Source organism: Streptomyces sp. NPDC096012 (genome assembly GCF_040426375.1).
GTDB lineage: Bacteria > Actinomycetota > Actinomycetes > Streptomycetales > Streptomycetaceae > Streptomyces.
In genome coordinates this window covers 30,479-88,149 of record NZ_JBEOTD010000019.1, presented here as the reverse complement: position 1 = coordinate 88,149, position 57,671 = coordinate 30,479, and the positions used below count along the sequence as shown (strand labels likewise).

The 57,671-nt window shown below is 72.9% G+C and carries 43 protein-coding genes and 1 other RNA gene (1 of these 44 cut by a window edge); 18 read left to right on the top strand and 26 right to left on the bottom strand.

The window, feature by feature from the left end:
* From ABVB68_RS19765 to ABVB68_RS19750, 4 genes are all read right to left on the bottom strand, one after another.
* Window positions 1–341 carry the start of a carbohydrate ABC transporter permease gene (locus tag ABVB68_RS19765; RefSeq protein ID WP_503006188.1) on the bottom strand. 643 nt of this gene lie to the left of the window's left edge, so 341 of the gene's 984 nt are visible here — the first part of the coding sequence; its start codon is at window positions 339–341; its stop codon lies off the left edge, out of view.
* Window positions 338–1,630, bottom strand: coding sequence for an extracellular solute-binding protein (locus ABVB68_RS19760; protein ID WP_353602385.1), 1,293 nt, complete (start codon window positions 1,628–1,630; stop codon window positions 338–340). Before ABVB68_RS19760 ends, ABVB68_RS19765 begins: the two co-directional genes overlap by 4 nt.
* A 204-nt stretch (window positions 1,631–1,834) precedes the next feature.
* On the bottom strand, window positions 1,835–2,119 hold the full coding sequence (locus tag ABVB68_RS19755; protein WP_330458116.1) for a DUF3039 domain-containing protein: 285 nt from the start codon (window positions 2,117–2,119) through the stop codon (window positions 1,835–1,837).
* A gap of 29 nt (window positions 2,120–2,148) precedes the next feature.
* Entirely contained in the window at window positions 2,149–2,721 is a 573-nt protein-coding gene (locus ABVB68_RS19750; protein WP_353602438.1) for a YqgE/AlgH family protein, read from the bottom strand.
* A gap of 277 nt (window positions 2,722–2,998) precedes the next feature.
* Here ABVB68_RS19750 and murA point away from each other — a divergent pair, with 277 nt between their 5' ends.
* Window positions 2,999–4,339, top strand: a complete 1,341-nt coding sequence (murA, locus tag ABVB68_RS19745; RefSeq protein WP_353602384.1) for a UDP-N-acetylglucosamine 1-carboxyvinyltransferase — start codon at window positions 2,999–3,001, stop codon at window positions 4,337–4,339.
* Window positions 4,340–4,616: 277 nt separating this feature from the next.
* On the opposite strand, the gene ABVB68_RS19740 is transcribed toward murA, so the two are convergent.
* The 9 genes from ABVB68_RS19740 to ABVB68_RS19700 all read right to left on the bottom strand — a co-directional run bounded on the left by ABVB68_RS19740 (window position 4,617) and on the right by ABVB68_RS19700 (window position 15,999).
* Window positions 4,617–4,898, bottom strand: a complete 282-nt coding sequence (locus ABVB68_RS19740; protein WP_353602383.1) for an HU family DNA-binding protein — start codon at window positions 4,896–4,898, stop codon at window positions 4,617–4,619.
* A 319-nt stretch (window positions 4,899–5,217) separates the two neighbouring features.
* The gene (locus tag ABVB68_RS19735) at window positions 5,218–6,633 is read right to left on the bottom strand and encodes an NAD-dependent malic enzyme (RefSeq protein ID WP_353602382.1); all 1,416 of its coding nucleotides are present in this window, start codon (window positions 6,631–6,633) and stop codon (window positions 5,218–5,220) included.
* Window positions 6,634–6,998: 365 nt separating this feature from the next.
* Window positions 6,999–9,395: a HelD family protein gene (locus ABVB68_RS19730; protein ID WP_353602381.1), complete on the bottom strand. Its 2,397-nt coding sequence runs from the start codon at window positions 9,393–9,395 to the stop codon at window positions 6,999–7,001.
* A gap of 69 nt (window positions 9,396–9,464) precedes the next feature.
* A complete protein-coding gene (locus ABVB68_RS19725; RefSeq protein WP_353602380.1) occupies window positions 9,465–10,235 on the bottom strand; it encodes an anti-sigma factor family protein in 771 nt (256 codons plus the stop codon).
* A gap of 59 nt (window positions 10,236–10,294) precedes the next feature.
* Window positions 10,295–10,819, bottom strand: a complete 525-nt coding sequence (locus ABVB68_RS19720) for a sigma-70 family RNA polymerase sigma factor (RefSeq protein ID WP_353602379.1) — start codon at window positions 10,817–10,819, stop codon at window positions 10,295–10,297.
* Between the two features lie 328 nt (window positions 10,820–11,147).
* On the bottom strand, window positions 11,148–11,741 hold the full coding sequence (locus tag ABVB68_RS19715) for a CGNR zinc finger domain-containing protein (protein WP_353602378.1): 594 nt from the start codon (window positions 11,739–11,741) through the stop codon (window positions 11,148–11,150).
* A 116-nt stretch (window positions 11,742–11,857) separates the two neighbouring features.
* Window positions 11,858–13,009 carry a uroporphyrinogen-III synthase gene (locus ABVB68_RS19710; protein ID WP_353602377.1) on the bottom strand — a complete coding sequence of 384 codons (1,152 nt, stop codon included), beginning with the start codon at window positions 13,007–13,009 and terminating at the stop codon, window positions 11,858–11,860.
* 85 nt (window positions 13,010–13,094) lie between these two features.
* Window positions 13,095–14,465 (bottom strand): nitrate/nitrite transporter, encoded by a 1,371-nt coding sequence (locus tag ABVB68_RS19705; protein WP_353602376.1) that lies wholly within the window; start codon window positions 14,463–14,465, stop codon window positions 13,095–13,097.
* A gap of 538 nt (window positions 14,466–15,003) precedes the next feature.
* A complete protein-coding gene (locus tag ABVB68_RS19700; protein WP_353602375.1) occupies window positions 15,004–15,999 on the bottom strand; it encodes a LysR family transcriptional regulator in 996 nt (331 codons plus the stop codon).
* A 486-nt stretch (window positions 16,000–16,485) separates the two neighbouring features.
* Between ABVB68_RS19700 and ABVB68_RS19695 the strand changes: the two genes are divergently transcribed.
* Window positions 16,486–17,652: an MFS transporter gene (locus ABVB68_RS19695; RefSeq protein ID WP_353602437.1), complete on the top strand. Its 1,167-nt coding sequence runs from the start codon at window positions 16,486–16,488 to the stop codon at window positions 17,650–17,652.
* Between the two features lie 9 nt (window positions 17,653–17,661).
* Here the strand turns inward: ABVB68_RS19695 and ABVB68_RS19690 are convergent, their stop codons facing one another.
* The 6 genes from ABVB68_RS19690 to ftsE all read right to left on the bottom strand — a co-directional run bounded on the left by ABVB68_RS19690 (window position 17,662) and on the right by ftsE (window position 21,993).
* Window positions 17,662–17,904 (bottom strand): hypothetical protein, encoded by a 243-nt coding sequence (locus tag ABVB68_RS19690; RefSeq protein ID WP_353602374.1) that lies wholly within the window; start codon window positions 17,902–17,904, stop codon window positions 17,662–17,664.
* Between the two features lie 129 nt (window positions 17,905–18,033).
* Window positions 18,034–18,402: a transfer-messenger RNA gene (gene ssrA / locus ABVB68_RS19685) on the bottom strand.
* A 109-nt stretch (window positions 18,403–18,511) separates the two neighbouring features.
* Window positions 18,512–19,057, bottom strand: a complete 546-nt coding sequence (smpB, locus tag ABVB68_RS19680) for an SsrA-binding protein SmpB (RefSeq protein WP_353602373.1) — start codon at window positions 19,055–19,057, stop codon at window positions 18,512–18,514.
* Between the two features lie 56 nt (window positions 19,058–19,113).
* Entirely contained in the window at window positions 19,114–20,283 is a 1,170-nt protein-coding gene (locus tag ABVB68_RS19675; protein WP_353602372.1) for a S41 family peptidase, read from the bottom strand.
* A 68-nt stretch (window positions 20,284–20,351) separates the two neighbouring features.
* The gene (gene ftsX, locus ABVB68_RS19670; protein WP_353602371.1) at window positions 20,352–21,269 is read right to left on the bottom strand and encodes a permease-like cell division protein FtsX; all 918 of its coding nucleotides are present in this window, start codon (window positions 21,267–21,269) and stop codon (window positions 20,352–20,354) included.
* Window positions 21,270–21,303: 34 nt separating this feature from the next.
* A complete protein-coding gene (gene ftsE / locus ABVB68_RS19665; RefSeq protein WP_031159396.1) occupies window positions 21,304–21,993 on the bottom strand; it encodes a cell division ATP-binding protein FtsE in 690 nt (229 codons plus the stop codon).
* A gap of 238 nt (window positions 21,994–22,231) precedes the next feature.
* Between ftsE and ABVB68_RS19660 the strand changes: the two genes are divergently transcribed.
* Entirely contained in the window at window positions 22,232–22,423 is a 192-nt protein-coding gene (locus tag ABVB68_RS19660; RefSeq protein WP_100826534.1) for a hypothetical protein, read from the top strand.
* Window positions 22,424–22,522: 99 nt separating this feature from the next.
* Here ABVB68_RS19660 and ABVB68_RS19655 read toward each other — a convergent pair whose 3' ends face one another.
* The 4 genes from ABVB68_RS19655 to ABVB68_RS19640 form a co-directional block, all read right to left on the bottom strand.
* Window positions 22,523–23,422: a hypothetical protein gene (locus ABVB68_RS19655; RefSeq protein ID WP_353602370.1), complete on the bottom strand. Its 900-nt coding sequence runs from the start codon at window positions 23,420–23,422 to the stop codon at window positions 22,523–22,525.
* 298 nt (window positions 23,423–23,720) lie between these two features.
* Window positions 23,721–24,827, bottom strand: a complete 1,107-nt coding sequence (gene prfB / locus ABVB68_RS19650; RefSeq protein ID WP_353602369.1) for a peptide chain release factor 2 — start codon at window positions 24,825–24,827, stop codon at window positions 23,721–23,723.
* Window positions 24,828–24,970: 143 nt separating this feature from the next.
* On the bottom strand, window positions 24,971–26,197 hold the full coding sequence (locus ABVB68_RS19645) for a serine/threonine-protein kinase (protein WP_353602368.1): 1,227 nt from the start codon (window positions 26,195–26,197) through the stop codon (window positions 24,971–24,973).
* 203 nt (window positions 26,198–26,400) lie between these two features.
* A complete protein-coding gene (locus ABVB68_RS19640) occupies window positions 26,401–28,059 on the bottom strand; it encodes a serine/threonine-protein kinase (protein WP_353602367.1) in 1,659 nt (552 codons plus the stop codon).
* Between the two features lie 362 nt (window positions 28,060–28,421).
* On the opposite strand from ABVB68_RS19640, the gene ABVB68_RS19635 reads away from it, so the two are divergent.
* From ABVB68_RS19635 to ABVB68_RS19605, 7 genes are all read left to right on the top strand, one after another.
* The gene (locus tag ABVB68_RS19635) at window positions 28,422–32,330 is read left to right on the top strand and encodes an FHA domain-containing protein (RefSeq protein WP_353602366.1); all 3,909 of its coding nucleotides are present in this window, start codon (window positions 28,422–28,424) and stop codon (window positions 32,328–32,330) included.
* Between the two features lie 527 nt (window positions 32,331–32,857).
* Entirely contained in the window at window positions 32,858–34,237 is a 1,380-nt protein-coding gene (locus ABVB68_RS19630; RefSeq protein ID WP_353602365.1) for an ABC transporter substrate-binding protein, read from the top strand.
* 7 nt (window positions 34,238–34,244) lie between these two features.
* Entirely contained in the window at window positions 34,245–35,588 is a 1,344-nt protein-coding gene (locus ABVB68_RS19625) for a carbohydrate ABC transporter permease (RefSeq protein ID WP_353602364.1), read from the top strand.
* Window positions 35,585–36,496, top strand: a complete 912-nt coding sequence (locus ABVB68_RS19620; protein ID WP_353602363.1) for a carbohydrate ABC transporter permease — start codon at window positions 35,585–35,587, stop codon at window positions 36,494–36,496. The genes ABVB68_RS19625 and ABVB68_RS19620 overlap by 4 nt, the downstream gene beginning before the upstream one ends.
* A gap of 154 nt (window positions 36,497–36,650) precedes the next feature.
* Window positions 36,651–38,894 (top strand): bifunctional glycosyltransferase/CDP-glycerol:glycerophosphate glycerophosphotransferase, encoded by a 2,244-nt coding sequence (locus ABVB68_RS19615; protein ID WP_353602362.1) that lies wholly within the window; start codon window positions 36,651–36,653, stop codon window positions 38,892–38,894.
* A 125-nt stretch (window positions 38,895–39,019) separates the two neighbouring features.
* Window positions 39,020–41,221 (top strand): bifunctional glycosyltransferase/CDP-glycerol:glycerophosphate glycerophosphotransferase, encoded by a 2,202-nt coding sequence (locus ABVB68_RS19610; protein WP_353602361.1) that lies wholly within the window; start codon window positions 39,020–39,022, stop codon window positions 41,219–41,221.
* 6 nt (window positions 41,222–41,227) lie between these two features.
* Window positions 41,228–43,432: a bifunctional glycosyltransferase/CDP-glycerol:glycerophosphate glycerophosphotransferase gene (locus ABVB68_RS19605; protein WP_353602360.1), complete on the top strand. Its 2,205-nt coding sequence runs from the start codon at window positions 41,228–41,230 to the stop codon at window positions 43,430–43,432.
* 43 nt (window positions 43,433–43,475) lie between these two features.
* On the opposite strand, the gene ABVB68_RS19600 is transcribed toward ABVB68_RS19605, so the two are convergent.
* Window positions 43,476–43,889, bottom strand: coding sequence for an organic hydroperoxide resistance protein (locus tag ABVB68_RS19600; protein ID WP_353602359.1), 414 nt, complete (start codon window positions 43,887–43,889; stop codon window positions 43,476–43,478).
* A 128-nt stretch (window positions 43,890–44,017) separates the two neighbouring features.
* Between ABVB68_RS19600 and ABVB68_RS19595 the strand changes: the two genes are divergently transcribed.
* The gene (locus tag ABVB68_RS19595; protein ID WP_353602358.1) at window positions 44,018–44,515 is read left to right on the top strand and encodes a MarR family winged helix-turn-helix transcriptional regulator; all 498 of its coding nucleotides are present in this window, start codon (window positions 44,018–44,020) and stop codon (window positions 44,513–44,515) included.
* On the opposite strand, the gene ABVB68_RS19590 is transcribed toward ABVB68_RS19595, so the two are convergent.
* Window positions 44,454–46,292 carry a glycosyltransferase family 39 protein gene (locus tag ABVB68_RS19590; RefSeq protein ID WP_353602357.1) on the bottom strand — a complete coding sequence of 613 codons (1,839 nt, stop codon included), beginning with the start codon at window positions 46,290–46,292 and terminating at the stop codon, window positions 44,454–44,456. The genes ABVB68_RS19595 and ABVB68_RS19590 overlap by 62 nt on opposite strands.
* Window positions 46,293–46,581: 289 nt before the next feature.
* Between ABVB68_RS19590 and ABVB68_RS19585 the strand changes: the two genes are divergently transcribed.
* The 3 genes from ABVB68_RS19585 to galE are packed head-to-tail and all read left to right on the top strand — an operon-like array spanning window position 46,582 to window position 50,584.
* A complete protein-coding gene (locus tag ABVB68_RS19585) occupies window positions 46,582–47,853 on the top strand; it encodes a glycosyltransferase family 87 protein (protein WP_353602356.1) in 1,272 nt (423 codons plus the stop codon).
* Between the two features lie 44 nt (window positions 47,854–47,897).
* On the top strand, window positions 47,898–49,607 hold the full coding sequence (locus ABVB68_RS19580) for a glycosyltransferase (protein WP_353602355.1): 1,710 nt from the start codon (window positions 47,898–47,900) through the stop codon (window positions 49,605–49,607).
* Entirely contained in the window at window positions 49,604–50,584 is a 981-nt protein-coding gene (gene galE / locus ABVB68_RS19575; RefSeq protein WP_353602354.1) for a UDP-glucose 4-epimerase GalE, read from the top strand. The genes ABVB68_RS19580 and galE overlap by 4 nt, the downstream gene beginning before the upstream one ends.
* 216 nt (window positions 50,585–50,800) lie before the next feature.
* Here the strand turns inward: galE and ABVB68_RS19570 are convergent, their stop codons facing one another.
* A complete protein-coding gene (locus ABVB68_RS19570; RefSeq protein ID WP_353602353.1) occupies window positions 50,801–51,427 on the bottom strand; it encodes a TetR/AcrR family transcriptional regulator in 627 nt (208 codons plus the stop codon).
* 206 nt (window positions 51,428–51,633) lie between these two features.
* Here ABVB68_RS19570 and ABVB68_RS19565 point away from each other — a divergent pair, with 206 nt between their 5' ends.
* The 4 genes from ABVB68_RS19565 (at window position 51,634) to ABVB68_RS19550 (ending at window position 57,450) form a co-directional block, all read left to right on the top strand.
* The gene (locus tag ABVB68_RS19565; protein ID WP_353602352.1) at window positions 51,634–52,548 is read left to right on the top strand and encodes an ABC transporter permease; all 915 of its coding nucleotides are present in this window, start codon (window positions 51,634–51,636) and stop codon (window positions 52,546–52,548) included.
* On the top strand, window positions 52,523–53,467 hold the full coding sequence (locus ABVB68_RS19560; protein WP_503006197.1) for an ABC transporter ATP-binding protein: 945 nt from the start codon (window positions 52,523–52,525) through the stop codon (window positions 53,465–53,467). The genes ABVB68_RS19565 and ABVB68_RS19560 overlap by 26 nt, the downstream gene beginning before the upstream one ends.
* 99 nt (window positions 53,468–53,566) lie before the next feature.
* Entirely contained in the window at window positions 53,567–55,789 is a 2,223-nt protein-coding gene (locus tag ABVB68_RS19555) for a CDP-glycerol glycerophosphotransferase family protein (protein ID WP_353602350.1), read from the top strand.
* A complete protein-coding gene (locus tag ABVB68_RS19550; RefSeq protein WP_353602349.1) occupies window positions 55,786–57,450 on the top strand; it encodes a glycosyltransferase family 2 protein in 1,665 nt (554 codons plus the stop codon). Before ABVB68_RS19555 ends, ABVB68_RS19550 begins: the two co-directional genes overlap by 4 nt.
* Window positions 57,451–57,671: the final 221 nt, after the last annotated feature.

Genomic DNA, 57,671 nt, shown 5'->3' with positions numbered 1-57,671 from the left:
GCCGCGGCGAAGACCACGGTGGCCAGCAGCACCTGCCAGAACCGCCCGTCGGAGAACAGGTCCGTGTAGTTGCCGAACCCCCGGAAGACGGCCGGTTCCCCGCCGCTGACCTGTGCCTGGGTGTAGTGGAAGAGGGAGATCAGCCCGAGCTGGTAGACGGGGTAGACGAGCAGTGCGCCGAGGACGACGAGGGCGGGCGCCAGGTACAGCCAGGGAGTGGAGCGGCCGGCCCGGGGGCGCGGGGCGGTGACGTACGCGGCTCTGCCGGGCGGCCGCGTGGGGCCGGGCACGGCCGGCGCCCGCCCATGGTCTGCGGGCGCCGGCTTGCCGGGCGCCCTCATCCGGCCGAGCCGAACGCGTCGTTCATCTTGGCCGCGGCCGACCGGGCAGCGGCGTCCACGCTCTTCCTGCCGCTGATCACCTCCTGGAACATGGTCGGCAGCAGCAGCGAGGAGTCGATCTGCGACCAGGCGGCCGAGGCGGGGACGAACTTCGTGCCGGCCGCCAGGGTCCGCACGAAGGGCTTCACGAACGGCTCCCGGGCCGCGGCCTGCTGTCGTACGTCCGTGAACGTGGGCAGGAAGCCCATCGCGTCGAACAGGGCCGACTGCGTCCTCTTGGAGGCCAGCCGTTCCATGAGGTCCACGGCGAGCGTGCGGTGTGCGGTGCTCTTCAGGACGCCGATGTTGTTGCCGCCCGCGAACGCCGGGGCGATCGAGCCGGGGGCCACACCCGGCAGCGGTACGACCGCGTACCTGCCCTTGACCTTGCCCGCCTCCACGGCCGCGTGGCTGAAGTCGCCGCCGATCGCCATGCCGGCCTTGCCGGCCGCGAACGCGGTCACCGTGTCGTTGCCGCCCATGCCCGCGCACTTGGCGGCGGGGCAGTTGGTGTCGGAGAACAGCGAGGTGTAGGCCTTGATGCCCTTGCGTGCGGCCGCGCCGTCGATCGCGGAGGCGTACGAGCCGCTCCTGCCGGTCGCCAGGTCACCGCCGTTGGCCCAGATGAAGGGCATCGCGCCGTAGGTGTAGGCGCCGCCGACGACCAGGCCGTACAGGTCGGGCCTCGCGGCGCGGACGGCACGGGCCGTGGTGGCCAGTTCGGCCAGGGACCTGGGCGGTCGGAGGCCGAGTTCCCGGAAGACGTCGGTGCGGTAGTACAGGGCGCGGACGCCGACGTAGAGGGGGGCGCCGTAGACCTTGCCGTCCACGGTGACGGACTGCCGGGCGGTGGGGTCGGTGTCCTTGGCCTCGCCCCAGGTGCCGAACTCGTGGGTGACGTCGAGGAGTCCGCCGTCGTGGACGTAGCCGGCGGTGTCGGTGTTGCCGTACTCGATGACGTCCGGGGCGGACTTCGGGTCGTTGAAGGCGGCCTTGACGCGCTGGGCGCGGGTCTCCACGGGGATGTACTCGACCGCGACGTCGGTGTGCTCGTGGGCCTTCTCGAAGGCGGTGACGACGCTGTCGACGACCTTCTTCTTCGGCTCGTTGCCGACCTCCTGGAAGAGCCACACCCGCAGGGTGCCGCTTCTGTCGTCCCGGCCGGAGGCTGAGCCGGAGGCGGACTGGGGGGCGCAGGCGGTCGCGACGACCAGGGTGAGCAGCGCGGCGAGTGGGGCGGACAGCTTCATGGAGCGTTCCTCCGGAGAATGTGCGTTGCAACATGTGCAATGACTGTTTCGCTCTGCACAACACCAGGAGGCTAAGGACTACATGAACATGGCGACAAGAGGTCTCCACCACTTCGTGACCGGAAAACACGAAGGCCCCCGGCGGACGCGCGGGTCGCGCGCGTGCCGGGGGCCTCGCGGAATCTCAGGCCGGCGGGGAGGGCGTCACTTCTTCTTGTCGCCGCCCTTGTCGTCGCCCCCGCTGCTCATGGACTCGTAGATCTCCTTGCACATGGGGCACACGGGGTACTTCTTCGGGTCACGGCCCGGCACCCAGACCTTGCCGCACAACGCCACGACGGGGGTGCCGTCGAGGGCGCTCGCCATGATCTTGTCCTTCTGGACGTAGTGGGCGAAGCGCTCGTGGTCGCCGTCGCCGTGGGACACCTGTGGCGTCGGCTCTACGAGGGTCCCCGTACCAGTCCCGCGCTCGGGCTCAAGAGTGCTCATACCGCCCAGGGTACTGAAGCGCGGGGGCATCAGTTGAGCGAAGGGTCGTCCGGATACGTGGCCACCATCGCCAGCTCGTTGCGCTGGCGGCGCAGCACCTCGCGCCAGAGCCTCTCCGGCGCCGGCGAGGAGACGTCGCCCGGTTCGGACTCGACCACGTACCAGGCGCCCTCGACCAGCTCGTCCTCCAGCTGACCGGGTCCCCAGCCGGCGTAACCGGCGAAGATCCGCAGGCCGCCCAGGGCCGAGGCGAGCAGCTCCGGCGGTGCCTCCAGGTCGACCAGGCCGATCGCGCCGTACACCCGCCGCCAGCCGAGGGGGGCACGGTCGCCGTTCGAGCCGCCCGGGATGACCGCCACGCCGAGCGCCGAGTCCAGTGACACCGGGCCGCCCTGGAAGACCACACCGGGCTCGCCCGCGAGATCCGCCCAGCCCTCCAGGATGTCGCCCACGTCCACCGGGGTGGGCCGGTTCAGGACGACACCGAGGGAGCCCTCCTCGTCGTGGTCGAGAAGGAGCACCACCGCACGGTCGAAGTTCGGGTCCGCCAAGGCGGGCGTGGCCACGAGCAGCCGCCCTGTGAGCGAGGACACCTCGGTCATGCCAGACATGATCCCGCATCTTTCCCCGATGTGGGGAGCCAATCGGGCGCACCGGAGGGAACGCAGCTCAGGGCGCGGGGGTGCGGCCCCGGCGCACATCCGCGTCCCGTGACGTCGCGTGCCCGACGGAGAACGGTTCGTGTTGTGACACACCTATGACGTGACTGCGCCGTCCTCAGGCTTACGGGCGAGGGGTGATCGGCGACTACCCTGTCTTCCCGGCCCCTGCGCACAGTGATCGGCCGGCCCCTGCCCAACTCATCGGAACGCGAGATTCATGACCGTCAACGACGATGTCCTGCTTGTCCACGGCGGAACCCCGCTGGAGGGCGAGATCCGTGTCCGAGGTGCGAAGAACCTCGTACCGAAGGCCATGGTCGCCGCCCTGCTGGGCAGCGCGCCGAGCCGACTGCGCAATGTTCCCGACATCCGTGACGTGCGGGTCGTACGCGGCCTGCTCCAGCTGCACGGCGTGACGGTCCGTCCGGGCGAGGAGCCCGGTGAGCTGGTGCTCGACCCGACGCACGTCGAGAGCGCCAACGTGGCTGACATCGATGCCCACGCGGGCTCCAGCCGCATCCCGATCCTCTTCTGCGGCCCGCTGCTGCACCGCCTCGGCCACGCGTTCATCCCGGGCCTGGGCGGCTGTGACATCGGCGGCCGGCCCATCGACTTCCACTTCGACGTGCTGCGCCAGTTCGGCGCGACCATCGAGAAGCGCGCGGACGGGCAGTACCTGGAGGCTCCGCAGCGGCTGCGCGGAACGAAGATCCGGCTGCCGTACCCCTCCGTCGGCGCGACCGAGCAGGTGCTGCTGACGGCCGTACTCGCCGAGGGCGTCACGGAGTTGTCCAACGCGGCCGTCGAGCCGGAGATCGAGGACCTCATCTGCGTGCTGCAGAAGATGGGCGCGATCATCGCGATGGACACGGACCGGACGATCCGCATCACCGGTGTGGACCAGCTCGGCGGGTACACCCACATGGCCCTGGCGGACCGCCTGGAGGCCGCTTCCTGGGCGTCGGCGGCGCTGGCGACCAATGGCAACATCTACATCCGCGGCGCCCAGCAGCGCTCGATGATGACGTTCCTGAACACCTACCGGAAGGTGGGCGGCGCCTTCGAGATCGACGACGAGGGCATCCGGTTCTGGCACCCGGGCGGCCAGCTGAAGTCCATCGCGCTGGAGACGGACGTGCACCCCGGCTTCCAGACCGACTGGCAGCAGCCGCTGGTGGTGGCGCTGACCCAGGCGACCGGCCTGTCCATCATCCACGAGACGGTGTACGAGTCCCGGCTGGGCTTCACCTCCGCGCTCAACCAGATGGGCGCCCACATCCAGCTCTACCGCGAGTGCCTGGGCGGCTCCGACTGCCGCTTCGGCCAGCGCAACTTCCTGCACTCCGCGGTCGTCTCGGGACCGACCAAGCTGCAGGGCGCCGACCTGGTCATCCCCGACCTGCGCGGCGGCTTCTCGTACCTCATCGCGGCCCTCGCGGCCGAGGGCACCTCGCGCGTCCACGGCATCGAGCTGATCAACCGCGGCTACGAGAACTTCATGGAGAAGCTCGTGGAGCTGGGCGCCAAGGTCGAGCTTCCGGGCAAGGCACTGGGCTGACCGGCGCGCCCGGCCGGGCCCGAGACACCCCCGGCCGGGGATCCGGGGGCGCATGGGGAAGCCGGTGGCGCCGGACGCCACGGTCGAGCTTCCCGGCGAGGCGCTCGGCCGGAGCGTCGCCTACGCCGAATGGGCGGCCCCCCTGCACAGGGGGGCCGCCCATTCGGCGTCTTCGGCTGAGGCGCGCCCGGAAGGGGCGTGGGGGCTGCGCGGCCGGTCACGACCGGCCCGCAGTCACCCACGGCGCTCCGGGCGGACGGCGCTCGAAGGGGAGCGCCTACTTGCCCTTGGCGGCTTCCTTGAGCTTGCTGCCCGCGGTGACCTTCACGCTGTAGCCGGCGGGGATGTTGATGGGCTCGCCGGTCTGCGGGTTGCGCGCGGTACGAGCGGCACGGTGGGTGCGCTCGAAGGTCAGGAAGCCGGGGATGGTGACCTTCTCGTCGCCCTTGGCAACGATCTCGCCGACGATCTCGGCGAACGCGGCCAGCACGGCGTCGGCGTCCTTGCGGGTCACCTCGGCGCGGTCGGCCAGCGCGGCCACCAGCTCACTGCGGTTCATGTTGTTACTCCCGTGTTTTCTTGCCGTTGGGGTGTGCCACGCGGCGGAGCCGCCCGAGGCACTGCGATGCCGATGCGCTCGCGCCCTTGGGGGTCCCCCCGGGGACGGAGTCCCTGGAGGAGCATCCTGCCCCTACCTGCGGCGGGAAAGCCAATCCGGCACCCGTAGGAGTCGTGAGAACACCCTGGGGAGTCACACGAAAAGCGCCTGCTCGGCCGTCACCCTAGAGCGCGCTCGGCATCACGTGGTTCCGCGACGCGCCGGGGCCGGGGCTGCCGTGGTGATCGTCACAGCCCCGGTACGGCACGGCACGTGGTCGTCAGACGGTCGTCCCGGCCGCCTTCGCGGCCTCGCGGACCGCGCCGGCCACCGCGCCGGCGACCTTGTCGTTGAAGACGCTGGGCACGATGTAGTTCGGGTTCAGCTCGTCCTCGGTCACCACGTCGGCGAGGGCCTTCGCGGCTGCGAGCATCATCTCCGTGTTGACCGTACGGGACTGGGCGTCCAGCAGGCCGCGGAAGACACCCGGGAAGACCAGCACGTTGTTGATCTGGTTCGGGAAGTCCGAGCGGCCGGTGGCCACGACGGCCGCCGTCTGGCGTGCGATCGCCGGCTCGACCTCGGGGTCGGGATTCGCGAGCGCGAACACGATGGCGCCGTCGGCCATGGCGGCCACGTCGGTGCCGTCGAGGACGTTCGGGGCGGAGACGCCGATGAAGACGTCGGCGCCGCGCACGGCCTCCTTCAGGGTGCCGGTCAGGTTCTCGGGGTTGGTGTTGTCGGCGATCCAGCGCAGCGGCGAGTCGGCCGGGGCCGCCACCAGGTCCTCGCGGCCGGAGTGGACCACGCCGTGGATGTCGGCGACGACGGCGTTCTTCACGCCGGCGGCGAGCAGCAGCTTCAGGATGGCCGTACCGGCCGCGCCGGCGCCGGACATCACGACCCGGATGTTCTCGATGGCCTTCTCGGTGACCCGCAGGGCGTTGGTCAGGGCCGCGAGGACGACGATCGCCGTGCCGTGCTGGTCGTCGTGGAAGACCGGGATGTCGAGGGCCTCGCGCAGGCGGGCCTCGATCTCGAAGCAGCGCGGCGCGGAGATGTCCTCCAGGTTGATGCCCGCGAAGCCGGGGGCGATCGCCTTGACGATCTCCACGATCGCGTCGGTGTCCTGGGTGTCCAGGCACAGCGGCCAGGCGTCGATGCCGGCGAAGCGCTTGAAGAGCGCGGCCTTGCCCTCCATGACGGGCAGGGCCGCCTTGGGACCGATGTTGCCGAGCCCGAGCACGGCCGAGCCGTCCGTCACCACGGCGACCGAGTTGCGCTTGATGGTCAGGCGGCGGGCGTCCTCGGGGTTCTGGGCGATGGCCATGCAGACGCGGGCCACACCCGGCGTGTAGACCATGGAGAGGTCGTCACGGTTGCGGATGGGGTGCTTGGACTGCATCTCGATCTTGCCGCCGAGGTGCATCAGGAACGTACGGTCCGAGACCTTGCCCAGGGTGACGCCCTCGATGCCGCGCAGCTTCTCGACGATCTCGTCGGCGTGCGCGGTGGAGGAGGCCGCGATGGTCACGTCGATGCGGAGCTTCTCGTGGCCGGACGCGGTGACGTCGAGGCCGGTCACCGAGCCTCCGGAGGACTCCACGGCGGTGGTGAGCTGCGAGACGGCCGTTCCGCTCGCGGGCACCTCCAGCCGGATGGTCATCGAGTAGGAGACGCTGGGCGCCGTTGCCATGGCCGACTTCCTCTGCTTTCACCGTGTCGCGAGTTGTGCCGTCCGATCGTCGCACCTACCGCTCAGTACGTGGTAGTCGCCCCGGATTGCGGACGTTGTGTTCACGACGGCCGGCCAGTGGAGCGCGCTTTCGGAAAACGGCTTCCACCATACGAGAATGGATCAGACAAAGAAAGAGGTCCACGCCACCAGGGGACGTGGACCTCTCTCACGCTCATGACACCGACCCGCCATGCTCGCCTCGCGGCAAGTGGTCCCTCTGAGGGACGAAGGTTGGGCCCGGGGGCTTGGATCGGGCCGGTGCCACGTCAAGGCTAACAAACGGATGCCGCACAGCCATTCCCCTGCGCGATGTTCCCGGAAAGTCAGTCCCTGAGCAGGTCCGGAACCCCGGCCGCGTCGGGCTCGTCGCGCTCGCCGGAGACCACCGTCAGCTGCTGGGTGGCCCGGGTCAGCGCCACGTAGAGCACGCGCAGTCCGGCCGGCGACTCGTCGGCGATCTCCGCGGGCGAGACGACGACCGTCGCGTCGTACTCCAGGCCCTTGGCCTCCAGGCTGCCCAGCGCGACGACCCGGTCGCCGAGCCCGGCCAGCCAGCGGCGGGCCTCCTCGCGCCGGTTCATCGCGACGACCACGCCGACCGTGCCGTCCACCTGGTCGAGGAGCCGCTCGGCCGCGGCCCGCACGGTGCTCCCCAGCGAGTCCGCCACGACCGTGAAGCGCGGCTCGACGCCGGTGGACCGTACGGCGGACGGCGCCTCGGAACCGGGCAGGGCGAGCGCGAGGACCTTGGCCGCCAGCGTGGCGATCTCGGACGGGTTGCGATAGTTCACGGTGAGCCGGAAGCGGCGCCGCGGGCGGGTGCCGAGAGCCTCGTCGCGGGCCTCGGCCGCCTCGTCCGGGTCGGACCAGGAGGACTGCGCCGGATCGCCGACGACCGTCCAGGTGGCGTGCCGGCCGCGGCGGCCGACCATGCGCCACTGCATCGGGGTGAGGTCCTGCGCCTCGTCCACGATGACGTGCGCGTACTCGGTGCGCTCCTGGGCGAGGCGCTCGGCCCGCTCCCGCTGGGTCTCCTCGCGCACCGGCATCAGCTCCTCCAGGCCGGTGAGCTGGTCCAGCGGGTCGAGTTCGCGTCTCTTGCGCGGGCGGGCCGGCACCCCGAGGACCGCCTGCAACTCGTCGAGCATGGCGATGTCGTGCACGGAGTAGCCGTCGCGCTTCAGGGAACGGGCGACCTTGCGCACCTCGCCGGGGTTCAGGATCCGGCGGGCCCAGCGGCCGAGCCGCTTCTCGTCGGCCATGGCGGCGAGTACCGCCTTCGGCGTCAGCTCCGGCCACCAGGCGTCGAGGAACGCGGTGAAGGCGTCCTCGCTCGTGACGTCCTCGTCGAAGGAGGAGCGCAGTTCGGCGGCCAGCTCCGGGTCCGTGTGCCGGGTCCCGGCGCCGGACCTGGCCCACAGGGCGTCCAGGAGCAGCCTGCGGGCGCGCGGGCGGAGCAGGTTGACCGGCGCGGTGCCGCCGAGGGCGGTGCGGCGGATACGTTCCAGCTCGCCGGCCTCCAGTTCGAGGCGGCGCCCGAAGGCGACGACCCGGAGCCGGGCGGGCGGTCCGGTCACGGTCTGCGGCGTGGCTCCGGAGCCGGTGGCGGTGTCCGTGCCGGTGTCGTCGTCCAGGGCGGGCCGTCCCGCCGGGGCGCCCATCTCCAGGGCTCCGCGGGCCGCCTTCCGCAGCACCTTGAGCATCCGGTACGAGCCCTTGGCGCGGGCCACGGACGGCGAGTCGTACAGGGTGGCCTCGGCGCCGACGGCGTCCACTGCGAGTGAGCCGATCGCGCGGATCGCGACCTGGCCCTCCTCGCCGAGCGAGGGCAGCACACCCTCGGTGTAGGCGACCAGCAAGGGGGTCGGGGAGACGATCAGGATGCCGCCCGCGTAGCGTCTGCGGTCCTGGTAGAGCAGGTAGGCCGCGCGGTGCAGGGCGACCGCGGTCTTGCCCGTGCCCGGACCGCCCTCCACGTAGGTGACGGACGCGGCGGGGGCGCGGATGACCTGGTCCTGCTCGGCCTGGATGGAGGAGACGATGTCCCGCATGGTGTGGCTGCGGGCCTGGCCGAGGGCGGCCATGAGGGCTCCGTCGCCGATCACGGCCAGCTCGTGGCCGTCGAGGCGGGCGGTCAGCTCCGGCCGCATCAGGTCGTCCTCCACGCCGAGGACACGGCGGCCCTTGGAGCGGATGACCCGGCGCCGCACGACCCGGCCGGGATCGACGGGCGTGGCCCGGTAGAACGGCGCGGCGGCCGGCGCCCGCCAGTCGATGACCAGCGGGGAGTAGTCCGCGTCGAGCACGCCGATACGGCCGATGTGCAGGGTCTCGGCGATGTCGGCGGTGTTGTCCTCGCGTACCGCGCCCTCGGCGGGCTCCACCGCCGTGTAAGCGCCGTCGGGGCCCTTCTTGCCGTCCTTGCCCCGGAGCAGGTCGACACGGCCGAAGAGGAAGTCCTCGAACTCGTTGTTGAGCCGGTTGAGGTGGATACCGGCCCGGAAGACCTGCGCGTCCCGCTCGGCCAGTGCCCCGGGGGTGCCGACCTGGCCGCGTTTGGCGGCGTCGTTCATCAGGAACTCGGCCTCGTGGATCTTCTCCTCGAGCCGCTCGTACACCCGGTCCAGGTGTTCCTGTTCGACGCTGATCTCTCGGTCACGCACGGAGTCGTGCGCGTCGCGTACCGAGCCGACCGCGGACTGCTGAACCTGAGCGGCCACCGGGCCCCCTTCTGACGTGCTGGGCAGCCGTCAACCGTACGCGAAGGGGACCCGGCAAAGCTACGGCGACTACGCGTCCACCTGGACGAGCTTCTTCCCTTCGAAGGTCACGACCTCGAAATGGTCGATCTCGTTCGGCTGGAAGGCCGCCGCACCGCCGATGTACAGCGGCTTCTTCGACTCGGGTGTGGTGCCGTCCGGGACGCCGTAGCCCCAGTTCGGCACGGACCAGGACGACATCGTCACCCGCTGGCCGTTCTTGGCCACCAGGACCAGGGAGCACTTGAGCGGGCCCTTGACGTTCTTCAGCTCCAGGACAGCCTGGGTACCCCACACCTTCTGGGACATACCGACGGTGGCGCTGACGTGGGTCGAGGAATCCGTGGCCGACGCCTTGTCGGACATGGTCCGGAACGCGCTCTCGGCCGGAGTGGCGGCGGCGACCTGGTTGCCGCCGTCCGAACCGCCGCCGGCGGCCATCGCGGCCAGCGGGCCGGCGATGATCAGCGCGGCGGCCGCGGCGACCATGTAGAAGCCGCGCCGGCGCTTACGGGCGCGCTGCTCGGAGACCTCGTCGACCAGCTTCTCCACCAGTCGCGGACTGGGCGTGGCCGACAGCGACTCGCCGATCGCGGGGGTGCTGCCGGAGCCCGGCAGGTCCGCGAGCGCGGCCAGCATCGGCTCCATCCCGGCCAGTTCGTCGAGTTGCTGGGCGCACCACTCGCAGCCGGCGAGGTGGGTCTCGAAAGCGGTCGCCTCGGCGTCGTCGAGGATCCCGAGCGCGTAGGCCCCGACGGTCTCGTGCTCGCTCGGCACCGAAGATCCCTGCCCTGGGCTCATGGGTCCAGACATACCCGGACCACCCGTTCCGAACCCTTGCATACCCCCGTACCCGCTCATCACGCCGTCACCCCCCGCTCCTCCAGTGCCAGCTTCATCGATCGCAGGGCATAGAACACCCGGGAACGGACCGTGCCGCTCGGTATGCCCAGCGTCTCGGCCGCCTCGTTGACCGTACGCCCCTTGAAGTACGTCTCGACCAGGACTTCCCGGTGGGCCGGGGTCAGGTCGTCGAGCGCGTCCGACAGCGTCATCAGCCACAGCGCCTTGTCGATCTCGTCCTCCGCGGGGATGACCTCCAGCGGCGACGGATCGACCTCCTGCGGCCGGGCCTGCCGGCTGCGGTGGCCGTCGATGACGATGCGGCGAGCGACCGTCACCAGCCAGGGGCGTACCGATCCGGTAGCCCGATTGAGCTGACCGGCGTTCTTCCAGGCACGGATGAGCGTTTCCTGTACGACGTCCTCGGCGCGCTGCCGGTCGCCTGCGACCAGTCGCAGGACATACGCGAGCAAAGGTCCGGCGTGCTCCCGGTACAGGGCGCGCATCAGCTCCTCGTCCGGCTCCGAGGACTGTGAGGACATGCGATGTCGGGCCCTCGATCCATGTTCATTGGCCACGGCCGCATCCTTGCGCACGCCCACCTCCGGTGTCCGGGGGTTCCCCCAGTCGGTCGCTCGCCCACCGGTACGGAAGGCGGGTGCGTGGCGTTCAAACGGAAGCGACAGTTTCTCGGTGCCGACGTGACGAGCGGGACATGCGCACACATTCCCACCGCATGATCTTTACATTTCCGACACGGCGCCGCAGACGGCCGGACTGCCCGGGCAGCGTCGCCCACAAACGCCGTGTTGCGCAAATCACTCCGCGCGGCGCCGGGGCGCAATCCGGCGTAACGCCCGTAGCGGACGATCAGGCCCGTTCGAGCGCCGCCCGGCGCCGGTGGCGGGCGACGCGCTCACGGTTGCCGCAGACCTCGCTGGAGCACCAGCGCCGGCGCCGGCCCCGGGACGTGTCCAAGTACACCAGCGGGCAGTCGTCCCCCTCGCACTCGCGCACGGCCGCCCGCGCCACGGGGTCGGTGAGCAGCTCCACGGCGTCCCGGGCGAGGACCGCCAGCAGCGCCGCGCACTGCGGCGGCCCGGCCAACTCCCGCACCAGCGTGCCGTCCTCGCCGCGCACGGCGCGCGGGGCCGGCGGCGCGGCCCGGGCCGTCTCGTTGACCCGGGCGAGCGCGCGCTCGTACGGCAGCCCGTCCGGCGCGTGCGGTCCTCGCACCAACTGCCCGACGTACCCGCGCAGTTCCCGGAACGCCACCGGCCAGGAGGCGTCGGCGTGGGTCAGCGGCGTGCCGGGCGGCACCAGTGCGGCGCCGGCGATCCAGGCGCACAACCGCTCGACGCCGTCCAGCCGTTCGGCCGGGTGCGTGGTGGCGAGGAGATCCAGGCAGCTCCGTCCGGCATCGAACCGCAGCTCGTACGGGGGCGTGGCCGTACCCAGTGCCATGTGCCTGTCACCGCCTAGGCAGGAACCGCGGGGGAACCGTTCCGTCGCTCCCCTCCACAGTGCCCGCCGCGGCAACCGCCCGGAACCCCTCGTACCGAGGTCCGCGGCCGTTCGGCTCACACGTCGGAGTACTTCGCGTCCGCCGTCGGGTCCAGCGCCAGCCGGTAGCCCCGCTTCACCACCGTCTGGATCAGCTTCGGCGCCCCGAGTGCCGTGCGGAGGCGGGCCATCGCCGTCTCCACGGCGTGTTCGTCGCGGCCGGTCCCCGGCAGCGCCCGCAGCAGCTCGGCCCGGGCCACCACCCATCCCGGCCGCCGCGCCAGCGCCCGCAGCAGCGACATCCCCGCCGGCGGCACCGGTTTCAGCTCGCCGTCCACCAGGGCCGCGTGGCCGCGGATCTCCAGCCGCCGCCCGGCCACGGGCAGCACGCGCGCGCGAGCGGGCAGTTCCCGGCAGAGCAGTTGCACGAGCGGCCCGAGCCGGTACCGCTCCGGCTGGACGGTGTCCACGCCGTGCGCCTGCAGGGGCAGCGCGGTGACGGGTCCGACGCAGGCCGGCAGCACGTCGTGCCCGAGCGCCGTCAGCAGCTCGCCGAGCAGACCGCGCTTCTCCGCCCGGCCGAGCAGGGAGGCGGCGGCCGGCGCGCTGGTGAAGGTGAGGGCGTCCAGGCCGCGGGAGACGGCCGCGTCCAGCAGCCGGTCGAGCGGGCCGATGTCCTCCGGCGGCATCCAGCGGTACACCGGCACCGGCACGACCTCCGCACCCGCGGCCCGGAGCGCCTCCACGGATCCCGGCAGCGGCTCCCCGTGCAGCTGCACGGCGACCCGGCGCCCGTCCACCCCCTCCTCCAGCAGCCGGTCGAGCACCTCCGCCATCGATTCGCTGGACGGCGACCACGTCTCGGTCAGTCCGGCGGCCCGCACGGCCCCCTTGACCTTGGGGCCGCGCGCCAGCAGTTCGACGTTCCGCAGCCGCCCGAGCAGCCGCTCCCCGAGCCCCCATCCGTCCGCGGCCTCCACCCAGCCGCGGAAGCCGATGGCGGTGGTGGCCACGACGACGTCCGGTGCCCGGTCGATGAGTTCCTCGGTGGCGGCGAGCAGTTCGCCGTCGTCGGCGAGCGGCACGATCCGCAGCGCGGGCGCGTGCAGCACCACGGCACCGCGCCGCGTCAGGAGCGCGCCCAGCTCGTCGGCGCGCCGCGCGGCGGTGACGGCCACGGTGAACCCGGCGAGGGGTCCGTGCCCGGCCTGCTGCTGTTCGTCGTACATGGCTCTCCTAGCTGGCCCGCGTGCCGGGCGAGCCTGTCAACGACGCGTGACGGGCTCGGTTCCGCGGCGTGTCGCCGGTGTTACGTCACACCTCGGCGTAGCCGAGCCGTGGATCGGTGTCCGCCGTCGGCGCGGCCTCGGCGCGGCCGGCCGGACGGCGAAGGTATACGGCCCAGGTGACGGCGCAGCAGGCGCCGTAGAAGGCGAGGAAGGCGACGAACGCGCCGGTGCCGGTGCCGTAGGACAGGAAGGACTGCCGGAAGGCGAGGTTGATGCCGACGCCGCCGAGCGCGCCGACGGCCCCGATGAGCCCCATGGCGGCGCCGGAGAGCCGCCGGCCGTGGCCGACGGCCTCCTCGCCCGTCAGCCCCCTGGCGAGGGCCTTCGCCTGGAAGATGCCGGGGATCATCTTGTACGTCGAGCCGTTGCCGAGCCCGCTCAGCACGAACAGCACCACGAAGACGGGCACGAACAGCGCGACCGACTTCTGGCTGCCGGCCACGATCAGCGCCGCCGTCGCGGCGGCCATGCCGACGTAGTTCCACAGGGTGATGCGGGCGCCGCCGTACCGGTCGGCCAGCCACCCGCCCACCGGCCGGACCAGGGAGCCGAGCAGCGGCCCGACGAAGGTGACGTACGCGGCCTGCAGCGGGGTCCGCCCGAACTGGCTCGTCAGCACCTGGCCGAAGGCGAAGCTGTAGCCGATGAACGACCCGAACGTGCCGATGTACAGGAAGGCCATGATCCAGGTGTGGGCGTCCCGGGCGGCGTCCTTCGCCGCCCCGGTGTCGTTGCGCACCGTGGCCAGGTTGTCCATGAACCGCGCGGCGAGCACGGCGGCGACGACGATCAGCGGGATGTAGACGCCGAGCAGCACGCGGGGCCCGCCGCCCGCACCGATGATCGCGAGGCAGACCAGCTGGATGACCGGCACGCCGATGTTCCCGCCGCCCGCGTTGACCCCGAGCGCCCACCCCTTCTTCCGCAGGGGGAAGAAGGCGTTGATGTTGGTCATGGAGGAGGCGAAGTTGCCGCCGCCGACACCCGCGAGCAGACCCACCAGCAGGAAGACCGGGAAGGAGGTGCCCGGCCGCATCACGACGAACGCGGCGACGGTCGGCACGAGCAGCAGGGCCGCCGAGACGATGGTCCAGTTCCGCCCGCCGAAGACGGCGACGGCGAAGGTGTAGGGCACGCGCACGACGGCGCCGACGAGGGTGACGACCGAGGTCAGCAGGAACTTGTCGGCGGGGTCCAGCCCGTACTCGGGGCCCATGAAGAGCACGAGCACGGACCACAGGGTCCACACCGAGAAGCCGATGTGCTCGCAGAGCACGGAGAGCAGGAGGTTACGGCGGGCGGTCCGCTCCCCCCGCTCCTTCCAGAACGCCTCGTCCTCCGGGTCCCAGTGCTCGACCCAGCGGCCACTGCGACGGGTTGGGGCTGGGGCTGTCATCGCGCCTCCACGGTGCTCCGGCTGCTCGGTCGGCCGAACTAGGGACTGAGCCCGAAGGTAGGAAGACCGCGTTTCCGCCCCGTGCCCCCGGGTGACCGGAAGGGAACGTTGCTCTCACTCCCTCCGAGGACGCCCGGTGAGGAACGCACGGGTGGCGGTCGGGGGCCTCGGGTGGTCGGCGCGGGAGGGTGGTGGTGCGCGTCGGGGCGGGGGGTGTGGGTGGCGGCCGGAGCGGGAGAGGGGCGACGACGGCCGGAGCGGGAGCGTGGTGGTGGCCGTCTGGGCGGGGGGTGTGGGCGGCGGCCGCAGCGGGAGAAGGGCGACGACGGCCGGAGCGGGAGCGTGGTGGTGGCCGTCTGGGCGGGGGGGGTGGGCGGCGGCCGCAGCGGGAGAAGGGCGACGGCGGCCGGAGCGGGAGCGCACCGCGCGTGCCGGGGCGGGGACGTGGCGGAGGCGGCCGGGGGGAAGGCCACGTCCGGCGACCGGGGTGGCGGCCTGGTGGCAGGCGTCGGGGTGCGGGTCGGGGTGGCAGGGGGTGTCACGGGTGGTGGGGTGTGGGCTGCCGGCCGCGGGGGTCCATCACGTCGTCGTCGGTGGCCGGGAGCCAGCCGCCGGGCGGCCGGCGCAGCCAGTGGCGCGCCCCCGCCGTCTCGGCCGCCGCCCGGCGCAGCGCGTCCAGGCCGGGATGGCGCAGCCCCCTGCGCCAGACCAGGGAGACGGGTGAGAGCGGGACGGGGTCGACGAGGGGCCGCCGTACCGTCCGGGGCATGTCCGGGAAGTCCACGACGGCCAGCACCGGAGTCCGGGTCTTGGCCATGATCCGCTCGAACTCCTCGTCCCCGACGGCCGGCGGAAGGGGCGCGGCGAGCCGGATGCCGTGTCCCTCGAAGAGGCGGCTTGCCAGGTCGGTCCACTCGGGAGTGCGCGGGTCGCCGGCACCGGCGTACACCTCCTGCCCCGCCAGCGCGGCCACCGGCACCTGAGGGAGACCGGCCAGCGGGTGGTCCTCCGGCAGGACGACGGCCATCGGCTCGTAGCGCACCGGCTGCTGCTCCAGGCCGGAGCGCAGCGCCGGGTCCAGACCGGCGAACCGGCCGAAGGACACGTCCAGCCGGCCGGCCAGCAGATCCGCCGCGGCTCCGGTCAGCCCACTCTCGTAGCGGGCCATCAGCTCGCAGTCCGGGGCCAGTTCACGGGCCCGGTGCAGCACCCGGCGGCCGGTGACCAGGCCCGGCGAGTTGAGGTCCACCAGCAGCGGGCGGGCCTGCCCGAACGCGGCGAGCAGATCGTCCTGGGCGGACAGGACCCGCCGGGCGTACGGCAGCAGGCGCTCGCCGTCGGCGGTCGGCGTCACCTGCCGGGTGGTCCGCACGAACAGCTCCACGCCCAGCTCCTTCTCCAGGCGCCGCACATCGCGGCTGAGCGCCTGCTGGGCGACGTACAGACGGGCGGCGGCCCGGGTGAAGTGCAGTTCCTCGGCCACCGCGACGAAGGCGCGCAGCAGGCGGGGATCCAGGTGTGCGGGGGCGGGCATGGCGGTGAACCTACAACAGGGGTGCGTCAATCGGCCCCGAGAAGGTGTTGGACCCCGTGATCGGCTCCGGGCCACGGTGGAGCCATGCCGCACCCGACCACCGACGACCACCACACCCGGACCGCCGTCGCACCCACCACCGATGACCACCACACCCGCACCGCCGTCGCACCCACCACCGACGACTCCCCCACACCGGCCCCTCCCCCGCACGCCGACGACCACCCCACACCGGCCCCTCCCCCGCACGCCGACGACCACCCCACACCGGCCCCTCCCCCGCACGCCGACGACCACCCCACACCGGCCCCTCTCCCGCACGCCGACGACCACCCCACACCGGCTCCACCCACCACCGACGACCACCACACCCCGACCGCCGTCGCACCCACCACCGGCGACTCCCCCACACCGAGCCCCCTCCCGCACACCCCCGACGACCACCCCACACCGGCTGCCCCTGCGCGGAGGACCGGTTACCGCCGGCTGTTCTCCCTGCCCGGCGCCCGTGCGTTCACCGCCGGGAACCTCCTCGCCCGACTCCCGATGGGCATGTTCAGCGTGAGCGCCGTCGTGATGATCGCCGGCTCCCGGGGCTCGTACGCCCTGGCCGGTGCCGTCACCGCGACCGGGCTCGCCGCGACCGCGCTGGCCGGGCCGTGGATCGCCCGGCTCGTCGACCGGCACGGGCAGGCGCGGGTCGCCGTACCGGCCACGCTCGTCTCCGTGCTCGGCAGCCTCGCCCTGCTGCTGTGCGTGCGCTGCGACGCCCCCGGCTGGACCCTCTTCGCCGCCTACACGGCCACCGCGGCCACCCCCAACATCGGAGGCCTGTCCCGCGCCCGCTGGGCCCATCTGCTGCGCGACGACCCCGGCGCACTGCACACCGCGAACTCCTTCGAGCAGGCCGCCGACGAACTGTGCTTCATGCTCGGGCCGGTGCTGGCGTCCTTCCTGACGGGCACGTTCTTCCCGGAGGCGGGCACCCTCGCCGGGGCGGTGCTGCTGCTGGCCGGCATGGCGCTGTTCACCGTCCAGCGGGCCACCGAGCCGCCGGCCCGCGCTCCCGCCAGGGCGCCGTCGCCGCTGCGCAGCCCCGGCATCCCGGCCCTGCTCGCCTGCTTCACGGCCACCGGCGCCGTGTTCGGCTCGATGGAGGTCGTCACGATCGCCTTCGCCGACGCGCAGGGGCACCGGGCCGCGGCCGGGGCCGTGCTGGCGCTCCAGGCGGCGGGGTCGTGCGGGGCGGGGCTGGTGTACGGGGCGCTGAAGCCGGCCGGCCTGGGCCTGACCCGGTGTCTGGCGGCGATGGCCGCGCTGATGACCCTGCCCTGGCTGTCCGCCGCGGTCACCGGTTCCCTCCCGGTGCTGGCGGCGACGCTGCTGGTGGCGGGCATGGCGACCGCGCCGACCATGGTCACGGCGATGACCCTGGTGCAGCGGCGCACCCCGGCCGACCGGGTCAACGAGGGCATGAGTCTGGTGGTCACCGGCCTGCTCGGCGGCATCGCCTGCGGTGCGGCCGCGGGCGGCTGGGCCGCCGAGCGCCTCTCCCCCGCCGCCGCGTTCACGGTCCCGGCCGCCTCCGCCTGCCTCGCCCTGCTGGTCGACGCGGTGAGCGGCGCGACGGGCTCACCCCGGCGCACCCGCTGAGCCCGGCCCTCACCCGCACGCCGCCCTCACACCCGCCGCTGAGCCCTCCCACGCCCAGCCGTCGGCCCACGGCTCCGCCCAGCCTCCGGAGGCGCGCTCGCCATGAGTGACCTGGACACTGCCGGCGACGCCGGTGGTCTCGCCGTACCCGTGCAGGGAGTCCACGACAGCGAGGAACGCTCCGGCGCACAGCCCGACGACGGCGAAAGCGATCTCGCGGGGCAGGGCCGGCAGCAAACGAAGCAGGAACATGACAGGCGAGGCCCTTCGGGCGCAGGCGGGGCGGCGGCGCGGGCGCGGGCGGGCATGGCGAAGGCCCCGCCGCTCGGAAGCGGCGGGGCCTTCGCCCACATGGGTTAGGGGGGCCGGTAGGCCTCCCGATCGTGGAGATGGCGGGAATCGAACCCGCGTCCACCGGTGCAGAATCAGGGCTTCTCCGTGTGCAGTTCGCTGTGATTTTCTCGGCCCCGGCGATCACGCGAACAAGTCGCCGACGGGCCCAGTCACTGTTAGATTTCCCTCTTCACCCCGTGACCGGGATCAAGGTTTAGTTCCCTAGCTGATGCCAGGATCCGGGTCGGGAACAGCCCCGGGCTGACACTTCGCAAGTCGCTACTTAGGCAGCGAGGGCGAAGGAATCGCGCTTGGTGTTGGCGATTATTTTTTGCGACATATGGTTTACGAGATCATTGCCGCTTCCTCGACACGCTTCCCCTGCTTCGACATCCGCTGTCGAAACCGATCATCCCCATGTTGATTTTTCAATCCCCTCCGAGGAGGGGGCGCGCACCCGCTGTGGAGTGCAGTGCCATCGTACGTGACCAACGCACGCGGATGCCAGCCTATTCCCGCGGCCCGGTCAGACGCCCCGCTCCCTGCGCTTCGCCGCCGCGATCGCGCGGTCCGACTCCCGCCGGTCCTGCTTCTCCCGCAGGGTCTGCCGCTTGTCGTACTCCTTCTTGCCCCGGGCGAGCGCGATCTCGGCCTTCGCCCGGCCGTCCTTGAAGTACAGGGCCAGGGGGACGATCGTGTGCCCCGTCTCCTGGGACTTCGACTCCAGCTTGTCGATCTCCTCGCGGTGCAGGAGCAGCTTGCGCTTGCGGCGCACGGAGTGGTTGGTCCAGGTGCCCTGGCTGTACTCGGGGATGTGGGCGTTGTGCAGCCACGCCTCGTTCCCGTCGATCTGGACGAAGCCGTCGGTCAGCGAGGCGCGCCCCTGACGCAGCGACTTCACCTCGGTACCGGTGAGCACCAGCCCGGCCTCGTAGGTGTCGATGATCGCGTAGTCGTGCCGTGCCTTCTTGTTCTGCGCGACGATCTTGCGCTTGCCGTCCTTGGCCGCCTTCGCGGCCCCTCCGCCCTGCTTGGGCTGGGACTCCTTCGGTACGTACATTCCCTTGCTCATAGTGCCGACCATTTTCGCACCACACAGGGGGTGCGGGGGAAGTGCGTTTACGGGGACTACGAGGGGTCGCCGAGCCCGGTGAGGACGGTCTCGGCCCGTTCCAGCGCACCGGCCCCCGCCTCCAGGTCCGGGGTGATGCCCCGGCCGTCCACCGCGTGACCGGAGGGCGTGCGGTAGTGGCCGACGGTCAGTTCGGCCACGGAGCCGTCGGGCAGCTTCGTCGGCATCTGGATGGAGCCCTTGCCGAAGGTGCGGGAGCCGATCACCACCGCGCGACCCCGGTCCTGCAGGGCGCCGGTGAGCAGTTCGGCCGCGCTCATCGTGCCGCCGTCGACCAGGGTGACCAGCGGCCGGGCGGTGTCGCCGCCGGCGGCCGCGTGCAGGGAACGCTGGGCGCCCTCGATGTCGTAGGTGGCGACCAGGCCGCCGTCGAGGAAGGACGAGGCGGTGTCCACGGCCTCGGTGACCAGGCCGCCGGAGTTGCCCCGCAGGTCGAGGACGATCCCGGCCTCGGCCGGGGCCGCGCGCAGGGCCGCGCGGACGGCGTCGGCGGTGCCCTTGGTGAAGGCGGCGATCTTGATGACGGTGACCCCGCCGGTCAGCCGGCGGTCGGTGACGGAGTCGGTGGACAGCCGGGCCCGGCGCAGTTTCTCGGTCCACGCGCGCTTGCCGCGCTGCAGGCCGAGCGTCACCGTCGTGCCGGCCGGGGCGTCCTCGGCGTCGCCGCGCAGTAAGGCGATCACCTCGGTGACCGGCCGGCCGTCGACCTCGCTGCCGTCGACGCTGCGCAGCCGGTCGCCCCTGCGGATCCCGGCGTCGGCCGCCGGCGAGCCGGGGCGCACCTTCGTCACCTCGATCCGGCCGTCCGGCTCGAGCCGCGCCCACAGGCCGACGCCGGTGTAGCTGCCGTCGAGGGCCTGCCGGAACTCCTCGTACTCGCTCTCGGAGTAGACGGCGCCCCAGCGGTCGCCGCTGCGGCTCACGGCGCGCTCGGCGGCCTCCGTCGGGGACTTGCCGTCGGCCATCGCCTCGGCGGCGGCCTTCTGCACGGCCTCGTGCCGGGTGGCGGCGCCCACCGGTCCGACGGCGATCTTCCGCTCGGGCCGCGCGGACTCCGGGAAGGAGCCGGTGGCGGCTCCGGCGACCAGCACGCCGGCGAAGACCAATGTCAGGGTGGCCCCGCGGCGGATGCGACGGGGCTGGCAGAACAGGGCACGGCCTGACATGGCGGTGAGTCTAGGACAACGCGAAGGCGCCGTACGGCCCGAAGTCCGTACGGCTGCCTTGTCATGCGTCACACCTTCAGGTACTTGCGCAGCGCGAAGAACGCCGCCAACGCCGGCATCAGCACACTCGTGGCGAGGATCAGCGGCAGCTTGGTCAACACCGCGTCCCAGCCGACGAAGTTGATGAGCGTGAGCTTGGACGACAGCGCCATCCCGTGGTCGATGGTGAAGTACCGGCCCACCACCAGGAAGAAGCAGGCGAGGCCGCCGCCGATGAGACCGGCGACGGCCGCCTCGGCGATGAAGGGCGCCTGGATGTAGAAGCCCGAAGCACCGACCAGGCGCATGATGCCTGTCTCGCGCCGGCGGCTGAACGCCGAGACGCGCACGGTGTTGACGATCAGCAGCAGCGCGACGAGCAGCATCAGCGCCATCACGCCGAGCGCGGCCCGGTTCATCAGGTTCAGCAACTGGAAGAGGTTGTCCAGGATGCCCTTCTGGTCCTGTACCGACTGCACGCCGCCCCGCCCGTTGAACGCGGAGGCGATCACCTGGTACTTCTGCGGGTCCTTGAGCTTGATCCGGTACGACTCCTGCATCTGGTCCGGCGTCAGGGAGCCGGCCAGCGGGGAGTTGCCGAACTGCTCCTTGTAGTGCTTGTACGCCTGGTCCTGGGACTCGTAGGCGACCTTCTCGACGACGGGCATCTTGTGCAGGTCGGCGAGGATCTGCTTGCGCTGGTCCTCGGTGACCGCGCCCTTGGCGCAGTTGACGTCGGAATCGGCGTCGTGCTTGTTGCACAGGAAGATCGAGACGTTGACCTTGTCGTACCAATAGCCCTTCATCTTGCCGACCTGGTCGCTCATCAGCAGGGAGCCGCCGAAGAGCGCCAGGGACAGGGCTACGGAGACGATGACGGCGAAGGTCATCGTCAGATTGCGGCGGAGACCGACACCGATCTCCGACAGGACGAACTGGGCGCGCATGGCGTCTGGTCGAGCCTTTCCGTCGCGAACTTGCTTAGTGCTGGTAGCCGTAGACGCCGCGGGCCTGGTCGCGCACGAGGCGGCCCTTCTCCAGTTCGATGACGCGCTTGCGCATCTGGTCCACGATGTTCTGGTCGTGCGTCGCCATGATGACCGTGGTGCCCGTCCGGTTGATGCGGTCGAGCAGCTTCATGATGCCGACGGAGGTCTGCGGGTCGAGGTTGCCGGTGGGCTCGTCGGCGATGAGCAGCTTGGGCCGGTTGACGAAGGCGCGCGCGATGGCGACGCGCTGCTGTTCACCACCGGACAGCTCGCCGGGCATCCGGTCCTCCTTGCCGCCGAGCCCGACGAGGTCGAGCACCTGCGGCACGGACTTGCGGATCTCGCCGCGCGACTTGCCGATGACCTCCTGAGCGAAGGCCACGTTCTCGGCGACCGTCTTGTTCGGCAGGAGCCGGAAGTCCTGGAAGACCGTCCCCAGCTGGCGGCGCATCTGCGGCACCTTCCAGTTGGAGAGGCGCGCGAGATCCTTGCCCAGCACGTGCACCTGGCCGTGGCTGCACCGCTCCTCGCGGAGGACGAGCCGCAGGAAGGTGGACTTCCCGGAGCCGGAGGATCCCACGAGGAAGACGAACTCGCCCTTCTCCACCTCCAGGGAGACATCCCTGAGGGCCGGACGGGTCTGCTTGGGGTAGACCTTGGAGACGTTGTCGAATCGGATCACGGATGCACCACGGGTCGCCGGGGGTAGATGAGCGTGACCATACGCGAACCGGGTGTGCAAGTGCAGTCGCAGGTGCAGGTTGGGCAAGACTTGTACGTTTTTGTACCGGCCCCTCGTGCCGCCCCGTTCTTTCCGGGGCCCCGCGCACGCTCCGCGGGAACCTGGCACAGTGGAGGGGGAACGTTCTCGTTCCCGCGCGCGTTGTATGTGTGATGGCCGGTGCAAGGAGGGCGAGCGCATGACGTACGACCGGTTGGTGTGCGCGAACTGCGCGGCGCCCGTGAGCGAGGGCCGGTGCCCGGTGTGCCGTGCCAACCGCGAGCGGCTGCAGCAGGAGGGCTTTCTCGCGGGTCTGAACCCGATGGCGCTGATCGCGCTGCTGGCGGTGCTGATCGCCGCCGTGGCGCTGCTGGCGCACCAGACCGCGTAGCGGACGGGGCCAGGAGCCCGGTACGGCGAAAGGGCCCGGAGCGGCGAGCTCCGGGCCCTTCGGCGTCCGCGTGCGCAGCGCGTCACCGTGTGGCTACGCTCAGGCGGCCGCGCCGCCCCGGGCCCCGGCCAGTCGCGGCAGGACGCGGAAGGCGATGCCGCCGGCGATCATCGTCGCGGCACCGATGAGCAGGAACGCGGTCTGGCCGGCACCGGTCTCGGCGAGCTGCTTGTCGCCGCCCTGGGCGGTGGTGTCGGACCCGGTGTCGGTGAGGGCCGAGGAGCCCTCCTCCTGAGCGGTGTTGTCGTTGCCGCCGTCGGGGATGGTGTTGTTGCCACCGGTGGTGGTGGAGCCGCCGGTGCTGGTGCCGCCGGTGGCGGAGCCGCCGTCGGTGGAGCCGCCGGTGCTGCCGGACCCGCCGGTGTTGCCGCCACCGGAGTTGCCGCCACCGGAGTTGCCGCCGTTGCCGGAGCCGCCGCCGGTCGTGGTGCCGCCGTCGGTGGTCGTCCCGCCGTTCGTGGTCGTGCCACCGTCGGTGGTCGTGCCGCCGTTGGTCGTGGTGCCGCCGTCGGTGGTCGTGCCACCGTTCGTCGTCGTCCCGCCGTTGGTCGTGGTGCCACCGTCGGTGGTCGTCCCGCCGTTGGTCGTGGTGCCGCCGTCGGTGGTCGTGCCACCGTTCGTCGTCGTGCCACCGTCGGTCGTGGTGCCACCGTCGGTGGTCGTCCCGCCGTTCGTGGTCGTACCACCGTCGGAGGTCGTGCCACCGTCGATGCCGCCCACGGTCACACCGACGATCGTGCCCCCGTCCGTACCGCCGTCGGCACCACCGTCGGTGCCGCCGTCGGCCGGGCCGTCCGTGGTCACGCCGATGCCGATCGGACCCGCCTGGACACCGAGGTCCAGGGCGGAGGCCGCACCGGCGGCGGTGAGTGACGCACCGGCCGCGATCACGGCGCCCGCGGCTATTCGCGCGACCCGGATCCGCGTCTTCTTCGTCATATGGTTGCTACCCCCAGTAGCTGTTCGTCAATGAGGCGGCGCGTGGGGCTGGCCGTGATCGACGGGGGCAGCTGGGCGACGACATACCGCGCCGACTCGATCCCCCGGTTCACATGCGCCCCTCAAATACGCATGCCGCGCATCACCTTTCCGATTTTTCAAAGCAACGTCAAGGCCGTTGCGCGCGCAATGTCCGACGACAGGGTGTTTGCGGGGGATTGCAGTCTGTGAGTGTGACGTAAAACCCACACATAAGCCAACTGCCGCCCCCAGGGCGGCAGTTGGCTTGTCGACAAAGTTACTTCTCCTGCTGCTTGCGCCAGCGAATGCCCGCCTCGAGGAACCCGTCGATCTCGCCGTTGAAGACGGCCTCCGGGTTGCCCACCTCGTGGTCGGTACGCAGGTCCTTGACCATCTGGTACGGGTGCAGCACGTAGGAACGCATCTGGTTGCCCCAGGAGTTGCCGCCGTCGCCCTTGAGGGCGTCCATCTTGGCCTGCTCCTCCTGCCGGCGCCGCTCCAGCAGCTTGGCCTGCAGGACGTTCATCGCGGTGGCCTTGTTCTGGATCTGCGACCGCTCGTTCTGGCAGGAGACGACGATGCCGGTGGGCAGGTGGGTGATGCGGACCGCGGAGTCCGTCGTGTTCACGCCCTGGCCGCCCGGGCCGGAGGACCGGTAGACGTCGATGCGCAGCTCCGACTCGTCGATCTCGACGTGGTCGGACTGCTCGACCACGGGGAGCACCTCGACGCCGGCGAAGGACGTCTGGCGGCGGCCCTGGTTGTCGTAGGGCGAGATGCGCACGAGACGGTGCGTGCCCTGCTCGACCGAGAGGGTGCCGTAGGCGTACGGCGCCTGCACGGAGAAGGTGGTCGACTTGATGCCGGCCTCTTCGGCGTACGACGTCTCGATGAGCTCGGTCTTGTAGCCGCGCTGCTCGGCCCAGCGCAGGTACATGCGCTGCAGCTTCTCCGCGAAGTCGGCGGCGTCGACGCCACCGGCCTCGGCGCGGATGTTGACGAGGGCCTCGCGGGAGTCGTACTCGCCGGACAGGAGGGTACGGACCTCCATCTCGTCCAGCGACTTCCGCACCGCGACCAGCTCGGACTCGGCCTCGGCGCGGGTGTCCGGGTCGTTCTCCTCCTCGGCCATCTCGAAGAGGACCGCGAGGTCGTCGATCCGGCCGCGCAGCGCCTCGGCCTTCCTGACCTCGGCCTGGAGGTGGGAGAGCTTGCTGGTGATCTTCTGCGCCTCGTCCGGGTTGTCCCACAGGGACGGTGCCGCCGCCTGCTCCTCGAGCACGGCGACATCTGCCCTCATCGCATCGAGGTCCAGGACGGCCTCGATCGACTCCATGGTCGAGGAGAGGGACTTCAGCTCTTCGGATACATCGACGACTGCCACGCTCTCCAGCGTAACGGTTGCGGCAACCGGTCCTGCCCGCCTCCCGCCCGGGCGGGTGCGTGGGCGCCGGGGAAGCGGGGGTGCGGCGGGCAGGGGCGGGGCGTCCCCTCATGTCACACGGGGAGTGGGGCGCCCCCGGCGTCTCACGGGGCCGAGGTGCTGTGGGTGTCCTGCGGTGCCTGCGAGTCCCCATCGGCGGAGAGCAGCCATGCGCCGACGCCCACGACGGCCGCCAGCACCACCCCGGCCACGCCCAGCGTGATCCGGCGGCGCCGCACGACCGCCCGGTGCCGTGCCGAGCCCGGCCGGGGCTCGCCGACGGCCCGCGGGGCGCGGGCGGTCCCGTGGGCGCCGCCCGCCAGCTCGTCCGGCCCGGGCACCCGCATCGAGGTGTGCGTGTCCCGGTTGGAGTCCGGCTTGGCTCCGGGGACCAGGGAGACCGCTCCCCGCCGGCGCACCGGCTCGTCCCCGGGCGGGGCGGAGGTCGCCGGCTCGTCCGCGGCCTCCTCGAAGACCTCCGGCTCGTCCACGTCCAGCTGCGGCAGCCCGGCCAGCGTCGGCAGCTGCTCGCGCAGCCGCGCCGCCAGCTCCGAGGCCCGCAGCCGGGAGGCGGGCGCCTTGGCCAGGCACTGCACGATCAGCTGCCACAGCTCCTCGGGGATGCCGGGCAGCGGTACGACGGTCTCGGTGACGTGCCGGCGCAGGACCGCGCCCGGATGCCCGCCGCCGAAGGGGGTGAAGCCGGCCAGCAGCTCGTACAGGACCGTCGCCAGCGCGTAGATGTCCACGGCGGCCCGCGGGGGCAGGCCCTCGACGATCTCCGGGGCCAGGTAGTCCGGCGTACCGATGATCTTCGTGGCGCGGGTCCGCTTCGGTGAGTCGATGAGTTTGGCGACGCCGAAGTCGGTGAGCAGCGCCGGGTGCGCCCCGCCGGGGCCGAGCGGTCCCTGCATGTCGAGCAGGACGTTCTCGGGCTTGACGTCCCGGTGGACGACTCCGGCCGCGTGGGCCGCCGCCAGCGCGTCGGCGACGTCGGCGACGATGGCCACGGCCGCCTCGGGGGCCAGTCGCCGCTCACGCTCCAGCCGGGTGCGCAGATCGGTGCCCCGGACCAGGTCCATGACCAGGGCCAGGTCGTTGCCGTCGACCACCAGGTCGCGCACGGAGACGATGTGCGGGTGCTCCAGGCCGAGCAGCGCGGTGCGTTCCTGGACGAAGCGTCCGACGAGTTCCTGGTCGGAGGCGAGGTCCTCGCGCAGCAGCTTGACGGCGACGGGACCCTCGGGCCCCTCGCCCAGCCACACCGTGCCGGCGCTGCCCCGCCCCAGGATCTGGTTCGCGGTGTACCGGCTGCCGATCTTCCGTGCCAAGACTGCTCCTACAGACGCGTGTTGTCGTGCTGCGTCACTCCGGGGGGCGACCCCCGGACCCCCCAGCCGACAGACCAGGACCCCTGGTCGACAAAACTACGCGCAGGACGAGCCAACCTTCACCGCGGAGACGGAAATCACCCGCCAGATGTCGACAAATCGCTAAACCAGCGATCGATTTCCGGTGCTTCGTCCGATCGCGTTCAGTTGCCCGCGGAGCGGCTCAGATCCTTGAGCCAGCCGCCCACCTTGCCGGCCCAGTCGCTCAGCTGGGCCCAGTAGCCCTTGCCGGTGCCGATCCAGTGCTGCAGCGGGGTCAGCTCCCAGACCAGCCAGCTCGCGACGATCAGGATGACGATCGTGAACAGGCAGCCCTTGAGGCAGCCGAGCCCGGGGATCTTCATCGGGTTGGCGCCGCGCCGCCGGGGCTCGCGGGGCTCGCGCGCGGGCCGCTGCGGCTCCGGGGCGGGTGCGTAGCGCTGGGGCTGCTGCTGCGGGTAGCCGTACCCGGCCGGTGCCTGCTGCCGGCCACGCGGCTGCGGCTGCTGCGGACGGGGCTGCGGGGACTGGCGCGGCTGCTGCTGGGGCCGGGCCACCTGGCGCTGCGGGCGGCGGCGCAGCGGGTCCTCGTTCGGGTCGAGGTACTGGACCTGGGTCTGCTCGTTGCGGTCGCGGGCGGCCCGCAGCTGGGTCTGCCAGGGGTGCGGCTGATCGGGCCCCTGCCGGCCCTCCTGACCGGGCCGGCCCTGGGGCACCGGCGGCAGGACGGCCGTCGGGTCCGCCGCGCCGGTGTTCGGCAGCACGGCCGTGGGGTCGGCGGCGCCGGCCGGGCCGCCGGTGTGCGGGAGGAAGCTGGTCGCGGCGTTCGGGTCGTACGTCCCCTGCGGCGCGTTCGTCGGCAGCACCTGGGTGGGATCGGCGGCGCCCGGCACGCCCGGGACCGCGGTGGGCGCCGGGTCGGGGGCGAGCAGCGCGCCGACGCCCTCGGCGGCGGCGATCTGGGCGGAGTTCGCGTGCACGCCGACGCCCTCGGCGACGACCCGCAGCCCGCGCGCGAGGCTCTCGGCGCTCGGGCGCTCGTCCGGGTTCTTGCGCAGGCAGCGTTCTATGACCGTCCACAGCGGGTCCGGGACGGTGGAGGGCCGGCGCGGTTCGGCGCTCAGGTGCTGGTGCAGGACCTCGAGGGCGCTGCCCCCGGAGAACGGCGGGCGGCCGGTGACCAGCTCGTAGAGCAGGATGCCGGCGCCGTAGATGTCGACGGCGGAGGTCTGCGGGCGGCCCTCCGCGGACTCCGGCGCGACGTACGCGGGCGTGCCGACGAACTCGTGGGTGCGGGTCAGGCCCGGGGAGTCGGCGAGGCGGGCGATGCCGAAGTCGGTCAGCATCGGGTGCATCAGGCCGTCGTACTGCCGCAGCAGCACGTTGGCGGGCTTCAGGTCGCGGTGGACGACGCCGTCGGCGTGGCTCGCGGCCAGCGCGTCGGCGATCTGGGCCGTCATCAGGGCGGCCGCGACCGGCGTGAGGGGGCCGCTCTCGCGCAGGTAGCGGTGCAGGTCGGGGCCGTCGACGAGGTCCATGACCAGCGCCAGCAGATCGCCCTCGACGACCAGGTCGCGGACCCGGACGATGTTCGGGTGGGTGAGGCGGAGCAGGACGGAGCGTTCGCGCAGGAAGCGCATCACGATGTCCGGGTCGCTCGCCAGCTCCTCCTTGAGGACCTTGATCGCGACCGTCTCTCCCGGCTGCCCGGCCACGGCCGCCTCGGCGCCCGCGGTCTCGCGCTGGCGGGCACGCCATACGGTGCCTGTGGCGCCGCGTCCGAGCGGCTCCTCAAGCAGGTACTTGCTGCCGACTGGCCGCACGTCACGCGCTCCCTGCTGCTTGCTGATGCTTGCTTGCCTGCATTCCGGTGTTCCGACCCACTGTAGTGCCGTGCTTCGAAGCACTACGTAAGCGTTCCCGAGCATGTTCGGAGGAAAGACGCTGCGTCCGGTCTCCCGGTTGCCGGGGGCGGACGTGACCGATCTCAACTGATCAGACGTGCGCTACTGGTCAGGCACTTTTGCGGGCAGAGCCGACCAATCAAGATCACTTGTCTCCGGGTGCCGGGCGCGCTGTCAGTGGCAGGTGCGAGGATGCCTCCCAGTACTGGCCGACGTGCTCGTGTGGGGTGGGGGGAAGTCCGCGCCCGCGCAGACCCGCGCAGAAGGGACCGCTGACGCCGATGCAGATCCGGCTGACCGTCGTAGACCCGCTGGGCCCGCCCGCGGGGCGGGGTCGCGCCGCGAGCCGCGACGTCCTGGTCACGGCGCCCACGGGGACGGACCTGGCCGCGGTCGCGTCGGCACTGGCCGGGGCGGTCGCCGGGGAGGGCGGTGCGGGCCGCGACACCGGCGGCTCCCCCGTGGTCCTGTACGCCGGCACCGACCGCCTGGATCCTCGCCGCTGCACCCTCGGCGAGCCTCCGCTGGTCGACGGCGCCGTGCTGTCCCTCGGTGCCCCGGCGGCCGCCGAGCCGCACCCCGAGCTGGACGACGCGCCGACCCAGCTGCACGTGGTCGCCGGTCCGGACGCGGGCGGGGTCCATCTGCTGCACGGCGGCCGCATCACCGTGGGCCGCTCCGCCGAGGCCGACGTCCCGCTGGACGACCCCGACGTCTCCCGTCTGCACTGCGCGGTCACGGTCGCCGCCGACGGCCGCGTCGGCGTGGCCGACCTGGACTCGACGAACGGAACGGTCCTCGACGGCACGCGGGTGGCCGACCGGCCGGTGCCGTTCCCCGCGGGGGCGCTGCTGAGGATCGGCGAGTCAGCCCTGCGCGTGACGCCGTCCGGGGGACCGGGGGCGCGGGTGCGGACGGTGGCCGACGGGGAGGGCTGCGTACGGGTCTCCCTGGCCGGCGGGACTCCGGGGGCGGGTGCGCCGGCCGGGACCGCGGGTGCGGACACGCCGGCCGGGGCTCCGGCCGGGTCCGGCGCCGACACCGGTCCGCGGCGCGATCCGGCCGCTCACGCACGCGTACGGCCCGCCGCGCCCCTCGGCGCCCACGGTTCCTCCGGATCGGCGCATCCCGTCCACGACCGGGACACCTCCGCCGGTGGCAGGGGGATCCGCCCGGGCGACCCCCTGGGCCAGCCGGTGGTACCGGGCCAGGCGGCGCCCCCGAGCATCGAGCAGCGCGGCGGGGGCCGGGGGGCGGGCGGCGCGGCCTCCGGGAACCGGGACCGGGGCCGGCGGGTGAGCGGCGCGGCCTCTGACGGGGACACGCATGCGGGGCGCCTCGGGATCGGCGGCCCGGGCCGGTCGCCCGGCGACCCCTACGAGGGCAGGTCGGCACACACCCGGGCGGACGGCGAGGTCTTCCGGGCTCAGGACGGACGGGCGGGCGACGGCGCCTACCCGGCCCAGGGCGGCGGGACGGACGGCGACGCCTACCCGGCGGGCGCGTACCCGACACGGGACGCTCAGGCCGACCGTGGCGCGTACCCCGCGCACGACACCCAGGCCGACCGTGGCACGTACACGGCGCAGCCCGCCCAGGACCACGGTGGCGCGTACCCGGCGCACGTCACCCAGGCCGACGGGCGGGAGGGGCGACCCCTCGCCGGTGATGGTGGCCCGCAGGGTGCGCGGCGGCGGGGGCTCGGTGCGTGGGCGCGACGGCTGGCCGGGGGACGGGGGGAGCAGCCGCCCGGCCGGGAGGCGTACGACGACGCGGCCGTGCGCACCGCCGAGGCACCGGCGTCCCGTTCCCCTCAGCAACCGGAGACCTGGCCGGATCCGGCGGCGCTGCTGCTGACGGCGCTGGGTCCCGGGCCCCGGCTGTGGGAGCGGGGGCCCGGCCACCCGGAGGCGCTGACCGTGCGGCTCGGCACGGCCGACCGGAGTGCGCCGGGCGGCGCGGGCCTGCTGCCCGCCGTGCCCGTGACGGCGGCGCTGCGCGAGGCCGGTGCACTGGGCCTGGCCGGTCCGCGCCCCCGGCTGTCCGGCCTGGCCCGTGCGGTGCTGGCCCAGCTCGCCGCGCTGCACTCCCCGGATCTGCTGGAGATCGTGCTGATCAGCGCGGACCGCGCGCGTCCGGTGGAGGAGCGCACGGCCGAGTGGTCCTGGCTTGGCTGGCTGCCGCACGTCCGGCCGGCCCACGGCCAGGCCTGCCGCCTGCTGCTCGCCTACGACCGCGAACAGGCGGCGGCCCGCACCCAGGAACTGCTGCGCCGGATCGACGACCACGCGACGGCGGGCAGAAGCGCGGCGCGTCCCGCCCCGGCCGACCGCATCCCCGGCCCGTCGACGGCACCGGACGCCACGGGCGGCTCGGCGACGCCTCCCGGCGTCCCCGTCCCCGGCACGACCGCCGGCACCACCCCCGGCCACACCCCTGGCACCACCCCCGGCCACACCGCTGACACCACCGCCGGCCACACTCCCGGCACCCCCGCCGGCCACACTCCCGGCACCCCCGCCGGCCACACTCCCGGCACCCCCGTCGGCCACACTCCCGGCGTCGCTCACGGTGACGCCGGTTCCGCGACCGGGGCCGTGCCGGGGCGCCGGCCCTCGTGGGCGAGGGACGACGCCGGGAGCGTCGGTGGCGGGTTCGCGGGGCCGTTCACCGTCGTCGTCGTGGACGGGGACCCCGGCGGAGCCGCTCTACAGGAGGCTGTGGCCCGGCTGGCCGTGGCCGGACCGCGGGCCGGGATCCATGTGGTGTGTCTCGCCGAGACCGAGCCCGCCTCGGCCGCTTCCCCCGTGGCGCGGACGTACGAGGCCGCGTGCGAGGTGACGCCGACGTTCCGGCACTGCGGTGCCGTGGCCCTGCTCAGCGGGGACGTCGCCGCCGCCGTGCATCTGCTGCGCGTGGCGCCGAGCGGTCCCGTGGGCCCCGGCACGGCGGCCGCCGTGGACGCCGTGTCCGCCGCCTGGGCGGAGCGGTTCGCGCGGGCGCTGGCGCCCCTGCGTCCGGACGGCCCCGTCGGCGAGCGGCACGCGCGCGTGGCCACACCGCTGCCGCGATCGGCGCGGCTGCTGGACGAGTTGGGGCTGGCCCGGGCCACCCCGGCGTCGCTGATGGCGCGCTGGGCGGACGCGGCGGACGACGCCGAGGCACTGGGCGGCCGGGCCCGGGCGGTGCTCGGTGCCGGTCCGCGCGGCCCGCTGACCGCCGACCTGGTCGCCGACGGTCCGCATCTGCTGATCGAGGGCCCGGCCGGCAGCGGTCGTACCGAACTGCTGCGGGCCGTGGTCGCCTCGCTGGCCGCCGCCGAGCGGCCGGACCGGCTGGGCGTGGTGCTGATCGACGGCCGGGACGGGGTCGGCACGGCCACCGCGGGCGACGAGGGCCTGCGGGTCTGTACCGAAATACCGCACGTGACCACGCATCTCGCCGCCAACGACCCGGTGCGGATGCGGGAGTTCGCGCAGTCGCTGAGTGCCGAGCTGAAGCGGCGGGCCGAGCTGCTCGGCCGTTCGGACTTCGCCGCCTGGCATGCCGGGCATGGGGTGTCGGGGCGGATCGTCGCGCAGCGCACGGCCGCCACCGGGGACATAGAGACGCCGCCCAGCTCCACCCTGCGGCTGCGGCCGGGCGGCGCGGCACGCCGGCGGGCCGAGGCCGCGCCGCCGCTGCCCCGGCTCGTGGTCGTCGTCGACGACCTGGACGCGCTGGTCTCCCCGCCGCTCGGGTCGCCGGGCCGGCCCGCCGCCGGGTCGGTGCTGCGGGCCCTGGAGGCGGTGGCCCGGGAGGGCGAGCGGCTCGGGGTGCACCTGGTGGCGGCGGCCGGCGCGGGCGGACGTACGGCGCAGACGGAACCGGCGCGCCGGGCCGCCCTGCGGGTCACACTGGCCACCCCCGAGCCGGGACCGGAGGAACCGGCTCCCGGCCGCGGACGGCTGGCGTGCGCGGACGGGCGGATCACCGACTTCCAGGCCGGCCGGGTCACGGGCCGCATCCCGCGTACCGCGACCCAGCGGCCCACGGTCGTCCCGCTGGAGTGGCAGCGCATGGGCGACCCGCCGGCCCGCCGGCCCGTGCGGGAGCTGGGCAACGGCCCGACCGACCTGGCCCTGCTGGCGAGCGCGGTGGAGCGCGCGGCCCGGGAGGTCTCGGCGGCGGAGGTGCCCTCGCTGCTCTAGTGGTCTGTCTGACAATGCGCGTCTGCCGCGCGACGCCCTGCACGCACTCTCGCCGCACCGGCCCCCGACCCGAGTACGTCCAGTACGAGCGCCTGGGGCCGGCACGCCGAGAGCACGCACCTGACGCCGCGCGGCCGCCCTCCGGGCCACGACGCGAATTGTCAGACAGGACCTGGTGGTCTGCCCGGCCGTCCGCGTCGCGGCCGCGCGGCGTGAGGTGACTGCTCTCGGCGTGCCGCCCCGGGCCCTCGTCCGGGGCGGACGCGGCTCCGGGGGCAGTGCGGCGACAGTGCGTGCGCGGCGTCGCGCGGCGGAGGGGAAGAGCCGGACAGGGCGCGGTCCGCGACGGCACGCATACTTCTACGATCACGAGCCGGTCACGATCAACGGCCCGACGGCGCAGGCGCTCTTGCCGCCCGCGTGCGGCCCGGCGTAGACCGGACCGCACGGGACAGATTTCAGACGTTCGACTCTGGCGTTCCACAATGTCCAGCGACGTTCAACGGAGAACGACGAACGGGGAAGTGATGCACAGCGAAAGCAGCACCATCCGCACCCGAAGGGCCGTCACCACGCTCGGCGCGCTGCTCGCGGGGGCCCTCGCGCTCACCGCCTGCTCCAGCGGCGGCGACAAGAAGGACAACGGCGCGGACAGCGGCGGCACCGCCACCGGCTCCACCCTCACCCTGCCGAAACTGGACGGCGCGCGCCTGGAGGTCGCCGCCGTGTGGACCGGCACCGAACAGGCCAATTTCAAGAAGGTGCTGGCGGAGTTCGAGAAGCGCACCGGCGCGAAGGTGACGTTCGTGCCCGCCCAGGACCCGATCATCAACTTCCTCGGTTCCAAGATCGCGGGCGGGCAGCCGCCGGACGTCGCGCTGCTCCCCCAGCCGGGCGCGATCAAGCAGGCCGTGGACAAGAAATGGGCCAAGCCCCTCGGCGCGGAGGCGCTCACGGAACTGCGGAAGAACTACTCGCAGGGCTGGCAGCGAATCGGCCAGGTCGACGGCAAGCAGTACGGCGTCTACTACAAGGCGGCCAACAAGTCGCTGATCTGGTACAACGTCCAGGCCTTCGAGGGCGCGGGCGCCAAGGTGCCGAAGACCTGGCCGGAGCTGCTGACCGCCGCGCAGGCGGTGTACGACTCCGGTGTCACGCCGTTCTCGGTCGGCGGCGCGGACGGCTGGACGCTGACGGACTGGTTCGAGAACGTCTATCTGTCGCAGGCCGGTCCGGAGAAGTACGACCAGCTCGCCCAGCACAAGATCAAGTGGACCGACCCCTCGGTGAAGCAGGCCCTGACCACACTCGCCCAGATCTGGGGCAAGAAGGACTTCGTGGCGGGCGGCGCGGACGGCGCACTGCAGACGGAGTTCCCGGCCTCCGTCACGCAGACCTTCACCGGCGGCGACCAGCCGAAGGCGGCGATGGTCTACGAGGGCGACTTCGCGCAGGTCAACATCGGCGACACCAAGGCCAAGGTGGGCACGGACGCGAAGGTGTTCCCGTTCCCGGCGGTGGGCTCGTCCGCGCCGGTGGTCTCCGGTGGTGACGCGGCCGTGATCCTGAAGGACTCCAAGGCGGCACAGGCGCTGGCCACCTTCCTGGCCTCCCCGGACGCGGCGACCATCCAGGCGAAGCTGGGCGGCTACCTCTCGCCGAACAAGAACGTGCCGGACTCGGCCTACCCGAACGCGGTGCAGCGGACGATCGCCAAGGCGCTGGTCGCCTCCGGGGACGACTTCCGCTTCGACATGTCCGACCAGGCCCCGCAGGCCTTCGGCGGCACCCCGGGCAAGGGTGAGTGGAAGGACCTGCAGGACTTCCTGAAGAACCCGAAGGACGTGGCGGGCGCCCAGGCGAAGCTGGAGAAGGACGCGGCGGCGGCCTACGGGAACGGGAGCTGACCCGGCGATGGCGTCGGCAGCGGCGGCCGGGGCCCCACCGGGCCCCGCCGCACCCAAGAGCCGCAAGAGCGTGACCGGTACCCGCAGGACGGTGGCAGCCCTCTTCCTGCTGCCCGCCCTGGTGCTGCTCGGCGCGCTCGTGGTCTACCCGATCGGGTACTCGCTCGTCCGCAGCTTCTACAACGCCCGGGGCGACGGCTTCGCCGGACTCGACAACTACAAGGCCCTGTTCACCGACGACGGCATTCGCACCGCGCTGAAGAACAACATCATCTGGGTGGTGTTCGCGCCGACGGTCTCCACCGCACTCGGCCTGGTCTTCGCGGTGCTGACCGAACGGGTGCGCTGGGGAACGGCGTTCAAGCTGGTCGTCTTCATGCCGATGGCGATCTCGATGCTGGCGGCCGGCATCATCTTCCGGCTGGTGTACGACCAGGACCCGGACAAGGGGGTCGCCAACGCCGTGTGGGTCGGGGTGCACGACACCTTCGCCCCGTCGTCGGCGTTCCCGAAGGCGCATCCTGGGCGTGAGTCGCCGCTGGAGGCGGACCGGGGAGGCTTCGTCACCAGGGCCACGGTGCACACCGGTCAGACGGTCAGGCTCCCGCTGGTCGGTGTCGCCCCCGACCGGCTGCCCGACGGCGCGAAGAAGGCCGTGGCGGCCGTGGCGGAGCCGGGGAAGATCACCGGGACCACCTGGCAGGACTTCACGCGCGGCAAGGGCGTCGGGCGGCTGGGCACCCCGGACCCGTCCGAGGTGGGCTATGCCGGGATGCGGATCGAGGCGGTGAAGGACGGGAAGGTCGTGGCCACCGCCGAGGCGGCCGGCGACGGCACCTTCACGCTGCCCGCGAAGGCCGACGGCGCCCGTCTGAGGCTTCCGGCCGGCAACTTCAAGGAGCCGTACAACGGCGTCGACTGGCTCGGCCCGGCGCTGGTGACCCCGGCGATCATCGGGTCGTACGTGTGGATGTGGGCGGGCTTCGCGATGGTGCTGATCGCGGCCGGGCTCGCGGGAGTGCCCCGGGAACTGCTGGAGGCCGCGCGCGTGGACGGGGCCGGTGAGTGGCAGGTGTTCCGCCGGATCACCGTGCCGCTGCTCGCGCCGGTCCTCGCGGTCGTCGCCGTCACGTTGATGATCAACGTGCTCAAGGTGTTCGACCTCGTCTACATCATCGCGCCGGGCTCCTCCCAGGACGACGCGAACGTGCTGGCCCTGGAGCTGTACCGCAAGGGGTTCGCGGAGGGCCGGCCCGGTGTCGCGAGCGCGATCGCGGTGTTCCTGCTGCTGCTGGTGATCCCGGTGATGCTGTTCAACATTCGCAGGCTGAGGCGGGAGGTACGGCGATGACGACCGCCGCCAAGAGCGTCGGACCGACGGCACCCGCGGACACGGCGGTGAGGGGCCGGCAGTCGCTCGGTGCGAGGATCGCCGAGCGGCTGAGCGGCGGGCTGGTCCGCGTCTTCCTGCTCCTCGTGGGCCTGTTCTGGCTGGTGCCGACCATCGGCCTGCTCATCTCCTCCCTGCGCGCGCCGGACGAGATGAGCGCGAGCGGCTGGTGGAAGGTGTTCTCCCAGCCCTCCCAGCTGACCTTCGACAGCTACCAGAAGCTGCTGGAGAACGGCGACATCACGAACTCGCTGCTGAACACCGTGCTGATCACGGTGCCGGCCACGATCCTGGTCGTCGTGATCGGCTCGCTGGCCGGGTACGCGTTCGCGTGGATGGAGTTCCCGGGCCGGGACTGGTGGTTCCTGGGCGTGGTCAGCCTGCTGGTGGTGCCGGTGCAGGTGGCGCTGATCCCGATCGCCGAACTGTTCGGCAGCATAGGGCTGTTCGGGACGATCCTCGGGGTGGTGCTGTTCCACGTCGGCTTCGGTCTGCCGTTCGCGGTGTTCCTGCTGCGGAACTTCTTCGCGGAGATCCCGCGCGAGCTGCTGGAGGCGGCCCGTCTGGACGGCGCCGGTGAACTGCGCCTGTTCGCGCGGGTGGTGATGCCGCTCGGCGGCCCCGCGATCGCGAGCCTCGGCATCTTCCAGTTCCTGTGGGTGTGGAACGACATGCTGGTGGCGCTGGTGTTCACCAAGTCCGGATCGCAGCCGATCACGGTCGCCCTGCAGACGCAGGTACGGCAGTTCGGCAACAACATCGACGTGCTGGCGCCGGGCGCGTTCATCTCGATGGTGATCCCGCTGGTGGTGTTCTTCGCGTTCCAGCGGCAGTTCGTGTCGGGGGTGATGGCCGGCGCGGTCAAGTGACCGGGAAGGGAAGCATCGTGCGGGGCGGGCCGTCACCGGCCCGCCCCGTCGCGTTCACCGGGTGTCCCCCACATGCCGTACGGGGCCGTAACCAAGTCACTCCGTCGGCCGTTGCCGGGCAGAACGCCCGCGCCGAGCCACCCATGGATGTCCCTTGCCCAGGTTCAGTGTCATCGTCCCCGCGTACAAGGTTCAGGCGTATCTGTCCCCGTGCCTGGACTCGGTGCTCTCGCAGTCGTACGGCGATCTCGAACTGATCGCCGTGGACGACCGCTCGCCCGACGCCTGCGGCGCGATCATCGACGAGTTCGCGGCCCGGGACCCGCGTGTGAAGCCCCTGCACCTCGCCGAGAACCAGGGGCTCGGCCCCGCCCGGAACGCGGGCATGGCGGAGGCGAGCGGCGACTACCTGGTCTTCCTGGACGGCGACGACACCCTCACCCCGGACGCGCTGCGGGCCGTCGCCGACCGGATCGAGGAGACCGGTGAGCCGGACGTCCTGGTCTACGACTACGCGCGCACCTACTGGGACGGGCGGACGGTACGCAACCAGCTCACGGCCCCGCTCACCGAACGGGGCCCGGCGCCGTTCCGGCTGGCGGACCGGCCGGGGCTGCTCAGGGTGCTGATGGTGGCGTGGAACAAGGCGTACCGGCGCGAGTTCGTCGAGGAGCACGGCTTCGCCTTCCCGCCGGGCTACTACGAGGACACCCCCTGGACCTTCCCGGTGCTGATGACCGCGGGGTCGATCGCGACCCTGGACCGGGTGTGCGTCCACTACCGGCAGCGCCGGCAGGGCAGCATCCTCGGCACCACCAGCGCCCGGCACTTCGACCTCTTCGAGCAGTACGACCGGGTGTTCGCCTACGTGGCCCAGCGGCCCGAACTGGCGCGGTGGCGGCCGGAGCTGTTCCGCCGCATGATCGACCACTACGCCGTGGTGTTCACCCGCCGGGGCCGGCTGCCGCGCGGCAGCCACGGCGCCTTCCTGCGCCGGGCCCGCGCCCACTGCCGCCGCCACCGGGTGCCGGGGGCCGGGCTCCGGCTGCGGCACACCCTGGTCCGCCACGGTCTGCACCGCACCTTCCGGATGCTCCGGCTGGTGTCGGCCGGCCGCCGGCGCGCGCGGAAGTCGGGCGTGAAGCTGGTCCGCGCCCTGCGCTCGGGCGCGCTGCGGCTGCACTACCGGGTGCAGCTGCGACTGCCGCTGCGCGATGACCGGGCCGTGTTCGCCGCCGCCTGGGGGCGCTGCGATCCGGGGGCCCTGGAGGAGGCGTTCCGCACGCACGCCCCGCACGTGCGCACCGCCTGGGTGGCCCGCCCCGAGTGGCGGCACCCGCTGCCCCCGGGCCCGCGCCGGCTGCGCCCCGGCACGGCGGCCTACTTCAGCGCGCTGGCCCGCTCCAAGTACCTGGTGAACGACGCCGGATTCGGCCGCGGGCTGCGCAAGCGCCCCGGCCAGGTCTTCGTCCAGACCCAGCGGGGCACCCCGCTCAAGCACATGGGCCTCGACCTGCAGGAGCGCCCGGCCGCCGCCCGGGACACCGATTTCGGGGAGCTGCTGCGGGACGTCGACCGGTGGGACTTCGTCCTGTCCGGCAACCGGCACTCCACGCTCACCTGGGAGCGGGTCTTCCCCGGCGGCTACACCACCCTGGAGTACGGCTGCCCGCGCAACGACGTCCTCCAGCGGGCGACACCGGCGGACGTGGCCCGGGAGCGCGAGTCGCTCGGTCTGCCCGAGGGCACGGTCGCGATCCTGTACGCACCCACGTACCGCGACCACGTGCGCACCCAGCGCCCGCTGCTGGACCTGGAGCGGATCGCGCGCCGTCTGGGTCCGCGCTTCGTGATCCTGGCGCGCCCCCACCCGGCGCACGGCGGCTCCCTCGGGGCGGGACCCCGGATCATCGACGTCGGTGACCACCCGAGCGTGGAGGCCCTGTGCCTGGCCTCGGACGCGCTGGTCACGGACTATTCGTCGCTCATGTTCGACTACGCGGTGCTGGACCGGCCGATCGTCGTGCACACCGGGGACCGGGAGGCGTACGAGGCCTCCCGCGGCACCTACTTCGACCTGTGCGCCTCGCCGCCCGGCCCGGTGGCGCGCGGCGAGGACGAACTGATCGACATCTTCGTCGGCGGCCACTGGCGCGGTTCGCGCTCGGCGCGGCTGCGGGCGGTGTTCCGGGAGCGGTTCTGCCCGTACGACGACGGACACGCCGCCGAGCGGGTCGTACGGCGTGTGGTGCTGGGTGAGACGGAGGGGCTGCCGCAGTTCGTGCCGCCCGCCGACCGCAGGCCGGTGCCGTCGGCGGCGTCGGTGGCGCTTTCGCGTACCCCGCCGGCCACCGTGCCGCAACCTTCCGGCCCGCGCCCCGTCACCGACAGCCGCTGAACACCGTTGTTCTTTCCGGGAGTTCCCATGCCCCTGGGCTCGACGCGGCCCACCCCGAGCCGGCCGTCCACCTGGCGTCCGGCGGGACGGCCCGGCCGCGCCCGCAAGACGACAGAAAGAACAGAATGCCCCGCTTCAGCATCATCGTCCCGTCCCACGGGGTCGCCGGCCGGCTGTCCCAGGCGCTGGACTCCGTCCTCGGCCAGTCCTTCGGCGACTGGCAGCTGATCCCTGTCTGCGACGCCCCCGACGCCCCGGCCGCCGAGGTGGCCGCCGGGTACGCGGGGCGGGACTCCCGGGTGACCCCGGTCCACTCGCCGCCCTCCGCCGGCCTGAGCGGGGCGCGCAACGCCGGGATGCGGGCGGCGACCGGGGCCCATCTGCTGTTCCTGGACGGTGACGACCTGCTGCTGCCGGGCGCGCTCGCGGCGCTGGACGCCCGCCTGACCGAGACCGGCGACGTGGACGTGCTCTACGCGGAGCACGAGCGCACCCCCTGGTGGGAAGGCGAGCCGACGAACCCGGCCGCGCCGGTGCTCGCCAAGGCGCCCGGGGGTCCGTTCGCCCCCGCCGACCTGCCCGGACTGACCGGCGTGCAGCTCCCGGCGTGGAGCGCCGTCTACCGCCGCGACTTCCTCACGGCCCACGGACTGACCTTTCCGGACAGCCACTTCACCGACCTCGGCTGGGGCGGGCTGACCACGCTCGCCGCCGAGCGGATCGCGGTCCTGCGCCGGGTCGTCGTACGGCACCGGATGCGCCGGCAGGGCAGCCGGCTCAATCTGCCCGGACCGCACCAGCACGCGCTGCTCGACCAGGTGGACCTCGTGCTGTCCCGGGCGGCCGGGTGCGGCCTGTCCGCCGAGCGGACCGGACCGCTGTTCGAGCAGCTGTTCGCCGTGGTGCTCAAGACGGCGTCCCGGCCCGACCGGCTGCTCCGCGGGCACCGGGCGTTCTTCCGCCGGGCCGGCCGGCTCTACCGGCGGCACCGGCCCGGCGGCTACCGGGCGCCGGGCGGCAGCGTGGGCGTGCAGCACCGCTTGCTGGCGACGGGCGCGTACACCGCCTTCCGCGCCCTGCGCGGGGTCAACCAGGTGGCGGCGCGCTCGGCCGAGAGCCTGCCGCGCCCCCCCATGCTGCGCACCCGGCTGCGCTACGCCCGCGACCTGCGCCGCCCGCTCGACCCGCAACTCGCGGTGTACTGCGCCTACTGGGGCCGCGGCTACGCGTGCAACCCGGCCGCGATCCACGCCAAGGCGCGCGAACTGGCCCCGCACATCCGCTCGGTGTTCCTGGTCGAGGCCGACCAGGCCCATGCGATGCCCGGGGACGTCGAGTACGCGGTGATCGGCTCCCGCCGCTACTGGGAGGTGCTCGCCCGCGCCACCTACTTCGTCAACAACGCCAACTTCGCCGAGGGCGTGGTCAAGCGGCCCGGCAGCGTGCACCTGCAGACCCAGCACGGCACCCCGCTGAAGACGATGGGCGTGGACCAGTCGACGTACCCGGTGGTGGCCGCGCGGTCCGGCAGCTTCACCAGGCTGCTGGGCCGGGTGGACCGCTGGGACTTCAACCTGTCGTCCAACCGCCACTCCACCCAGATGTGGGAGCGCGCCTTCCCCGGTTCGTACGAGCATCTGGAGTACGGCTATCCGCGCAACGACGTCTACTGCACGGCGACCGCCGAGGACGTCGTCCGCGTCCGCCGCGAACTGGGAGTGCCGGAGGGCCGCAGGGCCGTGCTGTACGCGCCCACCCACCGCGACCACCACACCGGCTTCGAGCCGGGCCTGGACCTGGAGGCGTTCTGCGAGGCGGCCGGGGAGGACGTCGTCGTGCTGCTGCGCGCCCACTACTTCTACGACCGGGGCCGCTCCCAGGGCTCCGGCCGGATCATCGACGTGACCGCGCACCGCTCCGCCGAGGACGTGTGCCTGGCCGCGGACGCGCTGGTCACGGACTACTCGTCGATCATGTTCGACTACGCCAACCTGGACCGGCCGATCGTGGTGTACGCCGACGACTGGGACGTCTACCGGGAGATCCGGGGCGTCTACTTCGACCTGCCGGCCGCGCCGCCCGGCCTGGTCGTGCGCACCCCCGGGGAACTGGCCGCCGTCTTCCGCGACGGCTCGTACGCGGGCCCGCAGGCCGCCGCGCTGCGGGCCGCGTTCCGGGAACGGTTCTGCGAGTTCGACGACGGGCGCGCCGCCGAGCGCGTCGTACGGCGGGTGCTGCTCGGGGAGCCGCCGGAGGCGCTGCCGCCCGTGATCCCGCTCGCGGAGCGCGTCCCCGCCCCCGCCGCCGCGACCCTCGTGAGGAGCTGATCCGCCGTGCCCCGCTTCAGTGTGATCGTGCCCTGCTTCAAGGTGCAGGGCTTCCTGCGCGAGTGCCTGGACTCGGTGCTGACGCAGTCCTTCGACGACTTCGAGCTGATCGCCGTCGACGACCGCTCCCCGGACGGCTGCGGCGCCATCCTCGACGAGTACGCCGGACGGGACCCGCGCGTGCGGGTGCTGCACCTGCCGGAGAACGTGGGCCTCGGCCGGGCCCGCAACGCGGGCATGCCCCTGGCCACGGGCGACTACCTCTTCTTCCTCGACAGCGACGACACCCTCACCCCGGGCGCGCTGCGGGCCGTCGCCGACCGGCTTGCGGAGGCGCGGGACCCCGACGTGCTGGTCTTCGACTACGCGCGCACGTACTGGTGGGGCGGCACCCGGCGCAACGTGCTCGCGCACCTGCTCGGCGAGGCCGGCCCGGGCACCTTCGGCGTCTCGGAGTACCCGCAGATCCTCGATCTGCTGATGGTGGTCTGGAACAAGGTGTACCGGCGGGAGTTCGTCGAGGAGAACGGCTTCGCGTTCCCGCCCGGCTACTACGAGGACACCCCCTGGACCTTCCCGGTCATGCTCAGTGCGGGACGGATCGCCACCCTGGACCGGATCTGCCTGAACTACCGGCAGCGCCGGCAGGGCAACATCCTGTCCACCACCAGCCGCAAGCACTTCGACATCCACGACCAGTACGAGCGGGTCTTCGCCTTCGTGGAGCGGCGCCCCGAGCTGGCGGTCTGGCTGCCGTACCTGCACCGCAAGATGGGTGAGCACTGCCTGGACATCCTGGCGAAGCCCGACCGGCTGCCGTCCGCCGACAGGGCGGAGTTCTTCCGGCGCACGGTACGGATGTTCCGCGAGCACCGGCCCGCGGGCGCCCGGGTGGACGGGGAGCTGGCCCTGCTGGAGGGTTCCTGGACGGCGTACCGGGTCAGGCGGCAGGCGGCGCGGGCCGGGCGGGAGGCGGCCCGGCGGGCGGACCTGGCACGCCGGGCGGCGTCCGCCCGGGCCCGCAGCGGCTGGGCAGCGCTGCACGCGCACCGCCCGCTGGACGAGAACCTCGTGGTGTACTCGGCGTCCTCGCACCGGGGGGTGCTGGGCGACCCGGCGGCCGTCCACCGCAAGGCGCGGGAGATCGCCCCGCAGCTGCGCGGGGTGTGGGTGGTGCGGGACGCGGAGACCGCCGAGCGGCTGCCGCCCGACGTGGAGCACGTCGTCGTGGGCTCCCGGCGCTATCTGGAGGTCACCGCGCGGGCCAAGTTCTTCGTCAACGACGTCAACTGGCCCGGCGCGCTGGCCAAGCGGCCCGGCAGCGTGTACATCCACACCCACCAGGGCACTCCGCTCAAGTACCTGGGTGCCGACCTGCTGGACAAGCCCGGCGCCCGGCTCGGCTTCGACGTGCCGCAGATGCTGCGCCGGGCCGACCGCTGGGACTACAGCCTGGTCGCCAACCGCCACTCGGAGCTGGTCTGGGAGCGGGCCTACCCCTGCCACTTCACCTCGGTGCGCACCGGCAGCCCCCGCAACGACGTCCTGGTGAACGGCGGCACCGGCGACTTCCGGCGGCGGCACGGCATCCCCGACGACCGCACGGTCGTGCTGTACGCGCCGACCCGCCGGGACTACTGCCGCAGCGGGCACGCCGACCGGTTCGACCTGGCCCGGTTCGCGGCCGACCTCGGCGCGGGCCACACCCTCGTGGTCCGGCTGCATCCCTCGCTGGCGAGCGGCCCCGCGCGCGGCATGGGCCTGTCCGAGCTGGCGCGGCGCGGCATCGTGGTCGACGCGACCGACGAACCGCATCTCGAGGAGGTGCTGCTCGCGGCGGACGTGCTGGTCACGGACTACTCGTCCGTGATGTTCGACTACGCCAACCTGGACCGGCCGATCGTCGTGCACGCCGACGACCATCCGGCGTACACCGCGAGCCGGGGCACGTATTTCGACGTCACCGCCGAGCCGCCGGGCCATGTCACCGGCTCCTACCGGGAGCTGGCGCGGCTGTTCGCCTCCGGGTCCTGGCGGGACGAGGAGTCGGCGCGGCTGCGGGCCGAGTTCCGGTCCCGGTTCTGCGAGTTCGAGGACGGCAAGGCCGCCGAGCGGGTCGTACGGACCCTGCTGCTCGGCGAGGCGATGCCGGACGCCGGGATCCGGCTGCCGGTCCAGGGCACGGGCCGGGACGCGCTGACCTCGGCGTGACGGACGACCGGCCGGCGGTCCCCCGCCGGCCGGCTGCGGGGTGTCACTCGATGATGAGGTCGACCTCGATGTTGCCGCGGGTGGCGTTGGAGTACGGGCAGACCTGGTGGGCGGTCTCGACCAGCTTGCGGCCGGTGGCCTCGTCCACGGACTCGGGCAGCTCGATGCGCAGGGTGACCTTCAGCCCGAAGCCCTCGCCCTGCTTGCCGATGCCGACCTCGGCGGTGACCGCCGCGTCGCTGACGTCCACCTTCGCCTGGCGGCCGACGAGGCCGAGGGCGCTGCCGAAGCAGGCGGCGTAACCGGCGGCGAAGAGCTGCTCCGGGTTGGTTCCCTCGCCGTTGCCGCCCAGCTCCACGGGCGGGGCCAGCCGGAGGTCGATCTTGCCGTCGGAGGAGACGGCACGTCCGTCACGGCCGTGGGTGGCGGTGGCGACAGCGGTGTAGAGCGCGTCCATGGAAGTTCATCCCTCTCGATGTGGGGTGCCGCACGGGACTTTTCCGTTCAGGGCCCCGTCGCGACCTCAAGTAGAGCACACAATTAAGTTGTGCACAACCAAATGGCCCACGGAGCTACCCTGGAACCATGACCGCCTCGCCGACCCCGAAGACCGCCGCTGCGGACTGGCTCCGCCTGGACAACCAGGTCTGCTTCGCCCTGCACGCGGCGTCCCGCGCCTTCAACGGCGTCTATCGCGTGATCCTGAAGGACCTCGGGCTCACCTACCCTCAGTACCTGGTGATGCTGGTGCTCTGGGAGCAGGGCGATCTGCCCGTCAAACAGCTCGGCGAGCATCTGCGGCTGGACTCGGGCACGCTGTCGCCGCTCGTGAAGCGGCTGGAGGCGGCCGGCCTCGTACGGCGCGAGCGCAGCGCGCGGGACGAGCGGTCGGTGTGGGTGCGGCTCACCGAGGAGGGCGCGGAGCTGCGCGAGCGGGCCGGGGAGGTGCCACGGCGGATCGCGGCGGCGACCGGCTTCGACCCGGCGGAGATCGGCGAGCTGCGGGAACGGCTCGACCGGCTCACCGCCGCCCTGGACGCGGCATCGGTGACGACATCGGCGCAATCAGCCGAATCCGAGTAGTACGGCGGACGTAGAGCCGTACGGTCACCCCGTCCCGAGCGGCCTGCTCACCTTGGCTGAACTCCTCTGCCAGCACGGCCAGTTTGAGGCGTTCGGCGGGGCTGCCTGGAACCCAGCGGCCGTCGAGCACCGCCTGGTCCGCGACGACCCACACCCGGTCCAGCCGCGCCAGCCTGCGGCGCAGCTCGCCGGCTCCGATCTCCCGCCCGTACAGCGTCCCGGACGCGGCGGCGCTCTCCGCCAGGGCCACGTCCCGCACCCCCCTGAACGCCCCCGGGTAGGTGATCGCCACGTTCCGCGTCTGCGCGGGCAGGAACAGCACCGGGTCTCCCGGGCCCAGCTTCCGCGCGGCGAGGCGGGAGACGGCGGCGAGGTCGTCGGGCCGGCGGGCCGGGCTGTGGTCGGCGCGCAGCAGCGGAAGCTGGTGGTGGAGGACCAGGGCGACGGCCAGCACGCCGGCGACGGCCACCAGGTGGGACCGTGCCGCACGGGCGGCCCGCGCGACGGCGCGCGCCCCCGGCGGGCCGCCGCCGCGGGTCCGGTCGTCCGACGGCGGGACGGGCGCCGCTGCGGCGCGGGGGGCGCGGGGAGCCGGAAAGAGGGCGGATACGCGACGGCCACCCGCCCCCGCACGCGACCACAGCCACGCCACCGCACCGCGACCGAGACGACCCACCGCACCCGACGGCAGCCACCCCGCCGCACCACGACCGTGACGGCCCACCGCACGCGACCGCAGCCACCCCACCGCACCACGACCGAGACGACCCACCGCACCCGACCGCAGCCACCCCACCGCACCACGACCGTGCCGGCCCACCGCACCCGACCGCAGCCACCCCGCCACCCGCGGCCCCAGGCGCCCCACCGCACCGGCCACCCGCTCCGCCCCGGCGGCGACCAGCAGCGGCGCGCCGCCCAGGGCGTACAGCACGTACCGGTCGACGTACAGCGGCGAGAGCTGGGACACCAGCATCAGCGCCCCCGGCGGCACCACCATCAGGGGCAGGGCCACGCCCGCACAGGTGACCTGCCCCCGCCGCCCCACCAGCCCCGCCAGGCCCACCAGCGCGAGCCCGAGACACACCCAGTACACCCCTGGCACGGCCCCCAGGAACGTCCGCAGTGCCGTCTGCGCCGTGTCCGCCGTGGGCCTGCGCAGCCACGCGACCTGCGCCGACTGCGCCCGCGAGACGACGATCATCGGCAGCAGCGCGAGGACGACCGCGCCGGCCGCCCGCCCCCAGCCCCGCCACACCCGCGCCCCGGGCCGGGCGAGCGCCAGCGTCACCGCGTGCGCGAGCAGCAGCAGGACCGCGAACTCGTGCAGCCAGCAGGTGACTCCGAGGACAGCGCCGTAGGCCCACCAGGTGCCTTCCCGCACGGCCCGCGTGAACAGCAGCGTCGCGGCCGTGGCCCCCGCCGCGACCAGCGCGTAGGAGCGGCCCTCCTGGGCGTAGTGGCCGGCCATGGGCGTGACGGCGTACAGCAGCCCGGCCCACAGCCCGACGCGCGGCCGGACCAGGCGCGCGCCCAGCGCGGCCACCAGACCGGCGGTCACCGCCGCCGCGCACACCGACGGCAGCCGGAGGGCGACCTCGCCGGGATGGACGGCGAGGACGGCGTGCATGAGCAGGTAGTACAGGCCGTGGACCGCGTCCACGCCGTGCAGCAGCCGCCAGATCTGGGGCACCGTGCGGCGTCCGACCTGGAAGGTGACGGCCTCGTCGCGCCACATCCCGCCCCGGTCGAGCCCCCACAGCCCGATCCCGAGCATCGCGAGCGCCGGTACGCACACGGCGGCGGCACGGCGGATCCGCGCCGGGAGGCTCCCCGGCGCACGGCACGACGCGCGGTTCGTCCTACGGTTCAGCGCACCATTCGGCGCCTGCGTCGTTGCACCGGTGGAAGCGGCGACCGCCGCTCCAGCCGTCCGGCGCGACTGCGTTCTCACAGGAAGCCCGACCTTCACCACGGCCCGATCTTTTGCGATTAGCCAACCTTTGCCGCTCTTTAACGGCGTATCGGCATGGATACACCATCCGCACGGCTTACGCTCCCATGTGATGAACCGTCACCGTGTCACCCCCGGCCCGGTCCTCGCCCTCACCGCCCTCTGGTCCGTCACCCGCGCCGTGCTGCTCTGGCTCCTCCTGCACGATGACGCCCCGCTGCTGGGCGGGGGTTCGGTGAACCGCGAGGTGTCCCGGCTGTACTTCCACTGGTACGGCGTCCTCGTGCACGGCGGTTTCCCGGTGCACGACGCGCTGTGGCAGTACCCGCCGGGCGCGGGCGCGGTGCTGCTGGCGCCGGGCCTGGCCCCGGGGCTGACCTACTTCCAGGCGTTCGTCGCGCTGACGCTGGCGGCGGACGCGCTGATCGCGGGGGCGCTGGCCCGCGCGGGCACCCGGCCCGGGCGGAGCCTGCTCGGCGCGGCCCTGTGGACGGGCGGCCTGCCGCTGCTGCTGCACCTCCCGCTCGCCCGGTACGACGTGGAGGTCACCGCGCTGGCCGTCCTCTGCCTGCTGACGATGGCGCACTCCCCACGCGCGGGCGGAGTGTTCGGGGCGCTGGGCGCGCTGGTGAAGGTCTGGCCCGCGCTGGCGCTGCTGGGCACGCCTCCGGGCCGGCCGACCCGCACGGCGTGGACGTGGGCGGCGGTGACCGGGGCCGCCTCGCTCGCCCTGTTCGCCGTCCTCTTCACCGGCCCGCTGTCCTTCCTGCGCGAGCAGGGCGGCCGCGGGGTGCAGATCGAGTCGCTCGGCGGCACGGCCCTCAACCTGGCGCGGCACGCCGGCTGGACCGGGCGCCCCCGCTACCAGTACGGCGCGATCGAACTGGTCGGCCCGTACGTGCACGCGGTCGCGAGCGCCTCCCTCGCCCTGACGGCGGCCGCCTTCGGGGTGCTGGTGCTGTGGCGGGTGCGGGCGCGGCACTGGAGCGAGGCCACGCCGTACGACGCGGCGCTGAGCGCGGTGCTGCTGTTCACGGTCACCAGCCGGGTCATCAGCCCGCAGTACATGATCTGGCTGCTGGGACTCGCCGCCGTGTGCCTGACCTCCCGGCACACCAGTCAGCGGCCGGTGGCGGCGCTCGTCGTGGCGGCGTGCGCGCTGAGCACGGTGGCGTACCCGATGTCGTACCGCGAGGTGATCGACGGCAGCTGGACCGGCTGCCTGCTGATGCTGGCCCGCAACGCGCTGCTGGCGGCCGCCGCGGTGCTGTCCCTGGTCCGGTTGTGGCGCGCCGCGCGGCCACCGGCGGAGGAAAACCCGCCGACGAGGCAACCCGGGCCTGGTTCCGGCCGTCTAGCGGACCGAGCACTGAGCACCTCCTGAGGGAGGATCCCCCTCCTTCTCTACACCGCCGGCCCGTGGACCTCATGCACCCAGACCCGCTTGCACCGACCGACCTGTCCGCCCCGACCGACCCGGCGGGCCGGAGCCCGACGCCGCGGGCCGCCGTCGTCGTCATCGGGTACAACGACCGGGCCCACGTGACCGACGCGGTGCGTTCGGCGCTGGCCCAGGGCCCCGCGGTCGCCGAGGTGATCGCCGTGGACGACCGCTCCACCGACGGCAGCGGCGAGCTGCTCGACCGGCTGGCCGCCGGCGAGCCCCGGCTGCGCGTGCTGCACCGGGAGGTGAACAGCGGCGGCTGCGGCAGCCCGCGCAACAGCGGGATCGACGCGGTGACGGCACCGTACGTGATGTTCCTGGACAGCGACGACGTCCTGCCGCCGGGCGCGGTGGACACCCTGCTGGCCGCGGCGACCGGGGCGCACGCCGAGGTCGCGAGCGGACTGTGCGTGCGCCGGGAGCTGCCGTCGGGGAGCGAACGCCCCTGGCAGGCGCCCCTCTATGCGGCGCACACCGTGCTCGCCCGGCCCGCCGAGTGCCCGCGCCTGGTCGACGACACGCTGTGCGTCAACAAGCTGTACCGCACGGACTTCCTGCGCGAGCACCGGATCCGCTTCCCCGAAGGCCGCTTCCTCTACGAGGACTTCGTCTTCACCGCCCGCCTCCTGGCCGCCGGCCCGCGCATCGCCCTGGTACCCGACCCGGTGTACGTGTGGCACGTGCGCCGGTCGGCCGAACGGCTGTCGCTCTCCCTGGACCGGGCGCGCATCGACAACTGGAAGGCCCGCGTCCAGGCGTGCGCGCTGGCGTACGACATCCTGCTCGGCGCCGGGCAGGAGGAGCTGGCGCGGGCGGCGCGGGCCAAGTTCCTCGACCACGAGGTGCGCATGTACGTGCGCGAGCTGGGCTTGCGTGACGCGGACTACCAGCGCGCGTGGTGGACGCACACCCGCGAGTACCTCACGCGTTACGACCCCGCCGACTGGGCGCCGGACCCCGGCGCACCCGGCCGCCTGCTCGCGCGGCTGATCCTGGCGTCCCCCGAGCCACGTGACCTGCCCCGGCTGCGGGAACTCGCCGCCCGCCCGGCACGTCTGCTCCCGCCCTACGCCCGCACCGACGACGGCGAACCGGTCTGGTCGGCCGACCTCCCCCAGGTCTCCCTGGCTCCGCTGCTGACCCGCCCCACCGGCCTGCTGCCGCTCGCGGTGGACGCGGAACTGCGCCCACGCGCGCGTGCGTCGCTGCTGCGCCTGCGGCTGCACGACCTGTACGGGCGGGTGGCCGAGGCGGCCCCGGCCGAGCTGGAGGTGTGCTGGCGGGCGCGGGAGGACGACCGTACGGCCGCCCGCGCGACGACCGCCCTCACCCCCTCCGGCGCGGGCACCTGGTCCGCGCAGGTGCCCGTCGGCCTGGCCCGGCTCGGCGCCGGCACCTGGGACCTGCGGCTGACCCTGCGGTGGGCCGACGGCACGCACCGGGACGTCACGGCGCACGCCCTGGCGGGCGCCGGCCGGCTGCGCCGGCGCGCCGTCCCGAGCGCCCGGCACGGCATGCTGCTGGTACAGCCGTACGCGACGCACTCCGGCGCTCTGGCGCTGCGCGTGGCGACCGGGGTGCGTGGGGCCGTCGAGGTGGCCGGCGGCCGGCTCCGCCGCCTGCTCCGCCGACGGGCCCCGGCCGCTTTCGGCCGGGGCGCGAAGGACGACCGACGAGGAGGCGGCCGCACATGACCTGGCTGATCACCGGCGGGGCCGGATACATCGGGGCGCATGTCGTCCGGGCGATGACCGAGGCGGGCGAGCGTACGGTCGTCTACGACGACCTGTCCACGGGCGTGGCCGAGCGGGTGCCGGCGGAGGTCCCGCTGGTGCGGGGCAGCACCCTGGACGCGGACCTGCTGGCGCGTACGCTCGCCGGGCACGAGATCACCGGTGTGGTCCACCTGGCGGCGAAGAAGCAGGTGGGCGAGTCGGTGGCCCGCCCGCTGCAGTACTACCGGGAGAACGTGGAAGGCCTGCGCGTGCTGCTGGAGGCGGTCACGGCGGCGCAGGTCCCGTCCTTCCTCTTCTCCTCCTCGGCCGCCGTCTACGGCATGCCGGACGTGGACCTGGTGACGGAGGAGACGCCCTGCCGGCCGCTGTCGCCCTACGGCGAGACGAAACTGGCCGGCGAGTGGCTGGTCCGCGCCACCGGCCGGGCGACCGGCCTGGCCACCGCGTCCCTGCGCTACTTCAACGTGGCCGGCGCGGCCCGTCCCGAACTAGCCGACACCGGCGTGTCCAACCTGATCCCCATGATCTTCGAGAAGCTGACGGAGGGCGCCGCGCCGCGTATCTTCGGCGACGACTACCCGACCCCCGACGGCACCTGCGTCCGCGACTACATCCACGTGGCCGACCTGGCCGAGGCCCATGTGGCGGTCGCCCGCACGCTGGGCTCCGCCCCGGGCGCCGGCCTGACCCTGAACATCGGCCGCGGGGAGGGCGTCTCCGTGCGCGAGATGATCGACCGCGTCAACGCGGTCACCGGCTACGACCGTCCGGCGACCGTCACCCCGCGCCGCCCCGGCGACCCCGCCCGCGTCGTCGCCTCCGCCGACCGCATCGCCACGGAACTGGGCTGGCGGGCCGAGTACGACGTCCAGGACATGATCATGTCCGCATGGGAGGGCTGGGTGCGCCGCCACCCGGAGGCGGCACGCTCCTAGAGGTCCTGTCCGACGATTCGCGTCGTGGCCCGGAGGGCGGCCGCGCGGCGTCAGGTGCGTGCTCCCGGCGTGCCGGCCCCAGGCGCTCGTACCGGACGTACCCGGGTCGGGGGCCGGTGCGGCGAGAGTGCGTGCAGGGCGTCGCGCGGCAGACGCGCACTGTCGGACAGGGCCTGGCGGACCGCCACGGCGGCACGCACGTCCGGGCCTGACAGGTCACAGCGCCTTGAGCGCCCCCGCCGTCGCCCGCGCCAGCTTCTCCAGGTAGCCCTTGGGGGGGTTCGGGGTGCGGATCACCACCGAGCGCCAGTACAGCGGGCCGGAGATCAGGTCCAGCGCCAGGTCGGGATCGAGGCCCGCGCGTACCTCCCCCCGCTCCTCGGCCGCCGCGACGATCCTGCTGGCCACCCCCTCCTGGCCGTCCCGCAGGGCCTTCTGGAAGGCCTCGGCGATGTCGGGATTGCGGGCCGCCTCGGCCTGCAGGTCGGGGATGATCTGCGAGGCGACCGGATGGCGCAGGGCCCGGGACGTGACCTCGTACAGCACGCGCAGGTCGCCTTCCAGGGAGCCCGTGTCGGGGACCGGGAAGCCCAGCACCGCCATGGCCGAGACGACGTCCAGGACCAGGTGCAGCTTCGAACGCCAGCGCCGGTACACCGCCGTCTTCCCGACGCCGGCCCGGCGGGCGATGCCCTCGATGGACATGCGCGCGTAGCCGACGGCCGCGAGCTCCTCGAAGACGGCCGCCCGGATGGCCTCCGTCACGTCCTCGCGGAGCACCGCGGCCCCGGCGGGAGCCCGGCGGCGGGGGCGCGTCGGCGGCTCGTCGGCGTTCGTCGTCATGTCGGACAGCATAGGGCGTGACGACGATACGGTTGCGTTCCGACGCTCCTAGCCCCTACGCTCGCGTTGCGACGATACGGTCCCGTCCCGACGTAAGAGAACGTGAAGAGAAGCGTAAGGAAACGCCGGGCGACGGGACCCGGCCGCGGCGACCCCGGCGAGAGCCGGGCGCGGTACCCCCCTCCCCCCGAGCGAAAGCAGCGGATGTGAGCCAGGTCCTCCACACACCGCCCCCGACACAGGCCCCGGCCGACGACGACCTCACGGCACTGGCGGCCCGGCACGGCCTGACGGTCAGCGGCGCCCGCCCGACCCTGCCGGAGTACGTCCGCCGGCTGTGGGACCGGCGCCACTTCATCACCGCCTTCGCCACCGCCAAGCTGACCGCCCAGTACAGCCAGGCGAAGCTCGGCCAGGTCTGGCAGGTCATGACCCCGCTGCTGAACGCGGCGGTCTACTACTTCATCTTCGGCGTGCTGCTCAACACCAAGCACAACGTGCCGGACTACGTGCCGTTCCTGGTCACGGGCGTGTTCATCTGGACGTTCACGCAGAGCTCGATCATGGCCGGCACCCGGGCGATCTCCGGCAACCTCGGCCTGGTCCGCGCCCTGCACTTCCCGCGCGCCGCCCTGCCGATCTCCTTCGCGCTCCAGCAGCTACAGCAGCTGCTGTTCTCCATGTGCGCGCTGGTCGTCATCCTGCTCTGCTTCGGCGTACCGGTGGCCGCGTCCTGGCTGCTGGCGATCCCGGCGCTCGTCCTGCAGTTCACGTTCAACGCCGGCATCTCGATGATCATGGCGCGACTGGGCGCCAAGACCCCCGACATCGCCCAGCTGATGCCCTTCGTGCTGCGCACCTGGATGTACGTGTCCGGGGTGATGTGGAGCATCGACAAGATCACCGCGAAGGACGACCTGCCGCGCCTCGTCACCGTCCTGCTCCAGCTCAACCCTGCCGCCGTCTACATCGACCTGATGCGTTTCGCGCTGATCGACAGCTTCCACGCCAAGTCCCTGCCGCCGCACGTGTGGGCGGCGGCCACCGGCTGGGCCCTGCTCGCCGGCGTCGGCGGCTTCGTCTACTTCTGGAAGGCTGAGGAGAGGTACGGCCGTGGCTGAGCACACCGAGAAGATCCCCACCGTCGTCGCCGACGGGGTCGACATCGTCTACCGGGTCAACGGCACCGGCGGCGGCCGCGGCTCCGCGACCGCCGCGCTCAACCGGATCCTGCGCCGCAAGCAGACCGAGAAGGCCTCGGGCGTGCGCCGGGTGCACGCGGTGAAGAAGGTGTCGTTCGCCGCCTACAAGGGCGAGGCCATCGGCCTCATCGGCACCAACGGCTCCGGCAAGTCGACCCTGCTCAAGGCGATCGCCGGGCTGCTCCCGGTGGAGAACGGGCACATCTACACCGACGGCCAGCCCTCCCTGCTGGGCGTCAACGCCGCGCTGATGAACGACCTGACCGGCGAGCGCAACGTCTTCCTCGGCGGCCTCGCCATGGGCATGTCCCGGGAGCAGGTCAAGGAGCGCTACCAGGACATCGTCGACTTCTCCGGGATCAACGAGAAGGGCGACTTCATCACGCTCCCGATGCGCACGTACTCCTCCGGTATGGCCGCCCGGCTGCGCTTCTCCATCGCCGCCGCCAAGGACCACGACGTCCTGCTGATCGACGAGGCCCTGGCCACCGGCGACCGCTCCTTCCAGAAGCGCTCCGAGGAGCGGATCCGCGAGCTGCGCCGGCACGCGGGCACGGTCTTCCTGGTCAGCCACAACAACAAGTCGATCCGCGACACCTGCGAGCGGGTCCTGTGGCTGGAGCGCGGCGAGCTGCGGATGGACGGGCCGACGGAGGAGGTCATGAAGGAGTACGAGACCTTCACCGGCGACAAGAAGCCGGCACCCGCGAAGCCCGCCGCCAAGAAGCCCGCGGCACGCGAGGCCGATGCGGGGGACGCCGGCGGCCCCGCGAAGGCGGACGCCGCGACAGCGGACACGGCGCAACCGGACGCGCCGAAAACGCCTCTTCCCTCCTGAGCCCCGCTCTTACCTGGGCGCGGTTATCCCTTTAATCTGTTTAATAACGGTATGTTATTAAGGGATTTCCAAACCAACCAGCCCAAGGAGTTTCCCGCGATGCCTCAGCTCAGCGTGATCGTCTACGGGTCGAACACACAGGGGCATCTGACCGAACTCCTGGACTCGCTCGACGCCCACCCGCTCGCCGACGCCGAGGTGATCGTCGCCGCGGTCGGCGACTGGGCGCGGGAGACGGCCGAGAGCCACTCCCCGGAGACGATCGTGGTGCCGCTGCCGGAGGGCACCGGTGACGCGGCGGCGCGGGCGGCGGGCGCCGCCCGCGCGTCCGGCCGCTGGCTGCACTTCGTGCACGCCAAGGACGGGATGCCGGCGGGCGCACCCCGCCTGATCGCCGAGCGGACCGCCGAGCTGGACGCCACGGAGGCCGCGGACGCGCCGAGTGCCCCCGTGGACGTGCTCCTCTTCGACCACGTCACCACCACCTGGCAGACCGCCGCCAGCACCTCCCGCGACGGCCGCCTGCTCGCCGCCGTCGGCCGTGCGGGCCTCCCCCTGGACCAGGCACCGGAACTGCTGCGCACCGCTCCGCTGCTCGGCAACCGCGCCCTGCGCGCCGCCTTCTGGCGGGCGCACGAGGAGGAGTTCACCACCGACGACGAGCCCTGCGCCGCCTTCGCGGCCCTGCTCCGCGCCGGTCGCGTCGCCTGCCTGAACCAGGTGGGCCACGAGAAGCGCGTGCTGCGCCCCGAGAGCCTGCCGCCCCTCGCCCCCGAGGACCGGTTCGCGCTCATCGACCGCTACGTGTCCCTGCTCGCGCTCACCGAGGACCGCCGCGCCGCCCGTACGGTGCTCTACGACCTGATGGTGCGTGACCTGCTGCGCACCTTCGCCCGCGAGAACCTGCCCGATCCCGTCGCCCGCGAGTTCTTCCGCCGTGCCTCCCTGGCGGCGGTCCGCTGGCGCCCCGAGGGACACCAGCGCCCGGCGGGCCTCGAGGGGATCCGGCGCTCCCTGCTGGAGGAGGGCGCGTACACCAGGTACCGCGCGTTCCAGGCCGCCAACCGGACCCGGCGCGCCGCCCGGAAGACCGTGCGCGCGCGCAAGCGCCAGGTGAGCGCGAAGGTCCGCGACCGCCAGTACCGCCAGGCCCTGAGCCGCCCGGTGGACCCCCATCTGGCCGTGTTCAGCGCCTACTGGGACCGCGGGGTCGCCTGCAACCCGGCCGCGATCGCCGCCAAGCTCGCCGAACTCGCCCCGCACATCCACCCGGTGTGGGTGGTCGGCAAGGAGAACGCGGCCCTGCTGCCGCCCGGCACGGACCACGTGATTCCCGGGACCCGCCGCTACTGGGAGACCATGGCCGGCGCCAAGTACCTGACCAACAACGTCAACTTCCCCAACTCGGTGGTCAAACGACCCGACGCGATCCACCTCCAGACCCACCACGGCACCCCGCTCAAGCGCATGGGGCTGGACCAGATGGACCACCCGGCCGCCGCCCAGGGCCTGGACTTCGCCGCGCTGCTCGCCCGCATCGACAGGTGGGACTACAGCGTCAGCGCCAACAGCCACTCCACCCGCATGTGGGAGCGCGCCTACCCGGCCCGCTACACCTCCCTGGACCACGGCTATCCGCGCAACGACGTCTTCTACACGGCCACCGCCGACGACGTACGCGCCGCCCGCGAACGTCTCGGCATCGCGCCGGGCCGCACGGCCGTGCTGTACGCCCCCACCCACCGCGACTACGAGGCCGGCTTCACCCCCCGGCTCGACCTCGCCGCCCTCGCCGACCGGCTCGGCGAGAACACGGTCCTCCTCGTGCGCGCGCACTACTTCTACGGTGGCGCCGCCTCCCCGCTGACCGGCCTGCGCCGCTCCGGCCGGATCATCGACGTCTCCTCCTACGACCCCGTCGAGGAACTGTGCCTGGCCGCCGACGCGCTGGTCACGGACTACTCGTCGATCATGTTCGACTACGCCAACCTGGACCGGCCGATCGTCGTGTTCGCCGACGACTGGGAGACGTACCGCACCACGCGGGGCGTCTACTTCGACCTGATGGCGGAGCACCCCGGCCAGGTGGCCCGCAGCCAGGAGGAGCTGACGGAGATCTTCCTCACCGGAGCCTGGCGCGACGAGAGCGCGGCGAAGGCGCGGGCCGCGTTCCGGCGCCGGTTCTGCGAGTTCGACGACGGCCGCGCCGCCGAGCGGGTCGTACGGCGGGTCTTCCTCGGCGAGCCCGAGGAGGCGCTGCCCCCGGTGCTCCCACCGGAGGAACGCACCCCCGCCCCGACCCCCGAGGAGGCCTCGGCATGAGCACGCCCGACGTCACGATCACGGTCATCGTCTACAACGACGCCGCCCGCCTGCCCCGCGCGGTCGCCTCTCTGCGCGCGCAGACCCACGCCAACATCGAGATCGTCATCAGCGACGACCACTCCACCGACGACACCCCGGCGGTGGCCCGCAGACTCGCGGCGCAGGACGACCGCATCCGGTACCTGCGCCTGCCGGAGAACAGCGGCGGCTGCAGCGCCCCGCGCAACCGGGCCATCGACATCGCCCGGGCGCCGTACCTGATGTTCCTCGACAGCGACGACGAACTCCCGCCCCGCGCGGTGGAGTCGCTGCTGGCCGCCCACCGCGAGCGTGAGGTCGACTTCACGATGGGCGCGGTCCGGCGGGTGCGGGTGGACAACGGCCGCCACTCCACCTGGATGCCGCACCTGGTGAGCGAGCACCGCACGCTGCAGGGCATCGAGGAGGATCCGCAGCTGCTGTTCGAGCACCTGTCCACGAGCAAGATGTACGCCCGCTCCTTCCTGGACCGGCACCAGCTCCGCTTCCCCGAGGGCATCCACTACGAGGACCAGCTGTTCTCGGCCCAAGCGTACTGCCTGGCGCGGGCGTTCACGATCATCCCGGACCCGGTGTACGTCTGGTACATCGAGCCGTACGCGGCCGCGGACTCCGCCTCCATCTCGAACCAGCGGCACAAGATCTCCAACGTCCGCGACCGCGTCCACGTCCAGCGGCTGATCGACGACTTCCTCGTCACCAGCGGGCACAGCGGGCTTCGGGAGGACAAGGACTACAAGTTCCTCAAGCACGACTTCCGGATGTACGCGGGCGACCTGCCCCACCGGGACGAGGAGTGGGTGCGGTCCTTCGCCGAGGTCCTGAACCCGTACCTGGACACCCTCGCGCCCGGCGCGTTCGCGCGGCTGCCCCGCCCCGAGCGGGTGGTGCTGCAACTGCTGCGGGACGGCCGCACGGCCGACGTCCGGCTCGCGGCCCGCGGCCTCGGTCACGCGGTGGCGCCGCGCCAGGTCACCAGCGACGACTCCGGCACCCCGTACTGGGGCGACAGTGTGCCCGCATCCGAGCAGGCCCGGCGCGAGCTGGACCTGACCGACCTGGAGCTGGAGACGCGGCCCTTCCCCGGCGCCCAGTTCCGCCACGAGATCACCGAGCTGACCCCGGGCGCCGACGGCTGCCTCACCCTCGCCGTCCGCACCTACGACCCGGGGCTCCGGCTGCCCGTCGGCCCGCAGCGGGCCGGCCTGGTGCTGGCACCCGGCGGGCGCCGCATGACCGTTCCGTTCCGGCTTGACCCGGTCCGCCCCGGCGTCTTCGAAGGCACCGTCAGCCTGGACCTCACCGCCGCCCCGCTCCCCCTGCAGGGGTTCGACGGCGTACGGCACCCGATGGTCCGCCTGCAGCAGCAGGGCCTGGCCCAGACGGGACTGCTGCTGGCCCCGCTGGACTTCCCCGCCCGTACGGTTCGGATCGACTACCGCTCGGGTACGAGCCCGCACGAGGTCACCGTCGAACCGGAGGGCCGCAACCCCGGCCGCCTGCAGATCCGCTGGCAGCCGGTGGGCGTGACGGCGCGGGTGGTGCGGCCCGTGGTCCGCAAGGTGGACCGGCCGAAGATCCGCAAGGCGGCGAAGCTGCTGTCGAGCGTGCTGCGCTAGGAGCCCGCCCGCCTCAGGGCGCCACCCGGTACAGCCACTGCCCCCCGGGGCCGGAGGTCACCTTCCGCACCCCGGGGCCGGCCAGGCCCGCCGGCCCCACGACCCGGAGGGCCGCAACCCCGGCCACCTGCAGATCCGCTGGCAGCCGGTGGGCGTGACGGCGCGGGTGGTGCGGCCCGTGGTCCGCAAGGTGGACCGGCCGAAGATCCGCAAGGCGGCGA

What these genes read in the sequence shown, in the direction of transcription:
- ABVB68_RS19655 (WP_353602370.1), bottom strand. Translation starts at nt 23,422, where the DNA reads ATGACGAAGAAGACGCGGATCCGGGTCGCGCGAATAGCCGCGGGCGCC.
- ABVB68_RS19600 (WP_353602359.1), bottom strand. Translation starts at nt 43,889, where the DNA reads ATGGACGCGCTCTACACCGCTGTCGCCACCGCCACCCACGGCCGTGAC.
- ABVB68_RS19700 (WP_353602375.1), bottom strand. Translation starts at nt 15,999, where the DNA reads ATGCCCGCCCCCGCACACCTGGATCCCCGCCTGCTGCGCGCCTTCGTC.
- ABVB68_RS19585 (WP_353602356.1), top strand. Translation starts at nt 46,582, where the DNA reads ATGAACCGTCACCGTGTCACCCCCGGCCCGGTCCTCGCCCTCACCGCC.
- ABVB68_RS19555 (WP_353602350.1), top strand. Translation starts at nt 53,567, where the DNA reads ATGCCTCAGCTCAGCGTGATCGTCTACGGGTCGAACACACAGGGGCAT.
- ABVB68_RS19725 (WP_353602380.1), bottom strand. Translation starts at nt 10,235, where the DNA reads ATGAGCCCAGGGCAGGGATCTTCGGTGCCGAGCGAGCACGAGACCGTC.
- ABVB68_RS19625 (WP_353602364.1), top strand. Translation starts at nt 34,245, where the DNA reads ATGGCGTCGGCAGCGGCGGCCGGGGCCCCACCGGGCCCCGCCGCACCC.
- ftsX (WP_353602371.1), bottom strand. Translation starts at nt 21,269, where the DNA reads ATGCGCGCCCAGTTCGTCCTGTCGGAGATCGGTGTCGGTCTCCGCCGC.
- ABVB68_RS19660 (WP_100826534.1), top strand. Translation starts at nt 22,232, where the DNA reads ATGACGTACGACCGGTTGGTGTGCGCGAACTGCGCGGCGCCCGTGAGC.
- ABVB68_RS19595 (WP_353602358.1), top strand. Translation starts at nt 44,018, where the DNA reads ATGACCGCCTCGCCGACCCCGAAGACCGCCGCTGCGGACTGGCTCCGC.
- ABVB68_RS19590 (WP_353602357.1), bottom strand. Translation starts at nt 46,292, where the DNA reads ATGCTCGGGATCGGGCTGTGGGGGCTCGACCGGGGCGGGATGTGGCGC.
- ABVB68_RS19630 (WP_353602365.1), top strand. Translation starts at nt 32,858, where the DNA reads ATGCACAGCGAAAGCAGCACCATCCGCACCCGAAGGGCCGTCACCACG.
- ABVB68_RS19690 (WP_353602374.1), bottom strand. Translation starts at nt 17,904, where the DNA reads ATGTTCCTGCTTCGTTTGCTGCCGGCCCTGCCCCGCGAGATCGCTTTC.
- ABVB68_RS19720 (WP_353602379.1), bottom strand. Translation starts at nt 10,819, where the DNA reads ATGTCCTCACAGTCCTCGGAGCCGGACGAGGAGCTGATGCGCGCCCTG.
- ABVB68_RS19570 (WP_353602353.1), bottom strand. Translation starts at nt 51,427, where the DNA reads ATGACGACGAACGCCGACGAGCCGCCGACGCGCCCCCGCCGCCGGGCT.
- ABVB68_RS19735 (WP_353602382.1), bottom strand. Translation starts at nt 6,633, where the DNA reads ATGGCAACGGCGCCCAGCGTCTCCTACTCGATGACCATCCGGCTGGAG.
- murA (WP_353602384.1), top strand. Translation starts at nt 2,999, where the DNA reads ATGACCGTCAACGACGATGTCCTGCTTGTCCACGGCGGAACCCCGCTG.
- ABVB68_RS19635 (WP_353602366.1), top strand. Translation starts at nt 28,422, where the DNA reads ATGCAGATCCGGCTGACCGTCGTAGACCCGCTGGGCCCGCCCGCGGGG.
- ABVB68_RS19755 (WP_330458116.1), bottom strand. Translation starts at nt 2,119, where the DNA reads ATGAGCACTCTTGAGCCCGAGCGCGGGACTGGTACGGGGACCCTCGTA.
- galE (WP_353602354.1), top strand. Translation starts at nt 49,604, where the DNA reads ATGACCTGGCTGATCACCGGCGGGGCCGGATACATCGGGGCGCATGTC.
- ABVB68_RS19675 (WP_353602372.1), bottom strand. Translation starts at nt 20,283, where the DNA reads ATGTCAGGCCGTGCCCTGTTCTGCCAGCCCCGTCGCATCCGCCGCGGG.
- ABVB68_RS19620 (WP_353602363.1), top strand. Translation starts at nt 35,585, where the DNA reads ATGACGACCGCCGCCAAGAGCGTCGGACCGACGGCACCCGCGGACACG.
- ABVB68_RS19710 (WP_353602377.1), bottom strand. Translation starts at nt 13,009, where the DNA reads ATGTACGACGAACAGCAGCAGGCCGGGCACGGACCCCTCGCCGGGTTC.
- ABVB68_RS19705 (WP_353602376.1), bottom strand. Translation starts at nt 14,465, where the DNA reads ATGACAGCCCCAGCCCCAACCCGTCGCAGTGGCCGCTGGGTCGAGCAC.
- ABVB68_RS19550 (WP_353602349.1), top strand. Translation starts at nt 55,786, where the DNA reads ATGAGCACGCCCGACGTCACGATCACGGTCATCGTCTACAACGACGCC.
- ABVB68_RS19610 (WP_353602361.1), top strand. Translation starts at nt 39,020, where the DNA reads ATGCCCCGCTTCAGCATCATCGTCCCGTCCCACGGGGTCGCCGGCCGG.
- ABVB68_RS19740 (WP_353602383.1), bottom strand. Translation starts at nt 4,898, where the DNA reads ATGAACCGCAGTGAGCTGGTGGCCGCGCTGGCCGACCGCGCCGAGGTG.
- smpB (WP_353602373.1), bottom strand. Translation starts at nt 19,057, where the DNA reads ATGAGCAAGGGAATGTACGTACCGAAGGAGTCCCAGCCCAAGCAGGGC.
- ABVB68_RS19715 (WP_353602378.1), bottom strand. Translation starts at nt 11,741, where the DNA reads ATGGCACTGGGTACGGCCACGCCCCCGTACGAGCTGCGGTTCGATGCC.
- ABVB68_RS19760 (WP_353602385.1), bottom strand. Translation starts at nt 1,630, where the DNA reads ATGAAGCTGTCCGCCCCACTCGCCGCGCTGCTCACCCTGGTCGTCGCG.
- ABVB68_RS19580 (WP_353602355.1), top strand. Translation starts at nt 47,898, where the DNA reads ATGCACCCAGACCCGCTTGCACCGACCGACCTGTCCGCCCCGACCGAC.
- ABVB68_RS19750 (WP_353602438.1), bottom strand. Translation starts at nt 2,721, where the DNA reads ATGACCGAGGTGTCCTCGCTCACAGGGCGGCTGCTCGTGGCCACGCCC.